The organism is Gardnerella massiliensis, assembly GCF_003408845.1.
Taxonomy (GTDB): domain Bacteria; phylum Actinomycetota; class Actinomycetes; order Actinomycetales; family Bifidobacteriaceae; genus Bifidobacterium; species Bifidobacterium vaginale_H.
Window position 1 is genome coordinate 223,875 of the sequence record NZ_LRTV01000001.1, and the last position, 57,671, is coordinate 281,545.

General features: G+C 42.1%; 45 protein-coding genes, 4 tRNA genes, 1 pseudogene and 1 riboswitch (1 of these 51 only partly in view). Of the genes and pseudogenes, 30 read left to right on the top strand and 20 right to left on the bottom strand.

Going from position 1 to position 57,671, the window contains the following annotated elements; genetic code table 11:
- Window positions 1–2,150, top strand: a 2,150-nt coding sequence (locus AXE77_RS00810) for an InlB B-repeat-containing protein (protein WP_116711682.1), incomplete at its 5' end; no start/stop codon positions are given.
- 167 nt (window positions 2,151–2,317) lie between these two features.
- Here AXE77_RS00810 and AXE77_RS00815 read toward each other — a convergent pair.
- Both AXE77_RS00815 and AXE77_RS00820 read right to left on the bottom strand, forming a co-directional pair.
- The gene (locus AXE77_RS00815) at window positions 2,318–3,427 is read right to left on the bottom strand and encodes a type II TA system antitoxin MqsA family protein (RefSeq protein WP_116711683.1); all 1,110 of its coding nucleotides are present in this window, start codon (window positions 3,425–3,427) and stop codon (window positions 2,318–2,320) included.
- Between the two features lie 55 nt (window positions 3,428–3,482).
- Complete coding sequence (locus AXE77_RS00820) at window positions 3,483–3,890, bottom strand: hypothetical protein (RefSeq protein WP_116711684.1); 408 nt, start codon at window positions 3,888–3,890, stop codon at window positions 3,483–3,485.
- A 308-nt stretch (window positions 3,891–4,198) separates the two neighbouring features.
- On the opposite strand from AXE77_RS00820, the gene AXE77_RS00825 reads away from it, so the two are divergent.
- The 4 genes and pseudogenes from AXE77_RS00825 to AXE77_RS00840 form a co-directional block, all read left to right on the top strand.
- Entirely contained in the window at window positions 4,199–4,381 is a 183-nt protein-coding gene (locus AXE77_RS00825) for a hypothetical protein (RefSeq protein ID WP_116711685.1), read from the top strand.
- Window positions 4,374–4,619, top strand: coding sequence for a DUF3791 domain-containing protein (locus tag AXE77_RS00830; RefSeq protein ID WP_116711686.1), 246 nt, complete (start codon window positions 4,374–4,376; stop codon window positions 4,617–4,619). Before AXE77_RS00825 ends, AXE77_RS00830 begins: the two co-directional genes overlap by 8 nt.
- Window positions 4,620–4,660: 41 nt before the next feature.
- A complete protein-coding gene (locus AXE77_RS00835) occupies window positions 4,661–4,849 on the top strand; it encodes a DUF3791 domain-containing protein (protein WP_205727518.1) in 189 nt (62 codons plus the stop codon).
- Between the two features lie 154 nt (window positions 4,850–5,003).
- A pseudogene (locus AXE77_RS00840) lies at window positions 5,004–5,123 on the top strand (LPXTG cell wall anchor domain-containing protein); the annotation flags it as partial.
- A 157-nt stretch (window positions 5,124–5,280) separates the two neighbouring features.
- Here the strand turns inward: AXE77_RS00840 and AXE77_RS00845 are convergent.
- Both AXE77_RS00845 and AXE77_RS00850 read right to left on the bottom strand, forming a co-directional pair.
- Window positions 5,281–7,257 (bottom strand): PASTA domain-containing protein, encoded by a 1,977-nt coding sequence (locus AXE77_RS00845; protein ID WP_116711689.1) that lies wholly within the window; start codon window positions 7,255–7,257, stop codon window positions 5,281–5,283.
- Window positions 7,258–7,369: 112 nt separating this feature from the next.
- The gene (locus AXE77_RS00850; protein WP_116711690.1) at window positions 7,370–10,030 is read right to left on the bottom strand and encodes a DNA gyrase/topoisomerase IV subunit A; all 2,661 of its coding nucleotides are present in this window, start codon (window positions 10,028–10,030) and stop codon (window positions 7,370–7,372) included.
- 171 nt (window positions 10,031–10,201) lie between these two features.
- Between AXE77_RS00850 and AXE77_RS00855 the strand changes: the two genes are divergently transcribed.
- Window positions 10,202–11,479: an alkaline phosphatase family protein gene (locus tag AXE77_RS00855; protein ID WP_116712035.1), complete on the top strand. Its 1,278-nt coding sequence runs from the start codon at window positions 10,202–10,204 to the stop codon at window positions 11,477–11,479.
- A gap of 174 nt (window positions 11,480–11,653) precedes the next feature.
- On the opposite strand, the gene sepH is transcribed toward AXE77_RS00855, so the two are convergent.
- Entirely contained in the window at window positions 11,654–12,886 is a 1,233-nt protein-coding gene (gene sepH, locus AXE77_RS00860) for a septation protein SepH (RefSeq protein WP_116711691.1), read from the bottom strand.
- Window positions 12,887–13,047: 161 nt separating this feature from the next.
- On the opposite strand from sepH, the gene AXE77_RS00865 reads away from it, so the two are divergent.
- From AXE77_RS00865 to AXE77_RS00875, 3 genes are all read left to right on the top strand, one after another.
- Window positions 13,048–13,341: a DUF4193 domain-containing protein gene (locus AXE77_RS00865; protein WP_116711692.1), complete on the top strand. Its 294-nt coding sequence runs from the start codon at window positions 13,048–13,050 to the stop codon at window positions 13,339–13,341.
- A complete protein-coding gene (gene dut / locus AXE77_RS00870) occupies window positions 13,342–13,821 on the top strand; it encodes a dUTP diphosphatase (protein ID WP_116711693.1) in 480 nt (159 codons plus the stop codon).
- Window positions 13,822–13,954: 133 nt separating this feature from the next.
- Complete coding sequence (locus AXE77_RS00875) at window positions 13,955–16,306, top strand: RelA/SpoT family protein (protein WP_116711694.1); 2,352 nt, start codon at window positions 13,955–13,957, stop codon at window positions 16,304–16,306.
- 186 nt (window positions 16,307–16,492) lie between these two features.
- Here the strand turns inward: AXE77_RS00875 and AXE77_RS00880 are convergent, their stop codons facing one another.
- The 12 genes from AXE77_RS00880 to AXE77_RS00935 all read right to left on the bottom strand — a co-directional run bounded on the left by AXE77_RS00880 (window position 16,493) and on the right by AXE77_RS00935 (window position 29,314).
- Window positions 16,493–16,774 (bottom strand): HU family DNA-binding protein, encoded by a 282-nt coding sequence (locus tag AXE77_RS00880; protein ID WP_004119480.1) that lies wholly within the window; start codon window positions 16,772–16,774, stop codon window positions 16,493–16,495.
- Between the two features lie 218 nt (window positions 16,775–16,992).
- Window positions 16,993–19,428, bottom strand: coding sequence for a lysylphosphatidylglycerol synthase transmembrane domain-containing protein (locus AXE77_RS00885; RefSeq protein ID WP_116711695.1), 2,436 nt, complete (start codon window positions 19,426–19,428; stop codon window positions 16,993–16,995).
- 16 nt (window positions 19,429–19,444) lie between these two features.
- Window positions 19,445–20,887, bottom strand: coding sequence for an adenylosuccinate lyase (purB, locus tag AXE77_RS00890; RefSeq protein ID WP_116711696.1), 1,443 nt, complete (start codon window positions 20,885–20,887; stop codon window positions 19,445–19,447).
- 63 nt (window positions 20,888–20,950) lie between these two features.
- Entirely contained in the window at window positions 20,951–22,606 is a 1,656-nt protein-coding gene (locus AXE77_RS00895) for an esterase/lipase family protein (protein ID WP_116711697.1), read from the bottom strand.
- Window positions 22,607–22,608: 2 nt separating this feature from the next.
- Window positions 22,609–22,797 carry a hypothetical protein gene (locus AXE77_RS00900; protein WP_116711698.1) on the bottom strand — a complete coding sequence of 63 codons (189 nt, stop codon included), beginning with the start codon at window positions 22,795–22,797 and terminating at the stop codon, window positions 22,609–22,611.
- 119 nt (window positions 22,798–22,916) lie between these two features.
- A complete protein-coding gene (locus AXE77_RS00905) occupies window positions 22,917–23,513 on the bottom strand; it encodes a DUF6466 family protein (protein ID WP_116711699.1) in 597 nt (198 codons plus the stop codon).
- Entirely contained in the window at window positions 23,510–24,637 is a 1,128-nt protein-coding gene (locus AXE77_RS00910) for a vWA domain-containing protein (RefSeq protein WP_116711700.1), read from the bottom strand. Before AXE77_RS00910 ends, AXE77_RS00905 begins: the two co-directional genes overlap by 4 nt.
- Window positions 24,634–25,770, bottom strand: a complete 1,137-nt coding sequence (locus AXE77_RS00915) for a vWA domain-containing protein (RefSeq protein WP_116711701.1) — start codon at window positions 25,768–25,770, stop codon at window positions 24,634–24,636. Before AXE77_RS00915 ends, AXE77_RS00910 begins: the two co-directional genes overlap by 4 nt.
- Window positions 25,770–26,294 carry a hypothetical protein gene (locus tag AXE77_RS00920; RefSeq protein WP_116711702.1) on the bottom strand — a complete coding sequence of 175 codons (525 nt, stop codon included), beginning with the start codon at window positions 26,292–26,294 and terminating at the stop codon, window positions 25,770–25,772. Before AXE77_RS00920 ends, AXE77_RS00915 begins: the two co-directional genes overlap by 1 nt.
- Window positions 26,295–26,302: 8 nt before the next feature.
- Window positions 26,303–27,280: a DUF58 domain-containing protein gene (locus tag AXE77_RS00925; protein ID WP_430886642.1), complete on the bottom strand. Its 978-nt coding sequence runs from the start codon at window positions 27,278–27,280 to the stop codon at window positions 26,303–26,305.
- Between the two features lie 92 nt (window positions 27,281–27,372).
- Window positions 27,373–28,434 (bottom strand): AAA family ATPase, encoded by a 1,062-nt coding sequence (locus AXE77_RS00930; protein WP_421778471.1) that lies wholly within the window; start codon window positions 28,432–28,434, stop codon window positions 27,373–27,375.
- Window positions 28,435–28,597: 163 nt separating this feature from the next.
- Complete coding sequence (locus AXE77_RS00935) at window positions 28,598–29,314, bottom strand: uracil-DNA glycosylase (protein WP_116711705.1); 717 nt, start codon at window positions 29,312–29,314, stop codon at window positions 28,598–28,600.
- Window positions 29,315–29,457: 143 nt separating this feature from the next.
- On the opposite strand from AXE77_RS00935, the gene AXE77_RS00940 reads away from it, so the two are divergent.
- Both AXE77_RS00940 and groL read left to right on the top strand, forming a co-directional pair.
- Window positions 29,458–30,159 carry a LytR C-terminal domain-containing protein gene (locus tag AXE77_RS00940; protein ID WP_116711706.1) on the top strand — a complete coding sequence of 234 codons (702 nt, stop codon included), beginning with the start codon at window positions 29,458–29,460 and terminating at the stop codon, window positions 30,157–30,159.
- Window positions 30,160–30,379: 220 nt separating this feature from the next.
- Entirely contained in the window at window positions 30,380–32,005 is a 1,626-nt protein-coding gene (groL, locus tag AXE77_RS00945; protein WP_116711707.1) for a chaperonin GroEL, read from the top strand.
- A 150-nt stretch (window positions 32,006–32,155) separates the two neighbouring features.
- On the opposite strand, the gene AXE77_RS00950 is transcribed toward groL, so the two are convergent.
- Window positions 32,156–32,449: a WXG100 family type VII secretion target gene (locus AXE77_RS00950; protein WP_116711708.1), complete on the bottom strand. Its 294-nt coding sequence runs from the start codon at window positions 32,447–32,449 to the stop codon at window positions 32,156–32,158.
- A gap of 122 nt (window positions 32,450–32,571) precedes the next feature.
- On the opposite strand from AXE77_RS00950, the gene AXE77_RS00955 reads away from it, so the two are divergent.
- The 6 genes from AXE77_RS00955 (at window position 32,572) to AXE77_RS00980 (ending at window position 41,173) form a co-directional block, all read left to right on the top strand.
- Window positions 32,572–33,441, top strand: a complete 870-nt coding sequence (locus AXE77_RS00955) for a TPM domain-containing protein (protein ID WP_165846017.1) — start codon at window positions 32,572–32,574, stop codon at window positions 33,439–33,441.
- A gap of 102 nt (window positions 33,442–33,543) precedes the next feature.
- Window positions 33,544–34,284, top strand: coding sequence for a response regulator transcription factor (locus tag AXE77_RS00960; protein WP_165846018.1), 741 nt, complete (start codon window positions 33,544–33,546; stop codon window positions 34,282–34,284).
- 119 nt (window positions 34,285–34,403) lie between these two features.
- Window positions 34,404–36,251 carry a sensor histidine kinase gene (locus tag AXE77_RS00965; RefSeq protein WP_430886643.1) on the top strand — a complete coding sequence of 616 codons (1,848 nt, stop codon included), beginning with the start codon at window positions 34,404–34,406 and terminating at the stop codon, window positions 36,249–36,251.
- A gap of 232 nt (window positions 36,252–36,483) precedes the next feature.
- Window positions 36,484–36,873, top strand: coding sequence for a cold-shock protein (locus AXE77_RS00970; RefSeq protein ID WP_116711712.1), 390 nt, complete (start codon window positions 36,484–36,486; stop codon window positions 36,871–36,873).
- A gap of 19 nt (window positions 36,874–36,892) precedes the next feature.
- Entirely contained in the window at window positions 36,893–38,407 is a 1,515-nt protein-coding gene (locus AXE77_RS00975) for a DUF3027 domain-containing protein (protein ID WP_116711713.1), read from the top strand.
- Between the two features lie 117 nt (window positions 38,408–38,524).
- Window positions 38,525–41,173: an ATP-dependent Clp protease ATP-binding subunit gene (locus AXE77_RS00980; RefSeq protein ID WP_116711714.1), complete on the top strand. Its 2,649-nt coding sequence runs from the start codon at window positions 38,525–38,527 to the stop codon at window positions 41,171–41,173.
- 76 nt (window positions 41,174–41,249) lie between these two features.
- On the opposite strand, the gene AXE77_RS00985 is transcribed toward AXE77_RS00980, so the two are convergent.
- Complete coding sequence (locus tag AXE77_RS00985) at window positions 41,250–41,936, bottom strand: DUF4190 domain-containing protein (protein ID WP_116711715.1); 687 nt, start codon at window positions 41,934–41,936, stop codon at window positions 41,250–41,252.
- Between the two features lie 792 nt (window positions 41,937–42,728).
- Between AXE77_RS00985 and AXE77_RS00995 the strand changes: the two genes are divergently transcribed.
- The 6 genes from AXE77_RS00995 to AXE77_RS01020 all read left to right on the top strand — a co-directional run bounded on the left by AXE77_RS00995 (window position 42,729) and on the right by AXE77_RS01020 (window position 51,356).
- Window positions 42,729–43,724, top strand: a complete 996-nt coding sequence (locus tag AXE77_RS00995) for a type II toxin-antitoxin system antitoxin SocA domain-containing protein (protein WP_116711716.1) — start codon at window positions 42,729–42,731, stop codon at window positions 43,722–43,724.
- Window positions 43,725–43,736: 12 nt separating this feature from the next.
- Window positions 43,737–43,970, top strand: coding sequence for a DUF2188 domain-containing protein (locus AXE77_RS01000; RefSeq protein ID WP_116711717.1), 234 nt, complete (start codon window positions 43,737–43,739; stop codon window positions 43,968–43,970).
- 695 nt (window positions 43,971–44,665) lie between these two features.
- Complete coding sequence (locus AXE77_RS01005) at window positions 44,666–45,664, top strand: restriction endonuclease subunit M (RefSeq protein ID WP_116711718.1); 999 nt, start codon at window positions 44,666–44,668, stop codon at window positions 45,662–45,664.
- Window positions 45,642–49,724, top strand: coding sequence for a DEAD/DEAH box helicase family protein (locus AXE77_RS01010; protein WP_116711719.1), 4,083 nt, complete (start codon window positions 45,642–45,644; stop codon window positions 49,722–49,724). The genes AXE77_RS01005 and AXE77_RS01010 overlap by 23 nt, the downstream gene beginning before the upstream one ends.
- Window positions 49,725–49,788: 64 nt before the next feature.
- Window positions 49,789–50,982 (top strand): protein kinase domain-containing protein, encoded by a 1,194-nt coding sequence (locus AXE77_RS01015; protein ID WP_116711720.1) that lies wholly within the window; start codon window positions 49,789–49,791, stop codon window positions 50,980–50,982.
- Between the two features lie 134 nt (window positions 50,983–51,116).
- The gene (locus tag AXE77_RS01020; RefSeq protein ID WP_276308802.1) at window positions 51,117–51,356 is read left to right on the top strand and encodes a DUF2513 domain-containing protein; all 240 of its coding nucleotides are present in this window, start codon (window positions 51,117–51,119) and stop codon (window positions 51,354–51,356) included.
- Window positions 51,357–51,411: 55 nt separating this feature from the next.
- Here the strand turns inward: AXE77_RS01020 and AXE77_RS01025 are convergent, their stop codons facing one another.
- Window positions 51,412–52,797: an ApeA N-terminal domain 1-containing protein gene (locus AXE77_RS01025; protein WP_116711722.1), complete on the bottom strand. Its 1,386-nt coding sequence runs from the start codon at window positions 52,795–52,797 to the stop codon at window positions 51,412–51,414.
- Window positions 52,798–53,406: 609 nt separating this feature from the next.
- Between AXE77_RS01025 and AXE77_RS01035 the strand changes: the two genes are divergently transcribed.
- The 7 genes from AXE77_RS01035 to allW all read left to right on the top strand — a co-directional run.
- Window positions 53,407–53,703 carry a hypothetical protein gene (locus AXE77_RS01035; RefSeq protein WP_116711723.1) on the top strand — a complete coding sequence of 99 codons (297 nt, stop codon included), beginning with the start codon at window positions 53,407–53,409 and terminating at the stop codon, window positions 53,701–53,703.
- A gap of 366 nt (window positions 53,704–54,069) precedes the next feature.
- Window positions 54,070–54,142: transfer RNA gene (locus AXE77_RS01045), tRNA-Gly, on the top strand.
- Window positions 54,143–54,170: 28 nt separating this feature from the next.
- Window positions 54,171–54,241, top strand: a tRNA-Cys gene (locus AXE77_RS01050).
- 29 nt (window positions 54,242–54,270) lie between these two features.
- Window positions 54,271–54,342 (top strand) — tRNA-Val (locus AXE77_RS01055).
- Between the two features lie 40 nt (window positions 54,343–54,382).
- A tRNA-Val gene (locus AXE77_RS01060) sits at window positions 54,383–54,455 on the top strand.
- A 175-nt stretch (window positions 54,456–54,630) separates the two neighbouring features.
- Window positions 54,631–54,720: riboswitch (TPP riboswitch) on the top strand.
- Window positions 54,721–54,955: 235 nt separating this feature from the next.
- Window positions 54,956–56,197, top strand: coding sequence for a hydantoinase/carbamoylase family amidase (locus AXE77_RS01070; protein ID WP_116711726.1), 1,242 nt, complete (start codon window positions 54,956–54,958; stop codon window positions 56,195–56,197).
- Between the two features lie 248 nt (window positions 56,198–56,445).
- Window positions 56,446–57,671: the 5' portion of an allantoin permease gene (gene allW / locus AXE77_RS01075; RefSeq protein WP_116711727.1), read on the top strand. Its footprint extends 280 nt past the window's final position; only the first 1,226 of its 1,506 coding nucleotides appear in the window; it begins with the start codon at window positions 56,446–56,448; its stop codon lies beyond the right edge, outside the window.

Consider the following 57,671-nt stretch of genomic DNA (forward strand, 5'->3'; position numbering starts at 1 on the left):
ATTCTGGTACAAATTCTGATACAACAGCTGAATCAAATATTAATTCAAAGTCTAAAGTTAGTGAAAACTCAGTTTCTCCAACGATTTTTAATCAAGCGCTTTTTGCTAGCGGTAAGCCAGAGCCTAATCACCAACAACAGCAAGAAAAAACCGAGCTTAAAGTAAGTCTTTGCTGGGAAACTATGAACAGCGATAATAACAAAGCATTTATTAATAGCGATAGCGATTTTGGTCAATTGAATTTTGAGAATTGGGACTTTGGTTCTACGCTAGACGCAAGTAGACAAGACGTAAAGAATGAGTTTGCTAAAATCAAATTTAAGATAATAGATAAAACTGATAACAACAAGGTAGTAGCAGAAACAACTGGCACTTATGATCCTAATACTGCTACATATGCAACTAAAAGCTTGGGTAGCTATGATTCAAGCCATACATACATAGTGTCAGTGGTAAACAGCACAGTTCCAAGCCCGTATTACGTGACGTACAATAATGTTTCTACTAATGAAGGCGAAGCTTTTGATCCCGATGCCACATACTTTACTTGGACTCCATCTAAAGGGTCTGATAAAAAGTCTCAAAACAAGTATTTTCGTCTAAATGTATTGGAAATTGTTTATGCCAAAGATGAGAATGTAGCTAGTAAGTGTTTCTCGTATTCCCAGCCTCAGATTAATAACAAGTATCAATCTGATGGCGATTGGAAGTTCACATATGACAAAACTGGTAATATTTTTGCGCGCTTGCGTGTGAAGGACAACGCTATTCAGTTCCCTAAAGATAAAGATGGCAATCCCACGCATCCTACAAAAGCAGGTTTTAAGTTTGCTGGCTGGCAGTTCTATGTTGCTAGAAAAGCAACAAATAAACGTCCATATACATCATATGACCGTATGTTTGATGACGATAAAAAGATAATAGATAACACAACTGTTGACTATGTACCATTTAACGAACAAACTACTACCTACCCATATTTATTTGCTGTGATTAGAGATAGCAAGGGTGTAAATACGTTTGGAAGTAAACTAGGTACACAATATTGCACTACAAACCACACATTCGTTGTGTTCCCGAAGTGGGAAAAAGAAGCTGGTCATACAGTTACTTTTATGAATGAGGGCAGTGAGTATGCGAAAGTAAAAGTGCAAGAGGGTAAGTCGATTGATACTGACGCTTTAACTGACCAGTCTATGCCTTCCAATCCTTCGAAGTATGGATATTCTTTTAGGGGGTGGAATACTCAAGCTGATGGATTGGGTTCAGCGTTCCTTGCTAGCACTACAGTAAAAAACGATATGACGGTGTATGCGATTTATACGAATTATCCGCCAACACTTACTTTGCAAGATAAGACGATTACTGAAGGCGATCTGCTTGATTTGAATAGTCTTATCGTTTCTGCTACAGATTCTGAAGATGGTGACTTAACTAGTAAGGTAAAGCTCACTAATAACGGTGGTTTTGATAATACGAAAGTTGGCTCCTATAAGGTTACGTTTAGTGTTACCGATAATGGTGGTGCTAGTGCAACAGCGTCTGCTACTGTTACGGTTGCGAAGAAACCAGTGCCACTTACCAAACTTAATATCGCACCAACACTTACTTTGCAAGATAAGACGATTACTGAAGGCGATACGCTTGATCTAAAGACGCTTATCGTTTCTGCTCAAGATCCGGAAGATGGTGACTTAACTAGTAAAGTAAAGCTCACTAATAATGGTGGATTTGATAATACGAAAGTTGGATCCTATAAGATTACGTTTAGTGTTACTGATAGTGGTAAGGCTAGTGTGGTGAAATCTGCTACCGTTACGGTTGCGAAGAAACCAGTGCAGCCAAAGCCTGAGGAGCCTATTCCGGATATTGATTGGGATGATATACCAACACCGGATACAACACCGGATACTGAGCCAATCCCAACCCTAACCCCAATTCCAACGCCGACGCCGGTTCCTGTAACACCAACCCCAGATCAGCCTGAGCAGCCAACTACTCAGCCTGTTTCGCATACTCCTGCGCATGCGGCTAAGCATCTTCCGCAAACAGGTGTTTCCGTGGCTTCTATCTTGGCTGCCGCAATCGCCTCACTCTTCGCCGGCGTTGCGTCATTGGGAGCAACTTCAAAGCGGCACCGTAAAAATTAGAAACAGTTGATTATACATGTTGATGCAAGTTAAGTAGTTGTGTAGTGTTACTGAGTAAAATTACTTAGTAACACTACTTGGTAGTTGACTTATTACTTGCGCGTGAGTTATTTACAAAAATCCTCCTGCGTAGCGTATTGCAGCAGGAGGATTTATATTCGGTTTAGTTATTTCTTGGCAAACATGTCTTGCGCATACTGGCGAATGTCGTCTGGGTTTATCATATTGTATTTTTCTTTTATTTTCGTAAAATATTCGCCGATTATATTTTTGCTGATTATTTTATTTGATGAATCACCAGTTTTTAGATTGCCGCGAGTAAGTATCCAAGGTTCCTCATGGTGCGTGAATCGTTCAAGTTCTTTACCGCTATAGCAGCAAAGATTGTCAATCACACCATCGCATACTGCTTTTTCCGTAGCAGATAGTGTAGTTGTTAGTTCTGCTGTAAGTCGTGTGATATCGCTTTTTTGAGCGTATTTGTAATCAGCTAATTTTTCTGATGATTTAATTCCTGATATTTCTGTTGCTGGCGAATCGATTGGACTAAAAGTGTAGTCTTTATAGCGCAAATAGATATCTTTATATACAGGTCCATGAACCCAAGCCTGACAATCGTCAGTAAATAAGAACGATTTATAGAAGGCAAAGTGAAAACCTTGTATGTAGTACAACGATTTTTGCAAGGCTAGAGGAGTAATGTCCTCACATTTTACGAGTAAATATTGTATTACATCGTTTATTTTTCGACTTGAATCTGCACTAATATGATCGTTACTTTTTGAAGCATTGTTGGACTTAAGTAATAGTTCCTGGGTTGCCTTATAGCTTTTCTCATAGCTAAGCGCGGATTTAAGATTATTCTTATTGCTTATTAGCAATTGCAAGTAATATTCTGGGTCATTATAAATGCGTTGCAAAGTGTCAGAATATTGTTTTGAAGGAATGTCTCCGTCTGCAAATCTAGAAAATGTTTGTTCGCCCCAGCCAAGTAGTAGCGAAAGTGGGCGCTTACCTATTGCGTATTTAGTAGGTATTTCGTTGATTTCATCAAGCGGAATAATATTGTTTTCTTTGCGATATTCGTCATACAATGCTCGAAGATTCGTGTCGATAATTTCAGGTACATATACGGCAGAACCGCATTCTTTGCAGCGTGCTTCTGTGCCAGTGTAGGAATACTGTTTTCCTTTAATAGTTGCGGTCATTGGAACGGAGTTTGCTGAGTACTCAACATCATTCCTACATTCTTCGCAAAATGTTTTATTATCTTTCATTATGAGCCTTTTATTGAGAATTAGCAGATTTATTATTTTTGAGTTGTTTATTAGATTATTTAAATAAATAATCTATCTGTTTATTTGCTTTATGGAACGAAATAACAACTGTTCTATTTTGCTGAGAAATAGTAATGATATTAAACTTCGTGTAAATGTTTACCATCTCACATTTACCTACGTGTGATAGTTTTACACGTGGTGCGAATACGTAAAGCGTTTCATATTCATAGCCTCTTTTTTTGTTTTTTAACGAATGACAAAAATCTTCCACTTCTATGTTGAGAAGTATATCTTTCTGAATATCTGATCGTATGTTGTATTCTCGAATGAAGTTTATGTTTTCTTGACGATTGTCGTTTAATGAGATGGTAAAACGGTCATTTTTTATGCAGTCTTTTATCTTTGCAAGTATTGCTGAAATTTCTTCTTTTGTGTAATTCTGATTATAATGCTTGTTCATATACCACCTCCACTCTTATGATACAAAAAATAGGTGTATTTATCAAGAAAAATGCATCTATTAATGCATAAATAGTTTTATATAGATTTTGGAATAAAATCTATTAGTGCAGTATTTTTGTTTGATTTGTTTTTATCCTTTAAGATTATCTTCAAGAAAATGTAAATTGAAAACTTTTATTTAGTATAAATAAGATGTTCATCATTTGGTTATTTACAGTATTGCTTATGCTGTTGAATATTGTATTATTTTTTTATTGCTGCTATTTTGTCTTTACTAGTAACACATATTTGCAGTAGGAGGGTTGTATGCCTGATTTAGATACTATTTCTGATCTATCTACAACAGATTGTGCTCTTTGCAAGAAATATCATATTCCTAATGCTGATACGCTTGCTGCATTTGAAGAAGCTAAGCAAATGAAATATGATCCTAATGTGAAAACATACAGTTCATTTGCTGAGTTGTTGAAAGATATTGAAGATGAATGATAATAAGCAAGAGGTCTCTGACAAAGATAAGCTTGATTTTGCAATATTTTGTATTGAAAATGTTGCTAAGAAGCTTAATCAAAACCCTCGCGATACGTATGATGCTTTGACTAAGAAAAGTAATATTCTTATGTCTTATATTGTGCCATCTTATGATGTTTTGCACACTCAAGGCAAAGAGTATATTACAAACGACATTATTTCTTTCATGCGCGAAAAAGGTGTGGCAAAGATTTAGGTGAGTGATGGATTTTGAAGGCGAATCCTGTTTTGTTGCAAATGAAGTATGCGAGGGTTGTAAGTCTTCTTGCTGAGCGTGCTGGGTTGAGTTATGAGCAGGCGCTTGACGTGTTTTACCATTCTGTTACTTACGATTTGATGCGTAATGGTATTTCGGATATGCATTGTATGAGTGATGGGTATTTGGTGCAAGATCTGTTAGAAGAAATGCAATGCGGACGACTTTGATTGTTCCAAAATAGATACCTGATTTTGTTATAATTTTGCACCCTTACAATACCGCCCTTTGCTAAAGCCTTAGAAATAGCATGGTTTTTTTGAGCAACCTACGCAACCGACTACTCAGCCAACGCAGCCGGGTTCGCATACTCCTGCGCATGCGGCTAAGCATCTTCCTCAAACAGGTGCTTCCATGGCTTCCATCTTGGCCGCCGCAATCGCCTCACTCTTCGCAGGGGTTACAGCGCTTTCGGCAACGACTAAACGCAAGCGCAGAAACTAGTTATAAGTTGTAAGTTGTAAGTAATACGTAGTTTTAATTGCTTACGTTTTAATAATTAAGGCTTCTGAGTAAATGTTTTATAGCATAAAGTCAGAAGCCTTAATTTATATGCGATTTTAAACTATATTCTGCAAATCATTTAAACAATATTGGCAAATTATAAAGTTTTTGCATTGTGAAGATCCGACCAATTAACCGGATTTTCAACCTTGTAGTAAGCATTGTCATCATCTGGCGCAGGAGCAAAAGGTATTGCCTTATGTTTTTTGGTTGGAACAAATGGGCTTGTATCATTATCTGGTCCAGGCTCCCTATCATCAGGAATAGGAATCTCTGTCTTGCTATAAAGCTTTGGATCTCTGCGCAAAATAAACGGACGATTTAAATCTGGAGTATGCTTACCAGTACCTCTAAAGTAGCCGCTTTTTTCAAGTTGTTCTAGTTTAGCGTTTACTGGTATTAATACGAAGAAATCTTGCATTCTGTAAACTAATCCGGTGCCAGCATCATCATAAGAACCAATATAATTGCCATCTTCAAATTGGTCAGGATTATCAGTTGGATTTATGTATTTACCATAAACGCAGAAAGCGCTAGGACTTCCCTCATAGTTGTTTACTTTTCCACAAGATGGTAAATCATGTCCTTCATAAAATTCAGCTGCTCCCGTATCCCCAGACAGCAAATGATTCTTCATCATATCATTTTCTGGCGTTTCACTATTAAATAAGATTGTTGCGGATATGTCTTGCGAGAAATTAGTAAGTGACAGATCATTGTCATTAATTCTAGTTTCCTCTGGTAATTCAGCTACACTACGAATTTTCATGGGATGATCTTCTAGTAAAACTTTTGAATATGAATGATCGTTGTTATCTGGATAATACTCATTCAAATATATGCATTTCCCAGAATTTGTACACCATTCTCCGGCCATTGGTCCAAGATTGCTTGCTATACGCGTGCTTGGCGATAAATCTGAATACGAATCAGTACCTAAAGGTATTGTAAGAGAATTCTTAGTATCTTTAGCATCAATACCATAATATAGTGTAACTTTTTCGTTTTCTTCTGTAACCTCGCTACCCAAAGCAGGGTAGGAGGCCACAATTTTACCAATAAGTTTTCGAGAAGAGAATCTTGGCTTAAACTCAATATTATTTATGCCATAATTTGCAAGTTTATTTTTTGCTTCATCTTTACTTCTACCGAAAATATCAACAGGAATAACGTTCTTATCACTGTGTACGCCTACCGCAATGCGCATTGCATCATCGTCACCAGATTTTTCAAAAGCCTGACCAGGCAAAGGATAGGTTGCAACAACGGTACCTGGTTTTGAAGTTGCAGCAACTTCGTACACTTTTACAGGCAAGTCCATAGCTTTTACTTCGCTGGTGATACTTTCTAAAGTTTTTCCAACAACGTCTTTAGGCATTCCAGGACCGAGAGATTCAACGACGGTTACAGTAGTGGAAGACTTGACTTGCGTACCGGATTTAACACCTTTTAATGATACAAAGGATCCTTTTTTGCGTCGATTTGGTTCTTGCACAACTCGCACCGTGAAACCTGTTGCGCGTAATTTTGTTGCTGCTTCTTGAGCATTTGCAACTTTGATTACTGGAACTGTAATCATATTTGAACGTGAGTTTACTTGGGTAAAGTAGTAAATTACTCCAGCGGTAACAGCTATAGCGGCAATAATTACTGTGCAAATAATATGTACAATTAAAGCCGTTTTGTTATGCTTCTTTTCCTCGTTTTTATCTACTGTATCTGCGCTACCTACGCTATTATCCCTATATTCTTCCTTAACTACTTGCTCGTTACTATTAATCTGTTCTTGCCAACTATTCTGATTGTTAGTCGTATCTTCAGTAAGAATCGGCTGCTGTGCAAAAGTATCCTGCTTAATATTTAGAACAAGTGTTTCTTCTGGTTGTTGTGTTGCATACGTTTCATTACTATTTTCTGAGTAATTTTGCGCTTGTTCACCTGAGTAATTTTGCACTTGTTCGTTTACTTGAGTTTGTATAGACCTATTTTCGTACAGTTCGTTAGGTGAACCGCAATGTTCGCAAAACTTTGCGTCATCCTTTATACTGTTGCCACAATTAGTGCAAAATGCCATAATCGCTCCCTCTCACTTTCCTTTATAAAATTTATTGTTTATTATATTACGGTTTATATTCATATCGGTTTATTTATATTCGTCTTGTTTGATTAATTCAAAAGCAAGGCGTCTAACCAATATGTGCAATTGGAGACACAAGCTCGGTGCCGGAACCATCTCTGCGCATATCTGGTTTAGGCAATTCCACTCGGTTTCCTTTAGCAGTAACAGCCTGAAGCGGATAATACCCAACGTATGCGTGAATCAGTGTATCTTGTCCTTTGAGGAAGCGCTGCGAGCGCACGCCGCCGGTTCCACGTCCCTTTGTTGGGTACATGTCGAAAGGTGTAAGTTTTGCAGCACCATTTTCGGTACCAGGCAGTGCCTCACTGTCTCCAGCTACGGTGAACACGACTGTGCCAGATGCGGAGAAAAGCCCGTTTTCTCCTTCTTCATAATGCCATTCAATATCTTCGTGTGGCACTACTGCAAACGCTGCCACGCTTTCGCCTTCTGCTAAGCGAATGCCAGCCATACCGCCTGCGGTGCGACCTTGTGGGCGAACTTGTTTCGCTTCAAAAGTGAGCAGCGAAGAATCAGTACTAATAAACACGAGCCTATCGTCGCCTCGTGCCGGCGCTGCCGAAACTACTGTATCGTCATCTTTAAGATCAATAATGCTCCAAGAATCCATAGTTGTTGGTGATTCACCATTCCAACGTTTTACTACGCCATTGCTGGTTCCTAAAGCTAGTGGGGTAGGAGATTCGGCGGTGTCTAATGGCATTGCTGAAATAACACGCTCGTTTGCAACGGGTTCAGTACTTTCTGTTGAAGCGAGGAGTTCTTGCGCTATTACGCCGCGCGTAAGCAAGGCTGGTTTTCCTTCTTCAACATTGATCTGGGGAAGATCTGCAACGTGTGCGAGAACTAAGCGTCCTGCTGAAGTAATAAGAGCGTATGTTGAGCGAGTGGTTGTGGCGAACATTGATGCGCAAGGAGTGTCGAATACGTTGTCTCTATGCTCTTTCCAATGTTCTAATATTTCCACGCTTGTTCGCGCAATGACTCCTGAAGTACTTAATGCTACGGCACAAGGTTCGTCACTTAACTGTAGTGCTACGGAAGCAGCTTCCGTTTCCCCGGCTTTAAGGGCTGCGTTTGCTGCTGCAATGTCTGCCTGTGCTGAAGTTAGCTTGTTTGCTGATTGTACAGCTTTCAACGCTACTTCTTCATTGTGCTTACTTCCCTTGGTTTCTACGGGTACGAAACTACCGTCTTCTGTTTCGTCTAGGAGGACTGTTCTGCGCGGAGTATCCCATTGACGCACCGCCTCATTCATATCTGCTATAACAACGCGGTCAAGTTCCGCTTCAGATCCTAAGATTTGGTTGAGTTCGTCGATTTTTTTCAGTAAATCTTCCCGTTCGCTTTCGAGTTCGATGCGACTCATTTTAGTAAGTCTGCGCAAACGTAAATCGAGAATGTACTGGGCTTGAATATCGTCAAGATCAAATACTGTTATCAGCTTAGCTTTGGCTGCGTCCGCATCATCTGAGGATCGGATAACTTGAATAACTTCATCAATATCGAGTAATGCGAGTAGCAAACCGTCTACTAAGTGCAGTCGTTCTTGAGCTTTGGTGCGTCTGAATTCGCTGCGCCTGCGAACTACGGTCCTGCGGTGTGCTATCCACACGTCGAGTAGTTCTTTTAGTCCCATAGTGCGAGGCCTGCCGTCTACTAGCGCAACGTTGTTAATTGTGAAGCTTTCCTGCAGTGGAGTGTGCTTAAATAATTGTGCGAGTACGGCATTAGGGTCGAAGCCTGTTTTAATTTCTATGACGAGACGTGTGCCGTTATGCCTGTCGGTGAGGTCGATTGCACCTGAGATGCCGTCAAGTTTTCTAGCTTTTATGCCTTGGGAAATACGTTCGAGGACTCGTTCGGGACCTACCATAAACGGAAGTTCAGTAACAATAATTGCTTTTTTGCGAGCGGTAATATTTTCAATATGCGTGGTTGAACGGGTAGTGAAAGCTCCTCGTCCTGTTTCGTATGCTTCGCGGATTCCGCTTCGTCCAATAATAATGCCTCCGCCCGGCCAGTCTGGTCCTGGTACCAGCTTCATGAGGTCGTCGAGGGTGGCGTTAGGATGTTTCATCACGTATTGTGCTGCTGCAACAACTTCGCCAAGATTGTGCGTTGCCATGTTGGTGGCCATGCCAACGGCAATACCGGAAGCGCCATTTACCAGCAGGTTTGGTATCGCAGCTGGCAGTACTGTTGGCTCCTTGAGTTTGTTGTCGTAGTTTGGGGTAAAGTCAACCGTATTTTCGTTAATATCAGCATTCATGCCAAGTGCTGCTGGAGCTAAACGTGCTTCCGTGTATCGAGAGGCTGCAGGACCGTCGTCAAGCGAACCGAAGTTACCGTGGCCGTCAACTAACGGCAATCGCAATGAAAAAGGTTGCGCCAAACGCACCATGGCCTCATATATTGCTGAGTCTCCGTGAGGGTGCAGTTTACCCATAACTTCACCAACAACACGAGCAGATTTCATATACGCGTGTTCCGGAGTAAGGTTCATGTTGCCCATTTGGTACACGATGCGTCGTTGCACTGGTTTCATGCCATCTCTAGCGTCTGGTAGCGCTCGCGCGTAAATAACAGAGTAAGCGTATTCGAGGAACGATTTGCTCATTTCCTCATTTAATGGTGTTTCAACAATATGCTCTTTTACTTTTCTAGGGTCGAAAGCTGGTTGCGTTGTATGACGGCGTGAAGGCATATTCTGAACTCCTTGAATGACTTTACGGCTCTCAATACTAGCAATTTCTATGCACAATCGCATGTGACAGGTGATATTTGCGCGGGCTTGCTCGCTTATTTTGTGTTGCTGAGCAGTAATGATTCATTGTTGTGTCGTTTGCGATGCGGTGTCAGTGGTTCAATAGTGAGTATGAGTGTTGATGTGCCGTCAAAAAAAGAGCTGTTTCAGTTTGTAGATAACGTTACTTATGGTGATTTTTGTGATGTTGAAGTTTCTCAAGTTTCTGAAGATTCGCATCGAAATCATGCGTCAAATCCTATACGGCAGCGAGGTGGCGCGCTTCATATTTCTTCTCTTCTTCCTGCTCTTAGTGATGTTATCGGCGCTCCGGTGAGCACTGCTGTACACAAGAATCCGGGTTTCCTTCGCGAATCTCTCGGCATTCCGAAAGCTCGTGCCGCAATTGTTGTACTTGTTGACGGCTTGGGTTACTGGAATATTCTTATGCGTCAGGGGCACGCCCCTTATCTGCGTTCTTTGCTTAACGAACCAATCAATCAGCGTCCTATTAGTACGTGTGTACCGAGCACTACGGTTGCAGCGATGGCCACTTTTGGTACTGGCACTTGCCCAGGTCTTACATGTATGACTGGTTATACGCAGAAAAATGCGCAGACTGGTAATCTTGCTCAGTTGATTCAGTTTAAGGATGCGCCGGATCCTCTAGTTTTGCAGCAGCAGCCTACTCTTTTTGAAAGTCTCGTTGCTCAAGGTGTTCGTGTAGACAGTGTGAGCTTAGCGAAGTTTGAACATTCTCCGCTTACTCAGGCTGCTTTTCGTGGCGCTCACTATGTTACGGCTGGCACACCTCGAGCTCGTATTATGAAGGCTGCGGCAAGTACGAAATCGCCTGGGCTGACCTACTTGTATTTGCGTGATACGGATAAAGTTGGTCACAATTATGGTTGGGATTCTGAGCAGTGGGTTGCGGCTTTTGAGCAGGTTGATGAGCAGTTGCGTTTGCTGCAGCGCAATTGCGCACCTGGAACCGTCATTGTTATTGCTGCCGATCATGGGATGATTCAAACGGATCCTGATGCTTGCGTTGACATTGCTAAGCAGGCTGATTTGATGCGTGATGTTGCCATGATTGGGGGAGAGCCACGTTCGGTAATGGTGTATGTGAAGGATGGTGTTGAGGTAGAGGAAGTAGCTAACCGGTGGAATACCGTCTTAGGGGACCGTGCTTTAGTGAGGACTAAGAAGGAAGCCATTGCGGATGGCGTTTTTGGTTGCGTTTGTGAGCGCTCTGAGGATATATTGGGTGACGTTTTGGTGCAAGCTCAAGGCGCTTGCACTATTGTTGATTCGCGTACGCAAACTGAAAAAGCTATGAGTCTTCCAAGTGTTCACGGATCTTTAACGCATTTAGAGATGGACATTCCGTGCTTGGTTGATTTGGTTTGATTTTGATTTAGTTTGATTGTATTTAATTTGGTTTAATTAGAGAATTAACCCGTAATTTGGTTGATTTTCCCGAAATATGATTGTGTGGCACCCAAAGTGAGGATGCCACACAACAATTGTTATAGCGAAAATTGTTATAGCTAGAGAACAAACGTTTTTCGAAAGGGTACTTACTCAGCCTTCTCCGAATAGGATTTCATCCCAACTTGGTACGGCAGCCCTCCCGCTTTTACGTTTGCTGTGTTCGCTAGAAGATTTTTCGTTTGACGGCGCTTCCTGAACGCGGTCAGCGTTTTTTGCTGATATTTGAGACGTTGAAACAGTATGGTCGCTCGTTGCTTCTTTTGCTTTTTTCTCACGACGAGCGTCAGCTTGTTCTGCTTGCTGCACTTTTTGTGCTAACGACTGTTGTGCTGCGTTACTTTGGGCAGCGAGTGCGCTTTGCTTCGCGCGTTCAGCTTCTTGCGATGGTACGTCACCTTGTTCAGCATTGTTAGCGGCTTGTTTTTCGGTTTTGTTTTCCGTCAAAGGAGATGCTGTGCGAGCAGTTTTGACGTCAGTTTCAACGGCACTGTTTTCTTCTTGCAGATCATTGCGCTGCTCGTATGCTGGAGTGTCTTGCTGAATTTCAGAAAGTTTATCACTGTTTCTAAGTTCCCACTGTGATACAGCGCGTTCGATTCGCGCTGAACGAATTGAATTTCCAGGTAGCTCTTCGCTAGTAAATGGGAAATTAATGCTTACAGTATCACGGTAGTTTCCACCGTAAGCTGCTTGCTTAGCAGCCTCTGAAGCGTTGGCGTCTTCTCCCAGAAGAAGTCTTGAAGAAGGATTAGCACACGTCACCGTGTTGTCATGCATATTCCACGTCCACTCAGCCTTGATAGTGCGAGTTGCGGTTTTGAAGGTAGCTGTTATACGCCATGGTTCTAATCCGCGTCGTGTCGCACGCCAAGTGACAGTTTCCATTCCTATGTGAGCTTTGGCAAGCGTTCTTTCAATGAGATCGGCGAGCGTACGCATGTTGCTTTGCTTCGGTGCAGGAACAAGGAGGAATTGTTCGATAGCATACTGCTTTTCCGTTTCAACGCCGGCAGAAAAACGTCGAACCTGCGCCTCACTGACGTTGTAGCGTTGCGCAACATGTGAAGGGTCCACGCCTGCGCGAATCAACGCTTGAATTTGTGAAATCGGCAAAGTCGCCGTAACTGGCGTAGCAGACGCGTGAGAATTTGTCTCATTGTGTTCATCGCCGTTCTTACGAATAATCTGTTGAGATTCAGCGATAGCGCGTTCCAGCGTGTCGTCCACCTGAACACGTAACGGCGTGTTTTCGCAAATAAAAATTAAATCGCCGTTCGCGTCCACATGATCGAAACTCGCCTCTTTTGGCGGATTTTCAAGCATTGTGCACCACTTTCTTCGCTTGTAACAATACTATGTATATACTTTAGTCCATACACTGCATTCTGTACCATTCTAAATAGGATAAAAAGAGAGTATTCTATGCGGGGTGGCGTTCATGTATGCTATGCGCGTAGGTAGCTTTAATAAACGAAAGGACCATAATGGCACAGGATTATGATTCTCCTCGTAGCAAGGATGAGGATGAGGAGTCGTTGGAGGCTTTGAGTAAAAGCTCCCAGAGTACATCCAATGACATTGATGATGATGAAAACGCTATTGCTGAAGATTACGAATTGCCGGGTGCTGATTTAAGTAACGAAGATGCTTCAGTAACCGTGATTCCTATGCAGGGCGACGAATTTATTTGTTCCGAATGCTTCTTAGTGAAGCATCGTAGTCAGTTGGCTGAAACTACTGCTGACGGACAGCCGGTTTGCAAGGAGTGCGCAGCTTAAATGGCATACGACGAGACCTACACTGGCCCCGAACAGGTTGAGGTGCTTATTCGGTATCTCGATAATGAAACGCCTACACTGCCACCGCTTTGTTATGCTCACGCTGGAGATGCTGGTGCCGACTTACGCACTACTGAGGATGTTACGTTGCGTCCTTTTGAGCGTGCTTTAGTGCCAACGGGTGTTGCCATTGCACTACCTGCTGGCTACGTTGCTTTAGTGCACCCTCGTTCTGGTCTTGCTGCCAAACAGGGCGTCACTGTGTTGAACGCTCCTGGAACCGTCGATGCAGGTTATCGAGGAGAAATTAAAGTTCCTCTTATTAATCTTGATCCTGAACATACCGTGCAATTCCACCGTGGTGATCGTATTGCACAAATGGTAATTCAACGTTACGTAGAAGCGCAGTTTATTCCAGCTGAAAAGTTGCCTGATTCTGATAGATCCGATAAAGGTTTCGGTTCAACAGGAGTGCAGTAATAGCATCATAAATCCGACCAGTTATGTGCTGAGTCGGATTTATTGTATGTGTTTATTTGATTTGTATGTGCGATTTGGTATATCTTGCGCACATTTGAGGGTAGGATAGTAAACAAATCAGGAGGTGGTCGCGATGGGTGAACTTCAAGACGATGTGAAAGGTTCTCATAGGCTTGGATGCGAAATCAGTGAGGATTCCCGTAACCCGCTGTCACCAATATTGAATATGTGCCAGTGGCACCATCCAGACGAAGACATGAGTATTCTTCACCGCGCTTATGATCGCGCAGTGAAGCAACATACTGGACAGCGTCGAAAATCTGGAGAGCCATACATTATTCACCCTCTTGCGGTTGCTCAAATTCTTGCCGATCTTGGTATGGGACCGATTGTTGTTGCAGCAGGCTTATTACACGACACGGTAGAAGATACCGATTATACGCTTGAAGAATGTCGCGCAGAATTTGGCGACACGGTGGCCGGCTTAGTAGACGGCGTTACCAAAATATCAAAAATGGAATATGGCGAAAGTGCCCAAGCTGAAACCATTCGTAAAATGGTTGTGGCAATGAGTCGCGACGTGCGCGTGCTAGTTGTTAAACTCGCTGACCGTTTACACAATGCTCGCACTTGGCGTTATGTTAAACCAGCAAGCTCCCATAAAAAAGCTCGTGAAACCCTCGACGTATACGCTCCTCTCGCAAACCGTCTCGGTATGAACGCTATTAAAACCGAGCTTGAAGAGTTGAGTTTCAAAGTCCTCTATCCAAAAATTTATAACGAAATTGTGGTCCTGGTAGCGCGCAGAGCAGGACAGCGTGAAGTCTATTTGCGTCAAATCCTTGAAGAAATCAATGCCGATTTAGCTGAGCAGCACGTAAAAGCGTCAGTAAAGGGTCGTCCAAAAGATTATTTCTCAATTTATCAGAAGATGATTGTGCGCGGACACGATTTTGCTAACATTTATGACTTGGTTGGCGTGCGCATTATTGTCGATTCAATTCGTGATTGTTATGCTGCGCTTGGTGCCGTTCACGCACGTTGGAGTCCTGTTCCTGGACGTTTTAAAGACTATATTGCAACTCCTAAGCTTAATATGTACCAAAGCTTACACACTACGGTTGTTGGTCCTGGTGGCAAGCCTGTAGAAATTCAGATTCGCACCTGGGACATGCACAGGCGAGCAGAATTTGGTATTGCAGCGCACTGGAAGTATAAGGCTAATGGTCAAGCTGGGCGAGCGTTAAGCAAGCCGGATAGTGACGATCGCAAACGCGAAGGTGAGCTTGAAGACCGCAGAGAATTGAGTGAAGCTGATAATCTTAAGTGGATTCAGCAGCTTGCCGAGTGGACGAGTGAAACCCCTGATTCTGACGAGTTTTTGGGTTCGTTAAAACAAGATCTTGGCGCCTCTGAAGTGTATGTGTTTACTCCAAAAGGCCGTATTGTCGCGTTGCCTCAAGATGCCACTCCTGTAGATTTTGCCTACTCAGTGCACACAGAAGTCGGTCACCGTATGATGGGTGCGCGCGTTAACGGACGTTTGGTGCCACTCGATACCAAACTTGTGAACGGCGACACTGTTGAGGTATTAACTTCAAAATCGGATACTGCCGGACCATCTCGAGATTGGCTAAGTTTTGTAAAAAGCCCTCGCGCCCGCAATAAGATTCGTCAATGGTTTAGCAAGGAACGCCGCTCTGAGGCGATTGAAGAGGGCAAAGACGAGCTAACTCGCGCTATGCGTAAGCGAAACTTGCCTCTGACTACTTTGATGACTCAGCAGGCCTTAATTGGCGTTGCTGACGAATTGAATTTGCCAACGAATGTGGAATCCTTATACGCTGCTATTGGCGAAGGACAAGTTTCTACTCAAAATGTTATTTCGCGATTAGTTAAAGACGCTGGAGCGGACGAAGTTGCGGAGGAAGTCGAGCAGGAGGCATTACCTCTTCGTCGCGTAGAGCACAATCGTAAGTCCAATGGGGCATTAGGAGTGTCAGTTAAAGGCGTTGGAGATGTGTGGGTAAAACTTGCTCGCTGCTGCATGCCTGTTCCTGGAGACAACATCGTTGGATTTATTACGCGCAACCAGGGCGTATCTGTGCACCGCACCGACTGCCAGAATATGATTGATTTGCAAAAAACTCAGCCTGAACGCGTTATTCCTGTGCAGTGGACTAGCGACAAGGGATTGTTCTTGGTGAAAGTTCAAGTGGAAGCGTTGGATCGTCAACACTTGCTTTCAGACGTTACTAGGGTTCTTTCAGATCATGGAGTAAATATTCTTTCTGGAACGATTGCAACTGGTGACGATCGTGTAGCAACCAGCCAGTTTACTTTTGAAATGGCCGATCCGCAGCATCTAAACACGCTTTTGGCTGCTATCCGTAAGATTGAAGGCGTTTTCGACGTGTATCGAATTACGGGTGCAAAAGATAGTGCGGAGCCGCGTTTGCGAAAGATGGAACGCGGAGACATTTAAACGAAAAACTACGGAAAACTACGGGGGCTGCGTCAACTCGCGTCCCCGTTTTTGATACCTATTATCTTAAAAACCAGGGGCCATAGCCCAAAACTACATCGCATAATAAGAAGGACGCTCCAGCTTCGGAACGTCCTTCTTAATTTTCTGCACATACTGACACTAGATGAGTGTCAACGCCTCATTTCAGGCAGTAACAGCCTTCTTTAACAAAGAGCCAGCAGAAATACGCACGCCGTAAGATGCTGGAATCTTGATGGTTTCACCGGTACGCGGGTTGCGGCCAGTGCGCTCAGCGCGCTTTACGCGCTCTGCGGAAAACAGACCAGTGAGCTTCAAACCTTCACCAGACTGCAAAGCCTCAACGAACACATCCTGGAATGCGTTGACGGCGGCTTCGGCCTGCGCCTTGGTCAGGTTGGACTTCTGTGCGATCTTCGAAACGAGATCAGACTTGTTGTATGCCATGCAGCATCCTTTGTGTTAGGGGCCTTAACTTTACAAGGCCACGTTCATACTTGATATTAGTACATTTTCCCTACAAATGTGGCCTTTTTCCTATATTTTTCCCTATATTTTTCCTAATTTTTCGCAAAAATACAAAAAGTACCCCCGTAACGGTTACAAAGTACTAAAAAAATGGCGTATTTCTTAGAAAAACTACAATATTGTTTACTACGAGATCGTTATATAAGATCGCGACTACTGAGCCATTTCATAGCGAGAGCACCCATAGGAATACGCACCCAGTAGAACATGAGTCGATACAACAGAGTAGCAGACAATGCGATAGTAGGGGGGACGCCCACTGAAGTGAAAGCAAAAGTAAGCGAAGCCTCAACCGCACCTAAACCACCCGGTGTAGGTATTGCAGAACCTGCAGTATTCGCAAGCAGAAAAAGTAACACGGTCTCCCAAGGGTTAGCGTAATATCCAAAAGCAAGCAACGCAATCCAATAGCCTAATCCTATAGAAGTAACCAGCATAAAAGCGCCAAAAGATCCTGTAACAAGCTGAAGTGGGCGCGATACTAGCTCTTTAATTTGGCGACCATAATCAGAAAGAATTGGTAAATAACGTTTGCGAATAGCTTTACGAGCAGCCGGAATTGCCATAAGAGTACAAAGAATAAGCGTAATAATACCAATCGCAGCAATAAGCATATGCGTTGGAATCATACCGGAAAGCACGTTTCTTCCAGTAAAAATACCTATAGCAAGAAGAACTAGAGTAGTCATCAAAGCTTGGATAAGCCATACAGCACTAGTAATCGCTGTCGCCTGAGCTGAAGTATAACCGTTTTTTCGTAACACTTGTACGTTAACAAAAGCAGGACCAACTCCAGCAGGCATAGAAACGGCAGTAAAGCCGGAAGCAACTTGCGAAGCAAAAAGTGCCGTTGGAGAAGGTTTCTGATCATCCATAAAGGAGCCAAGCGTAATAGAAGAACCGAGCCAAGCAAGCATGCTACAAACAAAGCACATAAGTACCATAACATCGTTTGCGTGGCGCAATGCGGCAAACACTTCCTGAGGATTCCACTGAGTGATTACAACCGCAATAGCAACAATCGCAAGCACGAGGCTCACAAAGAACCGGATACTAAAGCGTGCAAGCCGCACAGTATCGTAGTCCTCTTCATCCGTATGTAGCGCCACTGTTTTGCCAAGATTATCGCACAAGTGCTTAAAAACTTGCTTATTCCACGAAGGAAGCGCCCTAGTAGAAGCTGGAATAGCAGCTTTCTGCATAAATGGCAAAATTTCGGCGAGCTTATCTGCACCCCACGAATCCAACGCTGCCTTAATAGCAGTTTCGGTATCAGTGCAGGCAGCAATAAGCGTTAATAACTGTACTTTATCGAGCGCAATATTCGTCACATCGCTCGCAACATCGCCATTCTGCCATCCCGCAATAACAGGAGTGCCATCTTCAAGACGGGCAAGCGTTTCAGGAGTGATACGCCTATGAGTAATACCGCGCACGTTTGCAGCATCAAGATAACGCATAAGGCGAGCAGCATCATCAACCGTTAACGTATTAAGATTGCACGGCAGTAAGGCATTTGACGCGTGAAACACCATAATAGAAGATTTATCGCTATCACTTACGCCATACACGTTAGCTGTAGGTAAATGCAGGTTGCGCAACACCAGCAACATAGAAAGATGATGGTGCACAGAATGGCGAGCCGAACGGTCACGCCTAGTAGGAATATCAACCAAACGAACCCATTGCCATAACTGGTTCAAATATCCCGGCAAGTGCACTTGATTATCCAATACAGAAATCACATAACGCATTGAATGAATATCGGTGGCATCGTACAGCCTAGAATTCTCAATCAAATCATCATCTAAACTTGACCGAAGCACACCCGTATGATCATCCTGCTGAGTTCTACGCGATAATTGTGTCAGATTATCAATGCCAATATTTTTCAACGCAAGAACAATATCATCGCCCCAAGCACCCTTGCTTCGCGTTCCCTTAGCAAAACGGAAAAGCGTTCCAATAGCCCTTCCTAAACAGCATGAAACAATAACTCCCGGATACGAATCCCAAGAGGAAAGCAACAGGATTGCAGCAACAATAAACAAGGCATTCCAGCCCCATCTGACGTGCTTATACTCACGTCGAGGTCCACTCACCGTAAGAAAAGCAACCAAAACCGCATATATATCCGGCAACAAATCAGTCCACGCTGACGTAGGCTGAGAATGAAACACTTGAAGCAAAGGAGCATAATGCGTTGCAGACAACGCACCAGACAACAGCCAAACCGCACCGTAACTTATAAATAGCGTAATAACAGACAGTGCAGTATCAACCCAACGTTTAGCAGTAATCATGTAGGCAATAACTTCAGCAACAACAATAAGCGTAAGTGCTTGCTGAATAAGCGCACAAGGAACGCCATTAAACATGAAGCCAATAATTTTACCTGCACTACGGGCATCAATTTCAACTCCAGCAGTAGTCGCAGAGAACCACATGCTAGTGAGTATAGTGAGCACACCAATTACTACCGACGAAAGTGCGTACAGCAAATCCGCCCAATTGCGCACTAAACTCGGTTGAGTGTCCTCAATAATAAGATTGGGATTGACTTGAGACTGCATAATCGCTATCGACTACCTATTGAATAAAATCCACCAATCGTGAAGCAAAACCGGTATAAGAAGCAGGAGTCATCGATTGCAATCGGGCAGTAGTAGCCTCATCAAAACCGCGAGAAGCAATAAACTGCTCAACATCATCGTGCGAAATATGGCGACCACGCATCAATTCCTTCACCTGCTCGTAAGGACGCTCCATTCCAGGGACGCCAGCAATTTCTTCAGCACGCATAGCAGTTTGAATCGGCTCGCCAAGCACTTCCCAATTATCATCCAATTCTTGAGCCATAAAATCAGCGTTAGGATGAATAGAATTCAATCCTCCCAAAAGATTATTCAGCGCAAGAAGAGCATAACCAAAAGCAGAACCAATATTTCGCTGCGTAGTCGAATCAGTAAGATCCCTCTGCCAGCGGCTTTCCGTAAGCGTTGCACACAACGTATCAAACAATGAGCAAGAAATCTCAAGATTTGCTTCGGCATTCTCAAAACGAATAGGATTAACCTTGTGTGGCATAGTAGAAGATCCAGTGGCACCCTTTACCGGCACCTGCACAAACACGCCGCGAGAAATGTACATCCACACATCTACAGCAAGATTATGCAAAATATGGTTGATATGACTCACCGTGCTGTACAACTCGGCCTGCCAATCGTGGCTTTCAATTTGCGTAGTCAAAGGATTCCAGTCAAGACCCATACGATTCTCAACAAATTCTCGCGACACGCCAACCCAATCAACCTCAGGGAATGCTGCTAAATGCGCACCAAAAGTACCAGTAGCACCATTAATCTTGCCTAAATACTCCTGAATATCAAGATGACGAAGCTGGCGCTGCAAACGGTACGCAAACACAGCCAATTCCTTACCCAGCGTAGTCGGAGTAGCAGGTTGACCATGAGTTAGAGACAACATTGGCAGATCACGGTACTCTTTTGCGTGCTCAACCAAATAATTAACTATTGCTTCCAAATTAGGACGATACACCATCGCGACCGCTTGCTTTACACAACGCGCAATAGAAAGATTATTAATATCTTCACTCGTACACGCAAAATGCACAAGAGTCTTTAAAGAAGACAATTGCGTCGCATGATTAAGCTTACTTTCAGCTGCATCAAGCGCATCATCAATGTAATATTCAACCGCCTTAACATCATGATGCGTCACCGCTTCATGTGCTGCATGGCGAGCAATACCAGCAGAATCAAACTCCTCAGGAATAGAACGCAAGTACGCACACTCTTCCTCAGTAAGAGGGGCAACACCGTTAACAATCGGCTTGTAATGATTCCCTTCGTAACCATTAGCAAGAAGAATCATCCACTCAACTTCAACGCGCATGCGCTCGCGATTTAACGCAGGCTCACTTAAGTATTCAACAAGCGCTGAAGTTTGATTATGGTAACGACCGTCGAGGGGAGTAAGAGCTATTGCAGGAGAAATATCAGTAAGCTTCATATTTGCAAGATTACAACATGCCACGAATTAGGCATTGCACATTGCAAACTTACAGTTGCATACTCATCGCATGACTCCCTGCCACACGAAGGTATTTTGAAGCTCTCCGCGAATCGTGTTCTGAAAATGTTGCTCTTGCGACCGTATTGCTGCAGAACCTAATTGCGATGCATCTTCATACGCCGCTTTATGGTAGTGCAAATCGTGGGTGAGAGTTCCTTCTTCTGGCACATCCTCCACAAGTACGCCGTTTTCATCAAATTTTCGCTTAACACGCGGCCCTCCTATAAAGCGCGCTACTCCACTAGGAGACATGCGTTGAGCTCCTCGAACCTGCGTAGCACGACCATGAATAGTAATCCAGTTTTTCCTCATAGGATTGTTTTTGCCATCAAGCGTTGGCACAAGCTCATCCTCCATTTCAATACTCGTAACCCATGTACGCTTAGGAATAGGATGATTAGCAATAGGAGAACCGGCAGTGACCACATGCTTAATGTTGTACTGCTTTGCATAATCGCTTGCAATGCTTGCCGCAACAATACCACCCTGCGAATGTCCGACTAAAACTACAGGATCCTGCGGCTTAATTCCGGAACGACGCATAGCTTCAACAACCATCCTCGTACTATCAGCTTGCTTTCGCATGGAAGCAGCATTACTCATTGCTTCCAAATTTTGTTCCCACCCGAACGGGGAGTGAGGCTTTCCGTCAGTTCCTGGTATTGTAACCAGCCACGACGTAGTACCATCAGCACGCTTAAAACGTTGAACAGCAATGGTTGCGGCATCCGGATTGACGTGAGGAGGATGCACTCCAAAATTCCCATCAGCTAACTCAGTTAAGTTATCGAGCGCCTCACCCAAAGTGGCACCTTTTTTCGTAAGAACGAACTGAGGATTGCGCGAAAACTGCTCAATCTTAGTAAGATGCAGAGTATCACCTTGCATAAGGTTGTTAATTTTAGCGGTGACAAGACTTAACGCACCAGCAACGGTTGGAACTGGGGAAGTCACGTACCGCTTAGCATACTGCTTAGCTTGAGTTATAGGATTATTTTTGACAGTCCCCTTCAGATTTGGTGCGATTTTACCGTGGGTACCTTGAGCACTTTCTGCAAGAAAAATAGGAAGCCCAGTAATAGGATTCACCATTATATGCTGACTGAGACCACGAATTACCCCTTGCTGAAGAGGAGCTGTCGCATGGGACCATTTAGCAACATGCTTTAAACCGGTATGTTGTCGAGCGTCATTTGCACCCGCAATAACAGCACCACCAATAATAGGTGTTGCAATCCAAGGTGCCAAAAGCGTTACTAGTGCAACCTGCTGATCGAATCGTTCCCTAGCGGCCGCTTCAGCATTAGCGTACAAATTGTTCGCACGAATAATAAGAGAGGCTAAATCTTCTACAACATGCGACAAATGGCTACATTGCTGCGCATAGTGAGTGCACAAACTTGGCGTCAATTTAGACCGCGCAGCATGTGCAGTAAACACTGACGACGGATACTTACCTACGGTATTGTTTGCCGCCGATTGCAATGCCGTGCTTTGACTTGCAATAACCATAGCTGCATGATGCCACGACGAACTTAACGACGCTAACTCTTGCGCAATGCAATACAGTTTTCTAGCAAAACCGGTGTACGCATGACTTGTTGCGGTAGCAAGTTTTACTCCGCCCACAACCGTCGATTTAACTTTCCAAGGCATAACTACATACCTCCACGAACGTCGTAGAGCGTACGAGCTTGACGCGCAAGATTTTGCATTTGTCGCCGAAAATGCTCGGCAGCGAGACCTTGCCAATCATGCAATTCTGGCGCCGTGGATTCGCTAAGAATTCTCCTGGCGCATTGTTGAGTGTTTTGTATAAGCCACTGCCATTCATAATATGTGTTCATACATAGTATTACACACACTAATTTAAGCAATGTCACGAAAAAACAGGCATTGTGGATAAAAGCTTTCTCACGAACGCTGCGCTAGAAAAATCCTACTTCAACAACACCAGCAACGCACTTTACCAAGGCTTAGTATCTTCATCGCCACTTTGTGTACGTTTCGTTGTCTTTTCTTGATTACGCTCGTCCTGCAACGATTGCTGGTCAACATGATTATTTTGCTGCAACAAGTGTTCTACCTTATTGCGCTGCTCATCGTTTAATCGCGGATCCTGCTGTGTTTGAGAATCCTTATTCTTTTGAGAAGGTTGAGAACGTTGGGAAGACTGAGTACCGTTCTGACGCTGCTGCTGGTTCTTGCGTTGAGATGAAGACGTATGCTCATTATAAATTTTTTTCTTCAACAAAGCAGTAAGTTCATAAGACAATGCGGCGTTATGATCAATATTGCTTACTAGTTTCGGCATAAGTATTATCCGCTGCGCACGCGCCTCTTCAAATTGCGCATTAGTTTGTTGCTGCTGCGTCAACAAAACCTCTTTGTCACTGTCGATACTCCTGGCAGCTTTCATATTGGCAATAAGATTATTAGTTGCAGCGTTATACGTGCATTGCGCTCGCCAATTCACAATTGCGTAGTACGCAACTACTATTGCGACAAGTATGCAAAGAGAGGCAACAATGCGTATTATTACGCGTTTAGATATACGCTTCATACTAATTTCCTCGATGTAATGAGCCACGCTATAAGTTCCCACAGTAATAAAGCCGCCGCAAGTGCCGCAAATGGCCAAATAACAGGTTCCGGCCTCAAACGAGGTTTAGCGGTTTCGTTCATGCGCCATTGGTGAGAAAGAATAGATTTTGCTTCACTGCCAATCGTTGCGTTACGCACTATATGTACGTATTTTCCGCTTAACTCGTCTGCTATGTTGCGCAGATTTTTCTCATCCAGCTTCGAAATACCAGGCTTGCCTGTTGAGGGATCAATAACCCAGTCTTTCGATTCACTCGCATCAGTGTTCTGATCTGTGCTATCGTCGTCCAACGTAAGTTCTGTACGACCTATCGGTATGCGAGCGCCTTGAGCAGAGCCTACGCCAATAACGAAGGCATGCGTAATATAGCCTCGCAATGATGAGAATGTGCGTCGTTTGCGCTGAGTTGTTTCTTCGCCATCACTTATTACATATAAGACGGTGGTGTCGTCAGGATGAGCGTCGTGAATAGCTTTTGCGGTAAGTAACGTTTGGTCAATAGGCGCGTCAAGACTTGTTCCTTGCGCTACGCTGGTTGGTTCCGTACGAAGCGTATCTATCCAATTGTCTACGGCTTTAGCATCTGGTGTTAATGGCACATCGACGCAGGTTGATGCTCCGAAGGAAATTGCAGCATAGCTTGCGTTAGCGTAGGATTTCGTGATTTGCTTTACTACTTTTCGAGCAGCGTCAATACGCGTCATGCGACCATCGTGACCATATTGCGCATCATTAGCTCGCATTGAACCGGTAATATCGAGGGCAATAATCACGTTAGTAGCATTGACTGCACGCTGTAATGTTGCTCGCATAACGCTAGGAGAAAGTGCGCAAACCATAAGCAGTAAGCAAATGACGATTCGACGTATTCGCATTGCTAACGTTTCATTAGTAAGTGTCAGGTTCCTGCGTAACGGCACTATTTCGAAGCAGATTGCAGCAAATAGCAGAAGTATTGCAATCCCTGCAACAATCCATCCGTAGGAAGGAGCGAGCACAAGTTGCCCGGCTTGCGAAGTATCAGAAGCACGCAATTGTGCCAAATTTAGTAACGATGCGGTAGAAAACATTGTTATACTCATCGCTTTATCCTCTTTGAAAGGGCAAGCCAAATTAACAAACTGATAATAGTGAGCAGCACCCATATTCCTGGATCGTCACTAAAAGCAGATTGCATATTCCCGTGAGGAATCGTGCTACGCCTCCGTTCGATTTCTTTTACCAGCGTAAGCACCGAATCCGTGTCATGTTGCGTTAGGAAGACACCGCCTTGAGATTCGATAAGATTTTTCATTTCGAGAGTAGTATCGCTGTTCTCGTTTTGTTTTGCTCCGGAATATAATCCGTCAACCCGTATTCGCGCTCTAGCAGTTAAGTCTAAAGCCTGTTTCAAAGAGTATGTTGGCTTACCAGAAACTACATTATCGGTAGCAAGAACTATAGAAGCGCTGCGGTTAAACCTGCTTTGAACTTTGCGAGCGTTATGAGCGGAGCCGTAAATAAATCCCGGTAGCATCGCAGCACAACTAACTAAACCATCTCCAATAAGCGACGTTGCATTTTTACGATTTTGCGTGCCGTCAAGCCAATCTGAAATCTGCTGATACTGACGCTCTTGCAAATGATCAATACGATTTTGCGATTGAACGCCACCAAGTAGGTTAGCGGCATATTGCAGCTGCTTTTTTGCCATACGATAATCGTCAGTAAGTGGGAAAACAGTTCTTGACGTCGAGTTGAAAATGCTGAGTCCAATACGTTCACCTTGAAAATGCTCAATAAAATTGAGGTACGCTTGGATAACTTCGCGATCGTAGGGGAGGGCAGATCCGGAAACGTCTAAGCAAAGCACTATATCGCGAGAGCTTACTTGTTCGTCGGCATTCAATACTCGAGCTGGTCTGGCAGCAGTTACAAGAGCACCAACCAGCGAAATTGTAAGCATAACACTTGCGCAACGTTTCATTATGCGCCACTCATGCCAAATGCGACTTGTAACAGCACCCTGTAAATCGTCGTCAAGTGTAAAAGTATAAAAGTTGTTACTCTCACTGTGCTGATGCTCGCGATACTGTTTTTTAAGCTTTCTTTCATGCAGCATATCGCATACGAGTACTAAACCGATAAGCACTGCACTCAAAACTACTCCTGCAACCAAAAGTAGTGGCCACTGCCATTTCCAAGGCCATAATGCTTCCCGCCAATTTTTACTCATCAGCGTTGCCCCCTGGCATTCCACCCCTCGAGTAACGCCAACACCCAGCCAGCAGCCTGCTCAACACTGGTATTTCGCGCCTGCTCGTTTTCTTCACTGTCTGCAAATTCCGGAGGATACAATGCTGCTATGGTTTGTCGCAACATATCGGCACCTTTTTTGTTACGCCATTTAAGACGAAGTGAACTTAATTCGCCCAACGTGTGCGTATTAATATCCTCCCCACTCAACAGGGAAACGTAAGTTCTTGCCACAGCTGCTAATTGTGCGCAAGCTTGATCTTGGCTCAACTCGTTTTGATTGTATTGCTGCACAATATTATCTATTTCTTTGCGCCATGCTTGTTTATGAGCATTGTGAACGTGCACAGCGTCTTGTGTAGCGTGAGAATTATTGCTCAGCGTCGTCGATCTCTTGAAGGTAAAGTACAACAATACGCCCGCGACAATTATTACTAGCAAGGTCGCTGCTAAAAGGCTTACGAATAATGTTTCGTCGTGGAGTTGACCGTGAATTTGTGACATACTCACTACTATTCGTCCTCCTTGCGTAACAGGGAGACACTGCGAGTTGAAGTTTGACTTATGACTTTTGCGGCCGCATAGAATACTTCTTCGCTTGTTTTCCCGCAAATAAGTGAAGTGTTGGCGTTAAGTAACATGTCGTGCAAAGCATTGTTGTTCATTTCCCTGCGCGCTTCAATTTCCTTCTTAGTGTACTGATTTTGCAAAAAAGCAGGGATTTTGCGCAAAGTTACGCCATCGTGCAACAGCATTGAGCAAGTTTGATCGCAAGGATTAACCGGGCATAGCGAAACAACAATCAGTTGGTGCGTTTGCGTAAGTTTTTTCAAAAGCTCAGTATGATGAGCTTTGATAGCGTACTCGTCACTAATAAATACTATGAGGTTGTTACGGCCGGCGGTTTTTTCAGTAGCAGTAATCAAAGCCTCAATATTCCTGACATTGCAACGAGCCTTGAATAGTGTGCAATCAAGATTGCGCTCGAAGTCTGAAAGATTTCTAGCAGCTTTTACAGTAAGCAAATTGTCGCCGTCTACACACAGTAGTGAGACGGAGTCGTGTCGCTTCAAACTTAACAAAGCAAAAAAACATGCAGCATTAGAAGCAACCTCATACAACGTTTCCTGAGAATTGCAAGCTCCATTCATATTGATGCTCGCGTCCATCACAATCCATGTTTGTGAAGACGAAGTTCTTTCGCGTGAGGAAACCATAGGCTGACCGCTTCGTGCACTGGCAGACCAGTTCATCATGCGAGCCTCATCTCCAGGCTGCCAAGCATGAATGTCAATAACGTCACCGTTGCCGAAGCGCTTATGAGAGGGATGGTCACCTTCTAGCAATCCTAAAGCTTTACGAGCAATAGGTAAATCGATACGCTGATCTAGGGACTCAATTTTACGGCGTACTGCTGCAGCTGGCTTTGACAACGTCAGTCGCCTAATACGAGAAGATACCGATATTTGATCCGCACTATTAGCAACCATCGATGGTATCTTTCCATGATTCTTTAAACTTACTGCAGCATTAAAAGATTGTGTCTTTTGCTTACGAGCAGCTTGTTTTCGACTCATAGATATCATGGCACAGGAACCGTCTTTACCAGTGCGTCAATAACTTGATCAGTGCTGATAGCATCTGCCAGCGCCTCAAAAGTTAAAAGAATACGGTGTCTGAGGACTTCGTGCGCAAAGAGCTTCACATCTTCTGGAATAACATAGTCTCGTCCCGAAAGTAGTGCATGAGCTTGAGCAATGCGAATAAGAGCGATTGATGCACGCGGGCTAGCACCCATGCGTACGAGCGAACTAATGGTTGGTAGTGGGTGTGTGCCCTTGCCACGAGAAGTCGCAACAAGATCGACAGCATATTTCATTACTGCTTCAGAAACGTGAATATGGCGTGCTGCGGAACGCATAAACACAACGTCTTGCAAACTAATACGTTGGCTACTTAACGTTGCAGGATCCACAACATCCGACCCACGTTGAGTGAGTAACTGCAACATTCGCACTTCCTCATCAGGCTGAGGATAGGTCATAACAGCTTTCACCATAAAACGATCCATTTGAGCTTCAGGAAGATTAAATGTTCCTTCTTCCTCAATCGGGTTCTGCGTAGCAATAACCATGTATGGTTGAGGCAAAGCAATTCGTTCGCCACCAATGGTGGTTGCGCCCTCAGCCATAGCTTCCAACATTGCTGACTGAGTTTTTGCGTTGGAACGGTTAATTTCGTCGAGCAAAATAACATTGGCGTGTATAGGGCCGATTTGCGTAGTAAAACGTTGCGACGCAAAATCAAACACTTGCGTACCAACTAAATCAGCCGGCATTAAGTCAGGAGTGCACTGAACTCTTCGGAAACTTCCCGACATTGCGGTAGCAAGCGTTTGTGCTGCAGTAGTTTTTGCAAGACCAGGCACAGATTCAATAAGAATATGACCCCCTGCAATAAGCGTAAGAATAAGGGATTCACGCAATGATTCTTGTCCAACTAAAGTCTGCGCAAAACGCGAGCGCAAAACGTTAGCAATCTGCTGGCAACGGCGTATATCTTCATGTGAAACACTCGTTGGCGTCTGCTTGTGCGCAGTAGGAGGTTGCAGTACCGATGCGCCTGTAAGTGGGTTAGCAGTCATGTCTAATGAGCTACCTGTCGATTGTTTTTTCGGTTGCGGTGGAAATAATGCCATGTTCCCCATGGTAGACGATATGCAGTACCGACACCTGCAAAAATCAGCATTTCACCAAGCAATAGTGTAGTAACGCTATGGTGAGGTGAAAAAGCTTAATGGTGTGAACCTACACTTCTTGGGAAGAAAGAGACCAGTCGATTGGTGAAGCTCCCATGTTTATAAGTGCTTGATTTGCTCTTGAGAAGGGACGTGAACCAAAGAATCCTCTCATTGCAGAAAGAGGACTTGGGTGTGGGGAAGTTATGAGTACTGCGTTAGTAAGTAACGGAGCTAAGCTTTGTGCGTTTCGCCCCCACAGAATAGCTACTAACGGTAATGGTTTACCGTTGACATCGCTTCTATTGTTAAGTGCACGAATAGCTGCGTCCGTTACTATTTCCCAGCCTTTTCCTTGGTGACTGTTTGCTTTCCCAGCTTCTACAGTTAGGCAACGGTTTAGTAACATAACACCTTGCCGAGTCCACGGCGTTAAGTCTCCGCTTTCCGGAGTAGGTATATTAAGATCTGTAGTTAATTCTTTATAAATATTGATAAGACTTTTCGGCAATGGACGAACTTTGGGAGCAGTGCAAAAACTTAAGCCCACCGGATGCCCCGGAGTAGGATATGGATCTTGTCCAACTATTAAAACTTTTATGCTGTTGAGTGGAATACTAAACGCTCGCAAAATATTGCGACTTGCGGGAAGAATATGATGTCCCTGAGCGATTTGTTCGCGTAAAAAATCTCCCATCGCTCGTATCTGAGGCTCTACAGGCGTTAAAGCCTTCGCCCAATCCGGGTCCATAAGTTCTTCTAACGGTTTAATATGCTTAGCATTCATATTGCTACTGTATGTCATGGCATATATGTGCCTAAACAAATCATAATGGTTGTGTCTTTTATGAAATTCCAATTGTGCTTTGTGCTCAGCATTCGGTAGTATGGACACATATTGTTTGATGATTTTGTTGGAGGAATGCAATTATGGCGCGAAATAAGCAGAACGTGTCGTATACGCCTGACGCTTTTGATGAGCCACCGGAGGGCCCTGTCGGCGTGCACCGCGGAAATCTCGCATGGTATTCCATATTGCTTCCTTACGTTGCGGTGTTGGTTTCTGCTGCTGTAGCCGGTTTTATTGTGTGGGCAGTGTTATCTGGTGAGATTTCGCATCTTCCATTGCCTTGGAATCATACTCAGCAAATTTCGCAACAAAAAACAGTTAAAAAGACTGATGCTGAGAAGCCAAAAGATGATGAAGATGACGATGATTCAGCTGACGCCGACACTAACAGCAGTGACAATTCGCAAGCCAATAGTTCAACTAAGGCAAGTAAAAAAGACGCTGACAGTGCTAATAAAAAAGACACTGGCAACACTAAAGACACTGCTGCAACTCAATCTTCGTCTCAAGCGCCTATCGATAAGTCTGTTGCAGTTCGAGTAATCAATGCAACTAATATCACAGGCCATGCTGCACAAAGTGCTAACAAGTTGAAGCAAAATGGATATACGAACGTCACTGCAGCTAACCCAACAGGTAAGGTTCCTACGAATTCTGTAGTTTGGTATAAAGACGAGTCTCAGCGAGCTGCTGCACAAGATATTGCAAAAGCTTTGGGCATTAGTGCTGTTGAAAGTTCTCAAGACATCGTTATGCCAGTTGTGGTTGTGCTGTGCAAGTGATTGTTTTCCAAACTTACTTTTATAAATAACTTATTATTGTTGCCGGTTGGTGTTTTCCAACCGGCTTTTTTATTAATAAACGCCAAAAAGTTGGCACTCGGGGGCAGAGAGTGCTAATCTTCAAATTAGCACTCAAGTCTCGTGAGTGATAACGAGCAGCTGACGGCTCGTAGCTCAAGACTGCAGTGAATAGTCCATAAATAACGTATGTGGAGGAATAATGGCAAAGATTATTGCCTATGAAGAGGACGCCCGTCAGGGTATGCTCGCAGGTCTCGATAAGCTTGCAGATACAGTCAAAGTAACACTTGGCCCAAAGGGTCGCAATGTTGTGCTTGACAAGGCTTATGGTGCTCCAACCATTACTAACGATGGTGTTTCTATCGCTAAAGAAATTGATCTTGAAGACCCATATGAGCGTATTGGCGCCGAACTGGTGAAGGAAGTTGCTAAGAAGACTGATGACGTTGCTGGCGACGGTACTACTACCGCTACTGTGCTTGCTCAGTCTTTGGTGCACGAAGGTTTGAAGAACGTTGTTGCCGGTAGCAACCCAATCGCGCTTCGTCGCGGAATTGAGAAGGCTGCTGAAGCAATTGTCAAGCAACTGCTTGCTTCTGCTAAGGATGTAGAAACTAAGGAGCAAATTGCTGCTACCGCTACTATTTCCGCAGCAGATTCTGAAGTTGGTGAAAAGATTGCTGAAGCCTTGGATAAGGTCGGCCAGGACGGTGTTGTTACCGTTGAAGACAACAACAAGTTTGGTCTTGACTTGGACTTCACTGAAGGCATGCGTTTTGACAAGGGTTATATTTCCCCTTACTTCGTCACTAATGCTGACGATCAAACCGCTGTGCTTGAAGATCCTTACATTTTGCTCACTTCCGGTAAGGTTTCTAGCCAGCAGGATATCGTTCATATTGCTGAACTTGTTATGAAGTCCGGCAAGCCTTTGCTCATCATTGCTGAAGACGTTGATGGTGAAGCGTTGCCAACTTTGGTACTCAACAAGATTCGTGGCACTTTCAACACGGTTGCTGTAAAAGCTCCAGGATTTGGCGATCGTCGTAAGGCCATGTTGCAGGATATGGCAATTTTGACCGGTGCTCAGGTTGTTTCTGACGATCTTGGCTTGAAGCTCGATTCTATTGATGCTTCTGTATTCGGTCACGCAGCTAAGGTGATTGTCTCCAAGGATGAGACGACTATCGTTTCCGGCGCTGGCTCTAAGGAAGATGTTGATGCTCGAGTGGCTCAGATTCGCGCTGAAATCGAGAACACTGATTCTGATTACGATCGCGAAAAGCTTCAAGAGCGTCTTGCTAAGCTCGCTGGCGGCGTAGCTGTTATTAAGGTTGGCGCTGCTACTGAAGTTGAAGCTAAGGAACGTAAGCATCGTATTGAAGATGCTGTTCGTAATGCTAAGGCTGCTATTGAGGAAGGCTTGCTTCCAGGTGGCGGCGTAGCCCTTGTTCAGGCTGCTACAAAGGTTGAAAAGACTGCTGCAATCACCGATCTTAAGGGTGAGGAAGCTACTGGCGCTGCCATCGTGTTCCGCGCTGTAGAAGCTCCAATCAAGCAGATTGCTCAGAACTCTGGTGTTTCTGGTGACGTTGTGCTTAACAAGGTACGTGAACTTCCAGAAGGCGAAGGCTTTAATGCTGCAACCAACACTTATGAAGATTTGATGGCTGCTGGCGTTACTGACCCAGTGAAGGTAACTCGCTCTGCACTTCAGAACGCTGCTTCTATTGCTGGCTTGTTCTTGACCACTGAAGCTGTGGTTGCAAACAAGCCTGAGAAGCCAGCTGCAGCACCACAAGCCGGCGCTGACATGGGCTACTAAATCGAAAGTTGATTTGCGGTTAGCTTTATAAATACTATTTGTTATTTGTAAAGTAGTGAATAGAAAAATGGCGGCACGCTTTTAGGGGCGGTCGCCATTTTTATTTCGTTTTATTTCGTTTCACACATGCATATTGTGATTTCGCATGCGTCAGCCCATGCCGAATAGCGATGTCGCTTGCGTTTCTGCGTCAAGATACACTCCAGACGCTTGCTGCATAGCTTGCTGAATCGCTTCAAGAGACTGTTCCATCTGCTGCTGTGCTGCACGCCATTGCTGTGCTGTTGATGCAAACTGTGTAGCTGCGCTACCTGTCCACACACTTTGCAACTGCTGTAAATTGGCATACATTCCGTTAACGGCTTGTCTAATTGAGTTAACCGAAGTGCCAACTGCTGCAGCAGCTTGCTGAATTTGTTCTGAATCAACCCGAAATTGTGCCATATTTCCCCCCTAATATTTAGCTTGTGTAAGCGTTTGTGTATTTGCTGCAGCACTACACTGGCAAGACTCAAAAGGTATAGTGTGTTGTGTCTGCTTGTGTAATGTCACGGTATGATGAATATATGCCATCAACAAAGTATGCGAAAGATTTTTCCGCGCATGTGGTTAAAAGCTTGTCACTTATCCACATTTTTAACTGCTGCCCACACAATACTCACACAGCACCCATGCGCACAAGAATCATACTTATTGCCGTCGTATCATGCTTACTTAACGTTATTGCATTACTTCCTTTAGATTGCATAGTTTCCGCAGTATCGTTGTCCGCACACGTAACAACAGCAGAACCAACAGCTACTTCGCAATTGCCAATAAATTCATTCCTGTCAGGAACGGCTTACGCTGCCGACAATTCGCAAAATTCCGGTATTGTTGCAACTGATTCAATTACCGATACAGAAAATCTACTAGGTGATTCGGTAACTAAAGTTTCCGACATGATTGCTGAAACAAAAAAGCGTACAGGAGTTACGGTAAAGCTGCTCTACTTATCGACTTTTGGCAATACGAATAATCCTTCACAATGGGCGAGTGATCTTCTTACAAGCACATTACCTGCCCGAAATACAGTGTTGCTGGCTGTAGCTACTCACGACGGGCGACTAGTAGTTGCAGTATCTCCTAATTCTGACGAATGGTTGAAAAGTAAAAGAACAGCTGATATGCTATCCGACGCAGCATACCGACCATTAGTGAGTACATCCGGATCTCACTGGGATCAATCCGCAATAATGATGATGCAACAGATTATTCGTTCAAAACGTACCGCTACCACTACGTCAGCAAGCCTGTTGTCTACTCTTGTTATGTTGGTAATACTGCTGGTTCTGTGCGTTATGGTGACGATTCTGTTACTTCGTAAGCGTTATATTCAACGCCAAATTTTAACTGGCAAAAGAAAAGCTCGCAGGCGACACGCAAGACATCGCTAAAGTCGTTTTATGCGGGGAATTTACCTGTTTTTAGAAAATACCTCGTTTTATTTTCAGTATTTATTCAGGAAACATTCAGCTTCATAAGTGATGCTAATCAGTATGAGTAAGAACGTTGAAGCATCTATTGTTGTGGTCGATGACGAACCATCAATTCGCGAACTTTTAGTGGCATCTTTACATTTCGCAGGTTTTGAGGTGGAAACAGCGGCATCGGGGTCTGAAGCCGTTGAAGTTATAGAACGAGTAAAACCTGACCTTATCGTCATGGATGTTATGCTCCCAGACATTGATGGTTTCACTGTCACAAGGCGTATTCGTCAAAACGGCATCACAGTTCCTGTGTTATTCCTCACAGCTAGGGATGATACACAAGATAAGATTATGGGTCTGACCGTTGGTGGAGACGATTACGTCACTAAACCGTTTAGCTTGGAAGAACTAGTAGCAAGAATCCGTGCTATTCTTCGCCGAACCCAAGAACAGGATGAGCAAACTCCTGTTATTCGTGTAGCAGACCTTGAGATTAACGAGGATTCCCACGACGTAACGAGAAGTGGCGTACCTATCGAACTCAGTCCAACAGAATACAAGCTCTTGCACTACTTAATGGACAACGAAGGTCGCGTATTATCAAAAAGCCAAATTTTGAACCACGTTTGGCAATATGATTGGGGCGGTGACGCGGCTATCGTAGAATCCTATATTTCGTACCTTCGTAAAAAAGTTGATGGTATTGAAATCACTGACGAACATGGCAATCTTCAAAAAGTGGTCCCACTTATTGAAACCAAGCGCGGCATTGGTTATATGATTCGCGAACCGAAGGCAGGTCAAGCCTGATTATGCGAAGCAATAATCAAAAAGACGACAAGCAAAGCAAACCTAAAGGTAGTGGAGCTGAAAGTAGCGCAGACAAAAACAAAAACAAGGATCCGCAAAAAGCTGTTGGCAAAAGCATAATGGTATTACCGGGTTCAGTTGCCACTGCGAACGATAAACCCCGCAAAACATGCTGGCTAAAAAGACGCATAAGCACAATCCCGCTGAGCACTCGTTTGGTAGCATGCACGTTGGTAGTGTTAACTGTGGCAGCGTTTTGTATTTCTTTGTCAATTCGTCAGTTGGTTGGTAATTACTTGCTGGAAAAAACTGACGCCCAGCTCACTGACCAAGCGCAGCTTATTTACGACAATATTGGCATGCTGCGTACGAAAGATAGTAACCAATCGACAGCGGGGCCTAACGATTATTTCCTACAAATTAGGGATACAAATAACAAAATTATAGCTACGCCGTTAATTCCTAAACTCAGGGGAGACTTGGTAGCCATGCCGAAACTCCCAGCTAATGGTTCCGCTAACAAAGGCGTTGTTACCCGCAAGCCTTATACGGCTCCATCTCGCATAAAAGGTAATACCAGTGGTATTGACGAATCTACTATAAAAGCTGCTCGCGCACCATGGCGAGTACTCGTATTAACGTGGGGGTCACCAAACGAGTACAATTCAGATACGCATATTCAAGGTTTTGTCTATATTGCGTTATCGCTTAGCGATCAGCTCGATACAGTTAATACGCTTACACGCTACTGCATTATGGTAAGTATTGCCGTCATTTTGCTAGGAGCAGTATTCGCAGCACTCATAATCCAGTCTACTCTTGGACCGTTGAAACGAATTGAAAAAACAGCTTCGAAGATTGCTTCAGGCGATTTAAGCAGGCGAGTTCCTGCAGCGCCAGAAAACACTGAGGTTGGATCTTTAGCGGCTTCTCTTAACTCCATGCTCGCCAGAATTGAGCGTGGCTTTAATGAGCAAGAAGCAATGACTGAAAAAATGAAACGATTTGTTTCTGACGCAAGCCATGAATTACGAACGCCACTTGCAGCAATTCACGGCTACGCGGAGCTGTACACAATGTGGCGAAGCATGCCTGGTGAACAGGAGAGAGCTGACGATTCTATCGCTCATATTAAAGCCTCTAGTGAACGTATGACCGAACTTGTTGAAGATTTACTTTCTTTGGCACGCTTCGACGAAGGACGTGGCATTAATATTTCTCAGCAGGTGAGTTTGTCTCCAATTCTTTCTGATGCAGCTAATGATTTACACGCATTAGATCCAGTTAGAGCAGTTCAACAAGGTACGCTGACACTTTCTGATGAGTGGAAGCTTATGAATTGTACCAACTGCAATTTTGAGCGCAAACTATTATTCCACAGCGGCAAACTTCCTAACGTCACTCTTTTGGGAGATGGCGCAAGACTACGTCAAGTAATGACGAATATTGTTGGAAATATTCATCGTTACACGCCAAGTGATTCTCCTGTAGAAATTGCCATGGGTGTGATGAAAGCTTCTATTTCGCCTGATGACTTGTCACGTATGCCTTCTGTAAGCCAATCCTTAAAAGAATTTCTGGAAGCTGCCGAAGTAAGTCAGTCGACTAATACCGGTAATAATTACGCCGTAATTCGCGTAGTTGATCATGGACCAGGCGTTCCGGAAGAATCACTTTCGCGCATTTTTGAACGTTTTTATATTGCTGATCCTTCTCGAGCGAGAGAAAAGGGCGGTACCGGCTTAGGCATGGCTATCGCTCAATCAGTAGTTAAAGCGCACCACGGGTTTATTTGCGCAACAATTTCTAATCCTTTGACTATTTGTGCCACAAACGCAGAAAACGCTACGAATTCCGACGATGATACCATGGATGGTTCTGAAAACCTCGACATTACGCAGCATGGTCTAACTCTTACGGTTGTGTTGCCTGTAACTGAAGTTGAGGATACAACGAAACAGTCGTAACGGCATGACGAAATGCTGTTAATTCGTGCGTGTAACGCGCCTGTTTCTTCGTTACTCATAGCGAAAGGTTCGTTTGCCCGCGTGTATGCGCTACAATGATATAAGCGATACAAGTAATAACCAATATTTGGTACACTGTCCATAGCCGTTTCACGCATCAAACGCAGGTTTTTCTGCTTCGCGTAGAACGCTGTGAGATATGAGTGTGGATATTATGTGAGTGAGGTGTGTTATGCCCAATGGGCGTGTGCGTTGGTACGATACGCAGAAGGGGTACGGCTTTATTGCTAGCGACGACGGGAAGGATGTTTTCCTGCCTGCCGCAGCGCTGCCTGCTACCATAAAAACATTGCACAAAGGTACCCGCGTTGAATTTTCGGTAATTGAAGGACGCAAAGGCCCACAAGCCATGGGTCTTAATGTGATTGCCGCTACGCCCTCATTGGTAAAAGCAACTCGTCCTAAAGCAGAAGATATGGCAGCCATCGTTGAGGATCTTATCAAACTCCTCGATTCAGCTGGCAATGGATTGCGTCGTCGTCATTATCCTTCGGCCGCCGAAAGCAAAAAACTTGCTACATTGTTGCGTGCTGTAGCCGATAATTTTGACGTTCAGGAATAGTGTTCAGGAAATAGTATTGATGACTGATGAAGTGATGGATCCGCAAAAGCTTGCGCTTAGCGTAGCTGTGGAAACTTCAGAACGCACAGACGCTGTTGGCGATTTTGTAACTTCGATAGACCTTGGTGATGGAGTTACCGATTTTCGTTTCGTAAGCAAGCTAGTTGGTTACGAAGGGTGGCAATGGTCCGTCACCTTGTATCACGATGAAGAATTGCAGCGCTGGACGGTTAACGAATCCACGTTAATTCCTACAGATGATTCGCTGCTGCCACCTCCGTGGATTCCATGGAAGGATCGTTTAAAGCCAAGCGATCTTTCAGTTATGGATACTATGGGGACAGAAGAAGACGATCCTCGCCTCGAAGATGGTTTCCGTCCAACCCGTCGCATTGAGCGCGAGCTAACAAACTCTCGCGAAGACGATGAAGCAAAAACTGAAGAAGGAAACGACAATACTGTTATTTCGGAAGGCAATGCCACCGTTTCAGACGGCATGGCTTCAGAAAATGGTACTTCGGAAGATAGTACTTCGGAAAGTGACGTTTCAGAAAATAGTGCTTCAGAAAATAGTGCGGAATACCCAGCCACCGATGAAAATCAGCCTGAAAAATCTCAAAATCTTACTGAGCAGCAGGATTCTCAAGTACTATTCGATGAAGACGAAGATCTTGAGGAAGCAGTATCAACTCTGCGATTGTCTCGCAGACGAGTGATGACAGCTGAAGCCCTTTCACAAACGGCTAAACGCTGGTATTCCGGACAGCACGGACCAAAATCGCTATCAACAAAAGTAGCTGATGGTAAAGCATGCTCTTCCTGTGGTTTTATGATTCCGCTAGCCGGAAGCTTAGGTTCCATGTTTGGAGTGTGTGCAAACATGTGGAGTCCAGACGATGGGCGAGTGGTATCACTCGATCACGCCTGCGGCGAGCATTCAGACATTGAACCTCCTGAACCGTCTCAGCTATGGATACAGTCGGCACCAGCCTACGACGATTATCATATTGACATTCTTCAGCAAGCACCTCGCGATGAACGTGCAGATGTTGAACTTATTGAGGAAGCTATTGAGGATAGTAAAGAAAATCGCCGCAGAAAGCGTAAAGTAGCCAATAGAACTCATGACGAAAAGTCAAGTGCTAAAAAAGTATTAGCGGAAACTTCTGAAACCGCTGAAACCACTGGAACAACTGATAAAACAGTTGACGCAGAAACAGCAACGACGACTAAGACACCAGAGCAGCAGTCTGTAACCCAAACAGATCGCAGTAGCGACAGCAATCTTCACACAGTCGAAGCTCAAGAGTCTAAAGAACAATCGGAACAATCGGAACAGCTTGTGCAGCAAGATCGAGTGGAAACTGTAACGCAAGATGCCGAAGTTGACAGAGCTATCGATACTGTCGATATTAATGACACTATCGATACTCAACAAGTTGACGAAACCACGCAAACGAAAAATCGCGCTCGTTCTACAGCTTCTACGGCAATGCACTTATACAAAAGGAAATCCCGCAGGCAACACAAGTAGATAGTAAGTATTGGTCTATTCGCATACATAGCACGTACATAGTCACGTACATAGGGGGTAACTTCGCGTCATGGCGACTCGTTACCATAGAACGAAGGAAAAGAACGGAAGGCAGTTATGTTTGAACGGTTCACTGACCGCGCACGACGCGTAATTGTGCTAGCTCAAGAAGAGGCTCGCTCGCTTCAGCACAACTATATTGGCACTGAGCATATTTTGCTTGGGCTTATTCGCGAAGGCGAAGGTATAGCAGCAAAAGCGTTAAGCTCAAAAGGCGTAGATTTAGAAGGCACGCGCAAGCAGGTTGAAGAAATGATTGGGAAAGGAACAGTAGCCCCAAGTGGCCACATTCCTTTCACACCACACGCTAAACAAGTGTTGGAATTGAGCTTGCGTGAAGCACTACAGCTTGGACACAGTTATATTGGTACTGAGCATATTCTTCTAGGCTTACTTCGTGAAGGCGAAGGCATTGGCACCCAGGTACTCATAAAAATGGAAGTCGATCTTGGGGACTTGAGAAGCACTGTAGTCGATTTAATTCGTGGAACCACTGATTCCAGCAATAATGGTGAGAAAGGCGAATTAGCGAACGCCGGTAGCGTACAAGATAAGAGTAACAAGTCCGGTTCTGCGTTACTCGATCAATTTGGACGAAATTTGACGCTCGAGGCTCAAGAAGGCAAGCTTGATCCAGTTATTGGTCGTTCTGAAGAAATAGAACGAGTGATGGTTGTGCTTTCTCGCCGCACGAAAAACAATCCTGTGTTAATTGGCGAGCCAGGCGTTGGTAAAACCGCAGTAGTTGAAGGTCTTGCACAAAAGATTGTTGCAGGCGATGTGCCAGAAACCTTAAAAGGTAAGCAGGTATATTCCCTAGACCTCGGCTCAATGGTTGCAGGTTCGCGTTATCGCGGTGATTTCGAAGAGCGCTTGAAGAAGGTGCTGAAGGAAATCAAATTGCGCGGAAACATTGTACTGTTCATCGATGAAATTCACACCATCGTTGGAGCTGGCTCTGCTGACGGAGCGTTGGGCGCTTCCGACATGCTTAAGCCAATGCTTGCACGAGGCGAGCTACAGACTATTGGTGCTACTACTACTGATGAGTATCGTAAATATATCGAAAAGGATGCCGCATTAGAGCGTCGTTTCCAGCCAATTCAGGTTCCAGAACCTACTATTGCTGAAACGATTGAGATTCTTAAAGGCTTGCGTTCGCGTTACGAGAATCATCATAACGTAACAATTACGGACGGCGCTTTGCAATCCTCCGCGGAACTTTCTGACCGCTATATTCAAGACCGTCACCTTCCAGATAAAGCTATCGACCTTATCGACGAAGCTGGCGCACGCTTGCGAATTAAGCGTTTGACTCAGCCGCCTGAGCTTAAAGAACTCAATCATAAGATTGCTAAACTTTCTGAGAAGAAGGATGAGGCAATTAAGAGGCAGGACTTTGAGGAAGCTGCAAATCTTCGTGACGATCAAGAAAAACTTGAAAATGAGGCTGCGGAGAAAGAAAAGGCGTGGCGAGAAGGCGAATCTAACGTCAAGATGGTTGTTGACGAAGACATGATCGCTTCTGTTGTTTCAAGTACTACGGGTATTCCGGTAGTAAAACTTACGCAAGCTGAATCTCAGAAGCTCCTTCAAATGGAAGCTGAACTACATAAGCGTATCGTCGGACAGGACGAGGCTGTGTCAGCTTTGGCTCGTTCTATTCGTCGCGCGCGTGTTGGTTTGAAGGATCCTAAGCGTCCTTCTGGTTCATTTATTTTTGCTGGTCCTACTGGCGTCGGTAAAACGGAACTCGCTAAGGCGTTGGCAAACTTCCTGTTTGACGATGACGATGCTTTGATTCGCGTTGACATGTCTGAATTTGCTGAAAAGTATGCTGCTTCTAGGCTTTTCGGCGCACCTCCAGGATACGTCGGTTACGAAGAAGGCGGCGAACTTACAGAAAAAGTTCGCAGAAAGCCGTTCTCTGTGGTGCTTTTTGACGAGATTGAGAAAGCTCACCCAGATATTTTCAACACGCTGCTTCAGGTGTTAGATGATGGTCACTTAACCGACGGACAAGGACGTAAAGTGGACTTTAAGAATACGATTATTATTCTTACCACAAACCTTGGCACGCGAGACATCGCTAAGACCGCTAATACTGGTTTTACACTCGGTAATAATTCAGATTCTAACTATCAGCGTATGAAGGATCAGGTTAATTCTGAATTGAAGCGTCACTTCCGTCCAGAATTCCTGAACCGCTTGGACGATACTATTGTGTTCCGTCAGCTTACGGAGACGGAAGTTCGCGAAATTGTCGATATGGATGTGAAGCAGCTTAATGCTCGCTTGTTCGATCGCCATATGACACTTGAACTTACCGATGCAGCAAAGAATTTGCTCGCTCAGAAGGGCTTTGATCCACTGCTCGGTGCTCGTCCGCTGCGTCGCGTGATTCAGCGTGACATTGAGGATACGATTTCTGAGAAGATTCTTCTTGGTAATTTGACGGACGGTGAGCGCATAGTAGTTGACTCTGAAGGCGAAGGATTGCTAGGGGAGTTTACTTTTAAGAGCCAGCAGTTTGATATTGCTGAGTTGTATGAATCTAGCAAGTCTTCTAATGAAGACGCTGAAGATAACTCTGCAGAGGATTCTGGTAACAACTCTGAAAGCAGTGCTGAAGATGGCTCTGAAAGCAATACTGGAAACAGTGCTGAAAACGAAGCTGCTGATAAAACTGGCAGTGAAATAAAATAATTCTAAATAACGAAAAAATCCCGGCGCGTAAATCTCGTCGGGATTTTTGTTTTTATAGGTTTGCTTACATAGTTTTTTACTTAGTAGCTGTGTCAGAAGCCATGCACATTACATTAGCTGCTGAACCAGTTGCACTCTTATGAGAAACCTGCTTACCGTCAACAGTAATTGAGCACTCAACTTGGTAATTATCTGGCGTTGGATTATTAACGTCCAGCTTTGGACTAGCCATAATCATCCAATCCTTTTGAGCATCCTTACCAGTCAAAACTTTCTCCCAAACACCATTGTCAGAACTTTCATTACTGCTTGAACCAGCAACCGTCAAGTTGATATCTGTAGGAGCAGTGCCCTTAACTTCAATCTTCATTTCTTTGGCGTTCTCATTAGCAATCCCTTTTGCCATGTTATCCATCTTTTTACTTGCTTTGTTCATGGACTCTGTGGCTTTATTCAAAGAGGCGCTGAAACTAGCTTGCATTGACAAAGTGATTACTATAGAAAGAATGCCAAGAATAAGGCCAGCAATCACCATTCCGCGACCACGTTTCTTTCCCTTTTTACCTGTTGCACGGAACGAGCAGCCAGAAAATATAATGGCCAATACGCCAAGAACAAGGCATAAATTGTTTATGATTGGCACAAACGAAAATACTATGCTAACAATGCCCAATACAAGCGCAGATACTCCAAGCCCGCTCAAATGCTTGTATTCATTATGTTGATCATTTGCTGGAGGCATGGCCGTATTCCCTTCGTTCATCTTTCTTCCTTTCCTAATTCGATTTGAAAATTATGCAACTTTTTATGACTAAAACAAAAAATCGCATGCGTAAAATAAATCTTATTCACTTAAAAAAAAAAGCAACATTTTTCCATGCTATTGTGGATAAAAGGTGCCAGAAGATTCACAATTTAATTGCTCATTGTTTTTGAGAAAGTAAATATGCTAGAGGGTCGCACAAAACCGGCGACCCTCTGCTAACAGCAATCAACACTTCCTATAGTAAAGTGAGCTTGTCGCGCATAAAGAATTATAGCAAGTTATAGTCAAAGAAAAAAGCAAAAAACTCTAGGTTTTTGGCCTATAACCCTATAACCCTAATAATTGGCAAACTTTTTAACGATAGCTTTTTCTATCGTTAAAAAGTGCACCCACTATCCATTCTGTGCACTCAAAAAAGTGTACTATACTCGGATCTCTCAATCCAACTGGAACAATTCTAATATTACAATGTACCAATTAGTACAAACCCCTTGATTTCTGAACAACTTTTAGTACAATAGTACACGAAGGGAGTTAGGGGGAAGTCGATGATTTTTGTCATAGTCTACAAAACATGAAGATAGGATACGAGCGCGAAGTTCTTTATGTTTTCGTTCCTAGAATAACATTGGCTAATGCGTTGGGAAAACAAGAGTTGGTAGACATATATACGAAGTTTAACGTAATTAAAGGTAAGAATGGAAGAAGAACAATTGTGATCTCTTTTCATAAGCGTAATAAGCCTATTGGTTATTTGTTTAGATAGGGAATTTTAAAGGAGGAATTATTATGAGCGTAAGAGTTGTATTTTGTGAAGAATGTAGAGATGAAGTTTCATATACTGTTGAAGAAAAGGAGATGACTGGAACTATTCGTGGTGTTCAGTATCACTATGTTGGCAGGGAAGCAAAGTGCGCTAATTGTGGAGCATATGTAGATGTTGAAGAAATTAGTGGATCTAATTTGAAAGCGCTTTATGATGTTTACCGAAAAGAGAATGGAATTGTTTCTCTTGAAAAGATTAGAGCAATTCCTGAACGTTATGATATTGGTAAGCGTCCACTGTCAATACTTTTGGGATGGGGAGAACACACGTTTACTCGTTATGCAGATGGTGATATACCGACTCGGCAATATTCTGAAACTTTGAATCGACTATTTGATGATCCTGCTTATTATCTGAGTATTTTGGAGGAAAATAAGGGTCGATTGATTTCTCAGCAGACTTACGAGAAAAGTTATAAAGCTGTTACAGCTTTGATTGGTAATAATGGCATGCTTGATGGGAAGATAAGTGAAGTTGTTGCATATCTTCTAAATCAGTGCGAGGATATCACGCCATTAGCGTTGCAGAAGAGTCTTTATTATATACAGGGATTCTTCTATGCATTTTTCAAAAAGTACATTTTTGTTGAGGATTGTGAAGCTTGGGCGCATGGGCCTGTTTACAGGGATATTTATGCGAAGTATTCGGATTATCATTTTGATCCGATTTCAAAGGTTGAATCATTTGATTCTTCTATATTTACCGCTCAGGAGAAGGCTGTTTTAGATAGTGTGATACGAAATATTTGTTGTTACAGTGGAAAGATTTTGGAAGACTTCACTCACAATGAGTCTCCGTGGATTAATACTAGGGGGGATCTTCCAGATGATGCTTCTTCAAATAAGATTATTGATAAACAGATGATTGGGGATTATTTTATGAAAATCAAAGAGCAGTATGGAATGAATTCTCCTAGAGATATCCAATCGTATACGAAAGCTGTGTTTGCTAGTCTGTAAGGAGGCTTTTATATGGAACGAAGCGAACACCATGTAGTTCATAACCCGAATGGTGGATGGGATGTGAAACGAAATGATTCACAACGCGCAAGCATTCATACTGCAACAAAAGTTGAAGCATTAAAAGCTGGCAGAATAATCAGCAGAAATCAGGGTACTGAATTTATTGTTCATGGTATAGATGGCAGAATTCAGAATTCTGATAGTCATGGGAATGACCCGTGCCCTCCTCGTGATAGAAAATAATTTTGGGTTACAACCCGTCCTATAACCCTATAACACTGAATTAGCTGAAAAACAAAAAGAACCCCCAGGTTTGAGCACTGTTAGTAGGCTTAGGGGTCTGCTATCATCAATCACTCTATCACTATTTCTAAATATTTGCTATTCCTATTCAACGACTCAAAATAAAAGAGGGAGCCGAAACTATGCCAGCTCCCACAGGTGCGTGTCCGCAAACGCACACCGCAATTACATTTTTATTGTACCCTATAGTGTTTAAAAAGCTAATTAATAAGTTCTTAGTAGAAATGCAACAGCAATCAACACTTCCTATAGTGAAGTGAGCTTGTCACATGTATGAGTATGTACAAATTTTGATGTTTTTACGAATTTTATGACTGTGTTGCTGCAGTCATAATTGTTAAATATAATAAGAGAAGATATATCTGATTATTCTTCTCATACGGAGTAGGGATATGTGATGCTTATATGTGTTTATAGGGGAAGAATGAGAATTATAAGCAGATTATATAGATGCACTTTAATAAGTATAAGTGATATATAACTTAAGAGGAGAGTCATTGCGGCGGTAATTTGATTACTAGGTTTAAGAGAAAAAAGAGTTTGATTATATGAATATGTCAACAAAATTATTTGCCTCGTTTGACTAAAAATTGAAGACTTATTGAAATGGTTGTTAAGTTTAAGGAAATGAGTAAATGAGTAAATCAACTCCTGGTTATACTTTTGAGCAGAATGTTGATGAGCAAACATTGGCTGAGAAATATCCTAAAGTTTTCTCTGCTTTATTGTTAGATCATACAACAAAACGCAATATTTGCTGGGCGACAAATGATTATAAAGATTGTGGTCATATGCATCAAGCAAATTCCGAGATAACCGTTGCTTCAATTACTGGTAAATATTCAGGACTGATTGCACCTAGAACATCAAAATCTCGCGAATTGCAAACATCTCGAACAAAAAATAAGGCTGAGGTGTTTACACCGTCTTGGATTTGCAATGAACAAAATAATTTGGTTGATGAGGCATGGTTTGGTAGATCTAATGTTTTTAATCGTACTAGTGACAAGAGCTGGATTTCTACCACGGAAAAAATTGAGTTTCCAAATCAATCTTCTAAAAGTTGGGTCTCATATGTAGATGAACAGCGAATGGAAATAACATGTGGAGAAGCTCCTTATTTAGTTAGTCGTTATGATGCAACAACTGGCGAAATAATTCCACTTAAGCAACGTATTGGACTTTTAGATCGCAAGCTTAGAATAGTTACAGAGAATACTAATAATGAAACAGATTGGCTCAAATGGTCTAAACGTGCATTTGAGTCTATATATGGTTTCGAATATCAAGGAGATAGTCTGCTTTTAGCAAGAGAAAACCTTCTTGCAACGTATGTTGATTATATGCGTGATTCGCTTAATAGAAAACCTACAGAGTCAGAACTTTTAAGCATAGCAACTATTATTTCCTGGAACATCTGGCAAATGGATGGCCTTACGGGATGCCCTCCTTATTGCAGTGAGACACCAAAAAACGTACAACCAACTTTATTTGATTTTGAAGAAAACGAGAAAAATATAGATTCTCAAACTTCAACATCCTGTCAAATAAAAGATTGGCTCACTAATAAAACCAACACATTTAATGACTTACTTTTACAGGAGAAAAACAATGAAGCAAGTAGACAATCTTGAATTGCTAGATAATATCATTTTTGGAAGAGTTACACCTCACATTTATGCTTTCCAAACAGGCACGATTCCCAACTATCTAAAAGTTGGAGATACCTATCGTCCTGTCAGCATTCGATTAAAGGAATGGGAGCACAAGTTCCCAGATTTGAAGAAAGAATATGAACATACAGCAACAGTGACTGACGATGTTTATTTTCGTGACCACGCTGTTCATCATTACTTAGAAGTTTCTCTCGGTAAAGAACGATTAAAACCGCAAGATTTACCTAAAAAGAATCTCTACTATAGCCGTGAATTTTTTAAAGATGCTACTCCTTCTGACATTGATGAAGCTATAAACGATATTTGTGAAAAATATGGTGAACATAGTGATAAATATGCATACTATGATTCCAATGAGCGCTTGGCTGTTACGGTACACTATGAGCGAGGTGCAAAGTGGATACTACGCCCAAATCAACAAGAAGCGGTTGATAATTTTATAAGGGCTGTAAACTTAGGTCGTACAAATCTTTTGATGTATGCTGTTATGCGATTTGGTAAATCATTTACATCGCTTGCATGCGCTAAAGCTATAAATGCAAAGACTGTGCTTATTGTTTCTGCTAAAGCAGACGTTCGCGAAGAGTGGAAGAAGAACGTAGAACAGCCTGGTAATTTTGAAGGCTATAACTTTTTAAGTTCAAAAGAATTATTAGAGAACGATAATACAATTTCAGATATTCATGACAAAGGAGAAACGGCAGTCATTTTCCTAACGCTGCAAGATTTACAAGGCACTGAAATTAAAGCAAAGCATGCACAAGTCTTTGAGAATAAAATTGACTTATTAATTGTTGATGAAACACATTTTGGCGCTCGCGCTCAAAGTTATGGCGAGATTTTGCGTAATGTGCAAACAGACGAGAAAAAAGACCTAAAAGAAAATATTAAGTTTCTTGATAAACACGAAGATGATCAAATAGATTTTGAAGATGCAAATCAACAAATCAAGGAATTAAAGGCTAAAGTGCGATTGCATCTCTCTGGTACGCCTTATCGCATATTAATGGGCTCAGAATTTGAGCCAGAAGATATTATTTCTTTTGTTCAATTTACAGATATTGCTCGCGAACAGGCAGCTTGGGATGCTGAAAACTTAGATAAGGATGATGTTGAGGAATGGGATAACCCTTATTTTGGTTTTCCTCAGATGATTCGTTTCGCGTTTCACCCAAGTAAGCGAACTATAGAAAAAATGAATGAGCTGAAAAAGCATGGTGTAAGTCTTGCTTTATCTGCTCTTTTTAAGCCGCAATCCATTAAGAAAGACACAAAAACAAATGCGCATCAAAAATTTGTACATGAAGATGAAATTTTTGACCTTCTAAAAATTATCGATGGTACTTCTAGTGACTCAAAGCTTTTAGGATTTTTAGACTACGATAAAATTAAGCAAGGTCAAATGTGTAGGCATATTGTAATGGTTTTGCCTTATTGTGCTTCTTGCGATGCAATGGAAAAACTTATTAATGACCACACATCTGAATTTAAGAATTTAGGGGATTATGAGATTCTGAATATTTCGGGAGTGGATGCTAAACATACATTTAATACTCCAAATGATATTAAAGCCAGAATAACTAAATTAGAATCCGAAGGTAAAAAGACACTTACTTTAACAGTAAATCGCATGTTAACAGGATCAACTGTTGAACAATGGGATACGATGATTTATCTAAAAGACACATCTAGTCCGCAAGAATACGATCAAGCGATATTTCGCTTACAAAATCAATATGTTCGTGAATTAAGCGACGGTACAAAAGTTATCAAAGAGTGCCTAAAACCGCAGACTTTGCTCGTAGATTTTGATCCACATCGTCTCTTTACTATGCAGGAACAAAAATCTTTAATTTACAATGCTAACACTGAAAAGAATGGTAATTCATTGCTTGACAAGCGTATTGCTGACGAGCTTCGTATATCGCCAGTTATTACAATGAATCATAACCGCCTAGAACAGGTGCAAGCTACTGATATCCTAAAAGAGGTTAGTCATTACAACAATTCTCGTTCAATCAGCGACGAGGTAATAGATTTACCGATAGATTTATCAATCCTAAATAACGAGCATATGCGGTCTGTAATTGAAGCACAAAATCCATTTGGATCTAAGACAGGCTTAACTCTGGAAGCCCATGCAAGTGAAACAGATGGCCAGGATTTTGATGTTAATGATGATACAGATGAAACATTGGATGATCATAATGAGGACATAGAGCCACATAAACAACCATCTTTCACCGCTATAACTGATGATAAAGAAATCAAAGATTTAGAAAACAGGATACGCACATATTATCAGCGTATCCTCTTCTTCTCGTTCCTTTGCCCAGAATCAGTAAAGTCATTAGATGACATTTTAGAAACATTGCATAACGGTAAAAATGATCGACTCGCTAAAAACCTAGGTATCAATACAGGTGATCTCGAGATTTTGCGAGATGTACTCAATGCTTTTAATTTGAATGCACTTGATTATAAAATTCAAAATATCTCAACACTTGCAAGTGATGAAAGCTTGAATCCTCTTGAACGTGCTGTAACTTCACTTGCTAAATTTAGCCGTATGTCTTCGTCTGAAATTATTACACCAATAAAAATTGCTGATGAAATGGTGGCGATGCTTTCCGAAGACCAATTGCGCAATATCATTAAATCAGGTGAAAAATTACTTGATATTGCATCAAAGGCAGGCGAATATACAGTAGCGCTCGTAAAACGTCTACAGGCATTAGGTTTTTCGCTTGACGAAATAAGAAACAGTATCTACGCTATTCCTACTTCAAGCGTTGCTTATGAGTTCACAAGACATTTCTACGAAATACTTGGACTGAATACCGCTTGTATTGCTAAGAATTTTACAAGTTACGACCTTCTCGATATTAAAAACGATAAAGAGGAGGTGGACTATAATCGAATAACTGAACTTCTCAGTCAGAAGAAAGATTTTGATAAAATTACGCTAGAAGATAAAATTCAAGGGGGTGAAAAAATGAAATTTGGAGCAGTTGTTGGAAATCCACCGTATCAGAAATCCTCAATTGGTAAAAATAATAGTGATTCTGCAATATACCCAGAATTCATGGATTTATCTTATGAAATGTCGGATCTAGCATGTCTTATTACGCCAGCAAGATTTTTATTTAATGCCGGAAAGACAAATTTAAAATGGAACTCATTAAGGCTTAATGATTCGCATTTTAAAGTTGCTCGTTACGAGGAAAGTAGCGATGCTGTTTTTGAGTCAAACATTGACATAAAAGGCGGAATAGCAATTACTATTCGTGATAATAACAAGATATACAAGCCAATAGTATGTTTTACTCCAAATACTCAATTAAATTCAATCAGAGAAAAAGTTTGCAAATGCAATGATTTTTCTAGTATTGCAAAGATAATATGTAACAGAGGTATATATCGTTACTCTGACATAGCATATCGTGAAAATCCGGATGAACTTTCAAAAACATCAGATTCACGCATTGCTCCTAGTGCTTTTGAAAGAATGCCATCGTTATTTTTAGAAAAACCTAATGATGATGAAGACTTCATCCAAATTCTTGGCAAAAGCGACAACTCTCGCGTTTTCAGATGGATAAAAAGGAAATATGTAAAGTATGTTTCGAATCTAGAATACTATAAGATTTTAATTCCAAAAGCGGATGGAAAGGGTTCCTTTGGAGAACGTTTAACTAAACCACAAATAGTAGATCCTAATGTCGGTTTTACTGAAACTTTTATTTCAATTGGTGAATTTGAAGATAAAACTCTTTCGGAAGTTTGCTTAAAATATATTAAAACTCGTTTTGTAAGAGCACTGCTTGGAATGAAAAAAGTAACACAAAATAATTCGAAAATAATGTGGGAATATGTACCAATGCAAGACTTCACTAGCTCATCTGATATCGACTGGTCAAAATCTGTCGATGATATCGATCGACAACTTTACCGCAAGTATGGTCTTAATGATGAAGAAATTGCATTTATAGAAGAAAAAGTACAGCGTATGGAATAGTGTGCTGCGAACTTAGATGAAAGCTGGGTTTCATTGTTGAAAAAATTTTGAATGAATTCTGTAAATGAAAGAGGTAACTGTGTCTATAGTAGACAGCTATATTGAAAATAAATTGCAAGAAATTAAGTCATATATAAATGATAAATATGCTTATTTATATGAGGATGTATATGACAATAAAATGCAAATCATGTTTTCTACATTACACAATTTGCTTATAGTTAATTTTAAAGAAATGAATAGTAAATTGCCTACTAAAAATGACACCGCTCATTTTTGGGCAGAATCAAGCAGAAATTTACTTTTTGCAATAGACACTATATGTGAAGTGCAGCAAAATTTGGAAGAATCTGATTTAGCTTTTGACATAGATGATTATTATAAAAATCTCATTGAAAAAGCTAAGGGTTTCCTTAACTCTACAAATGGAAGTGAAATACCTTCGAATATGAATAAAGTTAATTTGTATTGTACGAAACCTATTTTCATTAAAAGGGATTCAATCAGTCTTAATCACATTGGTAAACAAAGTTATTCTGATTTAAAGCTAATAGGCGAGGGCTCATACGCTAAAGTATTTTCCTATTATGACCCTGGCTATGATAGAAAGTTTGTATTGAAAAGAGCACTTGATGAATTAACAGACAAGGAAGTGGAACGATTTAAACAAGAATTTATTCAAATGCACTCTCTAAATTCTCCATATATTGTTGAAGTTTTTAAATACGATGATAAAAACAAAGAGTATACTATGGAGTTTATGGATTGCTCGTTGGCTGATTATATCCATAAAAACAACTCTAGTTTAACTATGGAATACAGAAAATCCATCGTAATTCAAATCCTAAGAGCCTTTAAATACATACACTCAAAAGGATTATTGCATAGAGATATAAGTCCTAAAAACATACTTTTAAAAAAATATGATGATGATGTATTTGTCGTCAAGGTATCTGACTTTGGATTGGTAAAAGTGCCAGACAGCAATTTAACAACTTTGAACACAGAATTTAAGGGATGTTTTAATGATACTGAGTTAATAACTGAAGGTTTTGTAAATTATAAAATGATTCATGAAACCTATGCATTAACTAGGTTAATTTATTATGTTTTGACAGGTAAAACAAATACTTCACAAATAAAAAAAGAAAATCTCCGAGATTTTGTGTATAAAGGATTGTCTAGCGAACAGTCTAAACGGTATAAATCTGTCGATGAGATTATTGCTGCAATTAGAGAATATAATATTTTCCGGTAAAACTTTATTATTAATTAATTATGCATTAAATTATTGCAGTTTGCTATATATTCACCGAAGTTTGTACGCTTTTAAAGCATTGCTTATGATATCTGTGTTAAAAAAATGTCTAGAGAGTTTACAAAATAATTGTAATCGATGGACGCGAAGTTGGCGTTGTAGATGCTTACGTTATGGACATAACCTGGCAAGGTAATGACTTTCTTGATTCTATAAGCTCTAACGAAATATGGGAAAAGATAAAAAATAATTTTTCGGATAAAATTATTAATATTACTTTTGATATTCTCATTAGTTTGGCTAAATTGTACCTGAAAAGTAACTTAGCTTATCTTAATTATTTTTTATTCTATTCATCATTTTATCTTGCATAAAATTAATATTTATGCAAGATAAAATGATTCAGTATGCGTGTTTTTATATAGACGTTTAATTGTATTTAAATATGTTCGAATTAAGTCTTTTAAGCATTGTCTGTAGATCAGCTCCAAGCTGCTTGCCAATCCATAATCTAATAATATTTATAAAGCAAACATTAATTCTGTACATTTTTTCATAATCTTTTGGAGTTTTTTCCATATTTTTGTTAGCGTCAGCATGTTTATTTTTCTTATAAATATCATTCATTTCTTTTAACCAATCAAAATCCTTGAAGTCTACTGGAAAATATTCGCCAAATTCGTCTTTTATCGCGCATAATGCGCACATAAAACATGCCAATCCACCGTTCTTGTTCATTCTATCTTTTTGTCCTTTGCTTTTTATTATTCCCAACCCAATATCTTCTAACGCAACGCCTAGTATTATATTCACAGATTCAACTGAAAGATTATTTTGTTCTTTTGCTATGTTAGATATTATTCCCATCGCTCTTCCATGTCTTTGCAATAGTTCAAACCATTTTTCTATTCCACAAGTATTAATATCGTCAAAATCGAACAAGAATTGTTTATTGTGCTTTTCATAAATGTTTTGTGTGCCAGCATTTAAATGATGAAGAACAGTGAACCATTTTACTGTTGAATCATTGCGAGTATTACTGTTCTCCACGCCTACTTTCATTTTTGAGAATTCACATCTCTCTAATTTAGATATAGAGATAAGATTTAAAATCCAATTATGAATTGAGATATGCTTCTCCCAATTCAATTCAGATTCACTATGAGTCTCAATAAATGCTTCTTCTTCAAAACTAACAATACTGCTATTTTTTGATAATTTTCTTACATGCTGATTAATAGCAAGCGACAGACTGATGGATGATTTATTGCTTTCATTTTGCATTGGATTTATTTTGCATAGCTCTTTGCTACTAGATTTTTTAATATCAATTTTTATACTTTCACCATCATCAGAAAGTTTATTAACGTTAATTCCTCCCAATGTGAACCAATCATATAGGTTTGAACAACTCGTCCTCAAATTAGTTATTTTTTCGAATTGTCTTTTATTTGAACCAACGATTATGTAGTCGCATGTAATTGTTCCAATTCCAATTTGACAATTTTCCTTAGTAAGTAATTTTTCATCTCTACACCCGACTAGCGTATATGCATTTCTTGGAGATAAAACTTGCAAAATATTAGGTACAGACAATCTATTTATTGTTTCATATCCTGCAGCAGATTTTATATGTGTAACTCTTCCCCTTAAAAACCACCTATAAATTTGACCAGTAAGTTCTTTGAATAACACAGACAGTTCAAATTTCATTCCGTTATCATGTAGCATAACTACAGTTTCAGAGGAATCATTATTCTCTGTTTTCAAAAAACCAAGAACTGGTTTAGTTAAATCAAGTCTTTTATCTTCCATATATCTTAATCTCCAACTAACTTGCTACTTTTAATGAGAATATTTTAGTATACAAATATAAATGACCGCAATTTATTGTTTGTGTTTTACTGAAAACCAATGCAACAATAACTAATTTATCTTGAAAGCATCGCGGCTGCACGTATCAAAACTGTTTCCTTAACGCAACAATTTTGATGCACTTGCGTGCAAACTCTATAAATTAGATTTAACATACAAAGCATACGAACACAAACAAAGTTGTGCGATAAAGAAATATTTGCTAGCATCACTGGAAGGAGTCTTCCTGCGTTGAAAGTCGGCTTCACACCGTCGGTTGATTTGCTCACCTTAGGCGTTGCGTGGGCTCCTTTACTTTTGGCTTATAACACATGAATCATTAAAGACTGTAAAACAGTTGGAATATACGAAAGCTAGTCATACCCTCAAACCAACTCATTACGAGATTAAGGGGTAAGAGGAGCCCTAGCTTTCACTTCGATTCTATCATATGAGTCTTTCCCTCATAAGCTGATGCTATCCTAGAAGTGCGTCTATCAAAAAAGAAAAAGGCTGGCGCGTCAATACAGCGTTCCCAGTTGTGGAAAATAAGAAAGGAGTGAAAAGCTGATGAACATGCAGAAAATTTATTATGACATGGCCGAAAAACTCCGTCCTTATGCTGAACCTAACATGGATAAACTTTGCAAAGAAGCTGCTAATAATGCTACATGCGCAGGAGAGCCTTATGAAGCATTAGCAGATTACTTAAGTTTTGCATGGGAACATCAAAATACTCCTCGCAAACTTATTATTGAAGCATACAATCTTATTGACGATGACTATCTTGATTTATATAACGAAATGGTAGATAAACTAGGGATTCCACGTCGTCAACATTCTGCAAATTACGACGAAGATGAATAAATCTTATATTAAAAAAAAAATACTTAAAATGAAAATTGCGAGGGACCCCTCGACTAACAAATCTGACGTAAACGGCAGCTGCGAGACCCTCGCGTTATGTTCATTATAGCGTTATTTTTTAGAATATCCAATGCAACAAGGGATTCAATAAATACTATTGTTCAAAAACGTTTATCCATAGAAGATACGAAACTAAATTGCGTTTGCATAATAGAAAACAGGAAAATTAACTATTGCAAAAGCGTGGTTATTCCCCAAAGCACCACCAAACGACACGCCAAAATAGGCGAGGGCTTGCATTTGAGAATATTTCTGGTATAGTAGTTACTCGTGCTTCGGCGCTGACATAGTTAGCGAGAAAGCATTGCGGACATAGCTTAGTTGGTAAAGCGCAACCTTGCCAAGGTTGAGACCGCGGGTTCGAGTCCCGTTGTCCGCTCTAGGTCCGATGAGTTATTCGACCTTACGGTGGGTTAGCCAAGCGGTTAGGCAGCGGCCTGCAAAGCCGTATAGATGAGTTCGACTCTCGTACCCACCTCGATTAAGCGGTAAGCTTAATACACAACCGGGCGGTTGGCGCAGTGGTAGCGCACTTCCCTGACACGGAAGGGGTCACAAGTTCGAACCTTGTATCGCCCACTCGAAAGGATTGCCTTTCACGCATAATTAAAAAGATTTTGGGTGATTGGCGCAGCGGCTAGCGCACTTCCTTCACACGGAAGGGGTCATAGGTTCGATTCCTATATCACCCACAATAGGCACGCAGTGTTAGTAGCACTGCGTTTTTTTGTTTTTAAATAGCAATCACCCATTCTTTGGCCCATAACCCCATTCTTTGGCATATAACCCCATTCTTTCACAAAAACACACATAAAGATGTTCATTTTGCGTTCGTTTAATATCGTGCTATACTCATCCACGTACAAGTGAAAATTGCAGGGGTACTGGCAACAGTTGAGAAACACCCTTTGAACCTGTTTTGTTAAGACATGCGTAGGGAGCAATTACAGTAAGTGATTTCTTTCTATCACGAATTTTCGTGATATCGTAAGTTGCGGCAAAGTGGCGGCAATTACACAAGTATCTACTAAAAAAAAAAACAAAAAAAAACAAAACAAAAACAAAACAAAAACAAAACAAAATACAAACACAAATACAAACACAAATACAAAACGAAATATATTACTCAATATCACTTTGGGTAAAAGTTTTGGGTAAAAATACTGCACCACTTAAGGAGGAAAACTGCGCAATGATAGATAGCAGCATTAGTGCTGAAAATATCGAATCTGCTATAAGTTGGCTCGCAGGATTCACAGAAAAGCCAGGGGAGCCAGGAGTTACACGCCCGCTTTACACTAAATCTTGGAAACAGGCGCTTTTTGCTCTCCGTCAACGTTTTGAAAAACTTGGCATGACCGTGGAATTTGATTCTGTAGGTAACTTAATTGCCACTGTTAAAGGAAGCGAAAAGCCTGAAAGCGTAATAGCGTGTGGATCACATATCGACACTGTTTCAAGAGGCGGTCGTTTTGATGGCCAGCTCGGCATCGTTGCAGCTTACCTAGCAGTGAAAAATTTGCTTACTCGATACGGAAAGCCAAAGAAAAGTCTTCGCATTATTTGCTTAGCAGAAGAAGAAGGTTCACGTTTCCCTTACGTTTTTTGGGGATCCAAAAACTTTTTCGGACTCGCTAAAAAAGAGGATGTAGAGCATATTTGTGACAGCAACGGCGTTCCTTTTGAAACCGCGATGCGCGAAGCTGGATTCAACTATCAAACTACCGAGCCTCAATTTGCAAATCTTGAAGCGTGGATCGAACTTCATATTGAGCAAGGACCAACGCTTTACAGCAATCATGAGGATCTCGGCATTATCACTAGCATTGCAGGTCAGCATCGTTGGGATATTCACCTTAAGGGTGTGCAAAACCATGCTGGAACAACTATGATGCGTTACAGGCACGATGCCGTAGATTGCATGTCTCACATCGTTGCCAAAAATCTTGACAAAGCAAAAGAAGCGGGAGACCCTCTCGTACTCACCTTTGGCCGCATCAACGTGATTCCAAATCAGGTAAACATCGTTCCAGGCGAAGTCACATTTTCAATGAACTGCCGTCACACTGACAAAGCTTTTCTTGATCAATTCCTTCAAGAACTTGATGAAGATATTCACCAGACTGCTGAGTCTTATGGCATTACGGCAACAATTGATAAATGGATGTCAGACGATCCTACACCTTTGCACAACGATATTATTCAACTACTCACCAACCAAGCAGAAAAGAACGGTTACGAATATAGAATAATGCACTCTGGAGCTGGTCAAGATACGCAAATTTTTGCGCCTTTTGTAAAGTCCGGAATGATTTTCGTCCCTTCTAAAGACGGTATTAGCCACGCTCCTGAAGAATACACAGATCCTCAGGATGCTGTTCACGGCGTAAAGCTCTTACGCGACGCCTTGCACAGTATGGCATACGAAAATTAGAAATAAGAGGCGAACTTTACTACCAGAATCGTAGTGAAGAAAAGTAAATATCGAATGAAGAGTACAACACTTATTCACTAATAAGAGGCTGATACGAAGGGGCGCACCACCACGGGTACGATATCCTTTCGTATCTTTTTTTATTTTTGGGCAAAGTTGCGATTCTTTCTTTCAAGAAACGTACGTAACGTACAGAAATACGAAACGTACAAAAGTTAAAGACATTACTAGACAGTAAGGAGGTGCACATGCAAAGTAGTACAACGCTGCTACAAGACGAACCAGTAAGCATTCAGCAATTGGAATGTTATCGCGAGCGCGGCTATACTAACGAAGATTTGCTGCCGAAACCGCAGAAAAAACGCAATATGAGCGCGCTGAATTTCTGCACATTATGGATGCAATCAGTTCACAACATTCCAAATTATGCGGCAGTGGGCGCGTTTTTGCTCATGGGTTACTCGCCAATGCTAATAATGCTCGGCATTATGCTCGGAGCTGTTCTTACGGCAATCGTGATGGCCGCAAACGGTGTAGTGGGCTCTAAGTATGGCATACCGTTTTCCATGCACTTGCGCGCAACGTACGGGAAGTCCGGTGCTCAATTACCGGGATTTCTTAGGGGAGTTGTAGCCGCAATCTGCTGGTATGGCATACAAACGTATATTGGTGCGAAGGCTTTAGAAATTCTCGTCGGTAAAATTTGGCCAGGATTCCTAACTTTTGGCAGCAACATACCTTTAGTTGGCAAGAATATGCCTATTATTGTCGCTTTTCTCCTATTCTGGTTGCTGAATCTTGCTATCGGCTTGGGAGGCGGAGGTGCGCTTAATAAGCTTACTGTCGTACTAAGCCCGCTTATTTACGTCGTTTTTGGTTGCATGAGCGCGTGGGCGATAAGCGGAGCTGGCGGACTTATGGCAATTATGCAGTACCATCCGGCAGTTCAATCTCCAACACATTACGGTCTTGGACTATTTATGATGATGGTGGTCAATTCCGTACTGGGAGTATGGGCTGCGCCGGCTGTTTCCATAGCTGATTTCACGCAGAATGCGAAATCTACTATTGCGCAAGTTAAAGGCCAAATTGCTAGTTTTCTGCTCAGCTACGCACTATTTGCTTTTACCAGCGTAGTAATTCTGGTAGGCGGCTCAATAATTTATAAGCAAACGATTACAGACGTGCTAGTAATTATTAATAAGTGGGATAATCTTGCCGCTATTGCCGTAGCTACAATCCTGCTACTGCTCACCACCGTATGCACGAACGCTACTGGAAATATTGTTCCCGCAGCATACCAGCTAACTGCTTTAGCTCCGCGATTTGTGAATTATAAGCGCGGCGTAATTGCGGCAGCGGTAATAAGTACTGTTTTGATGCCTTGGAAATTTATGGCAAATATTACGGGTTTCTTAAATCTTATCGGCATGCTTTTGGGACCTATTGCAGGCGTGTTACTTGCAGATTATTA

Excerpts from the sequence above, each read along its gene's own strand:
- AXE77_RS00815 (WP_116711683.1), bottom strand. The coding sequence starts at position 3,427 with ATGAAAGATAATAAAACATTTTGCGAAGAATGTAGGAATGATGTTGAG.
- AXE77_RS00820 (WP_116711684.1), bottom strand. The coding sequence starts at position 3,890 with ATGAACAAGCATTATAATCAGAATTACACAAAAGAAGAAATTTCAGCA.
- AXE77_RS00825 (WP_116711685.1), top strand. The coding sequence starts at position 4,199 with ATGCCTGATTTAGATACTATTTCTGATCTATCTACAACAGATTGTGCT.
- AXE77_RS00830 (WP_116711686.1), top strand. The coding sequence starts at position 4,374 with ATGAATGATAATAAGCAAGAGGTCTCTGACAAAGATAAGCTTGATTTT.
- AXE77_RS00835 (WP_205727518.1), top strand. The coding sequence starts at position 4,661 with ATGAAGTATGCGAGGGTTGTAAGTCTTCTTGCTGAGCGTGCTGGGTTG.
- AXE77_RS00845 (WP_116711689.1), bottom strand. The coding sequence starts at position 7,257 with ATGGCATTTTGCACTAATTGTGGCAACAGTATAAAGGATGACGCAAAG.
- AXE77_RS00850 (WP_116711690.1), bottom strand. The coding sequence starts at position 10,030 with ATGCCTTCACGCCGTCATACAACGCAACCAGCTTTCGACCCTAGAAAA.
- AXE77_RS00855 (WP_116712035.1), top strand. The coding sequence starts at position 10,202 with ATGAGTGTTGATGTGCCGTCAAAAAAAGAGCTGTTTCAGTTTGTAGAT.
- sepH (WP_116711691.1), bottom strand. The coding sequence starts at position 12,886 with ATGCTTGAAAATCCGCCAAAAGAGGCGAGTTTCGATCATGTGGACGCG.
- AXE77_RS00865 (WP_116711692.1), top strand. The coding sequence starts at position 13,048 with ATGGCACAGGATTATGATTCTCCTCGTAGCAAGGATGAGGATGAGGAG.
- dut (WP_116711693.1), top strand. The coding sequence starts at position 13,342 with ATGGCATACGACGAGACCTACACTGGCCCCGAACAGGTTGAGGTGCTT.
- AXE77_RS00875 (WP_116711694.1), top strand. The coding sequence starts at position 13,955 with ATGGGTGAACTTCAAGACGATGTGAAAGGTTCTCATAGGCTTGGATGC.
- AXE77_RS00880 (WP_004119480.1), bottom strand. The coding sequence starts at position 16,774 with ATGGCATACAACAAGTCTGATCTCGTTTCGAAGATCGCACAGAAGTCC.
- AXE77_RS00885 (WP_116711695.1), bottom strand. The coding sequence starts at position 19,428 with ATGCAGTCTCAAGTCAATCCCAATCTTATTATTGAGGACACTCAACCG.
- purB (WP_116711696.1), bottom strand. The coding sequence starts at position 20,887 with ATGAAGCTTACTGATATTTCTCCTGCAATAGCTCTTACTCCCCTCGAC.
- AXE77_RS00895 (WP_116711697.1), bottom strand. The coding sequence starts at position 22,606 with ATGCCTTGGAAAGTTAAATCGACGGTTGTGGGCGGAGTAAAACTTGCT.
- AXE77_RS00900 (WP_116711698.1), bottom strand. The coding sequence starts at position 22,797 with ATGAACACATATTATGAATGGCAGTGGCTTATACAAAACACTCAACAA.
- AXE77_RS00905 (WP_116711699.1), bottom strand. The coding sequence starts at position 23,513 with ATGAAGCGTATATCTAAACGCGTAATAATACGCATTGTTGCCTCTCTT.
- AXE77_RS00910 (WP_116711700.1), bottom strand. The coding sequence starts at position 24,637 with ATGAGTATAACAATGTTTTCTACCGCATCGTTACTAAATTTGGCACAA.
- AXE77_RS00915 (WP_116711701.1), bottom strand. The coding sequence starts at position 25,770 with ATGAGTAAAAATTGGCGGGAAGCATTATGGCCTTGGAAATGGCAGTGG.
- AXE77_RS00920 (WP_116711702.1), bottom strand. The coding sequence starts at position 26,294 with ATGTCACAAATTCACGGTCAACTCCACGACGAAACATTATTCGTAAGC.
- AXE77_RS00925 (WP_430886642.1), bottom strand. The coding sequence starts at position 27,280 with ATGGTTGCTAATAGTGCGGATCAAATATCGGTATCTTCTCGTATTAGG.
- AXE77_RS00930 (WP_421778471.1), bottom strand. The coding sequence starts at position 28,434 with ATGACTGCTAACCCACTTACAGGCGCATCGGTACTGCAACCTCCTACT.
- AXE77_RS00935 (WP_116711705.1), bottom strand. The coding sequence starts at position 29,314 with ATGAATGCTAAGCATATTAAACCGTTAGAAGAACTTATGGACCCGGAT.
- AXE77_RS00940 (WP_116711706.1), top strand. The coding sequence starts at position 29,458 with ATGGCGCGAAATAAGCAGAACGTGTCGTATACGCCTGACGCTTTTGAT.
- groL (WP_116711707.1), top strand. The coding sequence starts at position 30,380 with ATGGCAAAGATTATTGCCTATGAAGAGGACGCCCGTCAGGGTATGCTC.
- AXE77_RS00950 (WP_116711708.1), bottom strand. The coding sequence starts at position 32,449 with ATGGCACAATTTCGGGTTGATTCAGAACAAATTCAGCAAGCTGCTGCA.
- AXE77_RS00955 (WP_165846017.1), top strand. The coding sequence starts at position 32,572 with ATGCCATCAACAAAGTATGCGAAAGATTTTTCCGCGCATGTGGTTAAA.
- AXE77_RS00960 (WP_165846018.1), top strand. The coding sequence starts at position 33,544 with ATGAGTAAGAACGTTGAAGCATCTATTGTTGTGGTCGATGACGAACCA.
- AXE77_RS00965 (WP_430886643.1), top strand. The coding sequence starts at position 34,404 with ATGGTATTACCGGGTTCAGTTGCCACTGCGAACGATAAACCCCGCAAA.
- AXE77_RS00970 (WP_116711712.1), top strand. The coding sequence starts at position 36,484 with ATGCCCAATGGGCGTGTGCGTTGGTACGATACGCAGAAGGGGTACGGC.
- AXE77_RS00975 (WP_116711713.1), top strand. The coding sequence starts at position 36,893 with ATGACTGATGAAGTGATGGATCCGCAAAAGCTTGCGCTTAGCGTAGCT.
- AXE77_RS00980 (WP_116711714.1), top strand. The coding sequence starts at position 38,525 with ATGTTTGAACGGTTCACTGACCGCGCACGACGCGTAATTGTGCTAGCT.
- AXE77_RS00985 (WP_116711715.1), bottom strand. The coding sequence starts at position 41,936 with ATGAACGAAGGGAATACGGCCATGCCTCCAGCAAATGATCAACATAAT.
- AXE77_RS00995 (WP_116711716.1), top strand. The coding sequence starts at position 42,729 with ATGAGCGTAAGAGTTGTATTTTGTGAAGAATGTAGAGATGAAGTTTCA.
- AXE77_RS01000 (WP_116711717.1), top strand. The coding sequence starts at position 43,737 with ATGGAACGAAGCGAACACCATGTAGTTCATAACCCGAATGGTGGATGG.
- AXE77_RS01005 (WP_116711718.1), top strand. The coding sequence starts at position 44,666 with ATGAGTAAATCAACTCCTGGTTATACTTTTGAGCAGAATGTTGATGAG.
- AXE77_RS01010 (WP_116711719.1), top strand. The coding sequence starts at position 45,642 with ATGAAGCAAGTAGACAATCTTGAATTGCTAGATAATATCATTTTTGGA.
- AXE77_RS01015 (WP_116711720.1), top strand. The coding sequence starts at position 49,789 with ATGAAAGAGGTAACTGTGTCTATAGTAGACAGCTATATTGAAAATAAA.
- AXE77_RS01025 (WP_116711722.1), bottom strand. The coding sequence starts at position 52,797 with ATGGAAGATAAAAGACTTGATTTAACTAAACCAGTTCTTGGTTTTTTG.
- AXE77_RS01035 (WP_116711723.1), top strand. The coding sequence starts at position 53,407 with ATGAACATGCAGAAAATTTATTATGACATGGCCGAAAAACTCCGTCCT.
- AXE77_RS01070 (WP_116711726.1), top strand. The coding sequence starts at position 54,956 with ATGATAGATAGCAGCATTAGTGCTGAAAATATCGAATCTGCTATAAGT.